Below are 53,021 nucleotides of genomic sequence, written 5' to 3' on the forward strand. Positions count from 1 at the left end.
TGAAATAAACTCATGAATAGAAATGCCTTTTTGGAATTGAATCTGATTTTTAGCCATTTTCATTTACCTCCACACAGACTTATTTTAAGTATACGCCTATGGGAGCTGAATTTAAGTGATAATCAGGTAACGAAATGCAAGAACCACCTGATTTTGCATAATTTAGCATTATGGCGCCACTGGTACCGTACCGGCTAAATCCGCTGCTGCTTTTTGACCAGTAGCTATTCCGGTAAGTTCACATCAAGCGCATACCTATAAATTCATACTTCGGCTCACCATTACCTATACTTAACTGCAAGTACGTAGTCTGTGTAGTGAACAAATTAATGATGTAATAAACTGTGACTAAAATACAACACTTTCTGCTAAAAAATAATAAAAAACAGAATTTTCTGAAATAGAACGCCATATGCAACAAAGCTGGAATATGACAATGGGATTACAGATAAAAATGCAAATAAATTCTGTTTTATAATCCATCAACACTTTATTTTTTCTTATATACCTTATGTAAATCACCCATTTTTATCTATCCTTAATTGAATGACAAATCAATTACAGAGAACAGAACGATAATGAAAGCCCTGCTACTCAAACAACAACAGAACCAATTATCAGCGTCCATTGAAGAAATTGACGCAGCTCATCTTCCCGAAGGAGACGTTACTGTCGATATTCACTGGTCAACGCTGAACTATAAAGATGCATTAGCCATTACAGGCAAAGGAAAAATTATCCGCCAATTCCCAATGATACCGGGCATTGATTTCTCTGGCATTGTACACAGTACCGAAGATCCCCGTTTTCATATCGGTCAGCATGTATTATTAACCGGCTGGGGTGTAGGAGAAAATCATTGGGGTGGACTGGCGGAACAAGCCCGAGTTTCAGGGGAATGGTTGACACCTTTACCTGCCGGTTTGGATAGCAGACAAGCAATGATCATTGGTACTGCTGGCTTTACCGCCATGCTGTGCGTTATCGCCCTGGAACAAGGCGGCGTTAAACCAGAAAGTGGTGATGTTATTGTGACAGGCGCCAGCGGGGGTGTAGGCAGTACGGCGATAGCGCTACTCTCACAACTTGGCTATTCCGTTGTTGCCGTTAGCGGCAGACCAGAAAATCATGAATATTTGTTATCTCTAGGGGCAAAAAAGGTTTTGCCGCGCCATGAATTTAGCCAACCACCTCGCCCACTGGAAAAACAACTTTGGGCCGGAGCCATCGACACGGTAGGCGATAGTGTACTGGCGACAATACTGGCTCAAACTCACTATAACGGCACTGTTGCCGCCTGTGGCCTTGCCGGTAATGCAAATCTGCCAACAACAGTGATGCCATTTATCTTACGTAACGTACGTCTGCAAGGCGTAGAGTCCGTTACGGTTCCATCAGCCAAGCGACCTGCCGTGTGGCAACGCCTGCAAAAGCTATTACCGGCTTCTTTTTATCAGCAAGCAACGACGGAAATAACACTGGAACAAGCCGTGGAATACGCCAATAAATTGATAGCTAACCAAGTTACAGGGCGTACATTGGTAAGAGTTCGTTAAGAATTGTGATTAGCCTCTAAAGTACAGTGGTTTTATTCTTGACATTTTTTCTGATAAGACCAGTATTTAGCTGCTAAATGCTACGATATCATTATAATGTCGCGCTTTATCGCCGAAATGAACTAAGTGGCTGTTACAAAAAGATGACAAATCGCTAATATCGGATTATGTTGGCACATTGTTGACAAATTGCCGGAGATACCAGCACAATGGCAGACAAGTTTCACATTTTACTCCTTAACGGCCCTAACCTAAATATGTTAGGAACCCGGGAGCCTGATATTTATGGCAACTTAACACTTGGTGATATCGTCGGTAAATTGTCTGAAGAGGCCCATCAATTAGGGGTCAAATTCAGTCACCTGCAATCCAATGCGGAATTTGAGCTGATAAATAGAATTCATTCTGCACAGGGTAATACCGATTTTATTTTGATTAACCCTGCTGCATTCACGCATACCAGCGTGGCACTGCGTGATGCATTGCTGACAGTGAAGATCCCATTTATTGAGATCCACCTCTCCAATGTTCACGCGCGCGAGCCATTTCGTCATCACTCATATCTTTCAGATCTTGCTGTTGGTGTAATCTGCGGTTTAGGGGTAGATGGCTATAGCTTTGCATTACAGGCAGCGGTAAACCGCTTGCCAAAACTCAACTAATTAAACAGAAGAGTACGGAATCACACTCATGGATATTCGTAAGATAAAAAAACTGATCGAGCTGGTTGAAGAATCTGGCATCTCTGAACTAGAAATTTCTGAAGGGGAAGAGTCAGTGCGCATCAGCCGCGCATTAGCCCCCCAGAGTTTTCCGGCAGCTCAACAATATATTCCCGTTCAAGCGCAACAACCTGCGCTGGCTAGTGCTGTCGCGCCTTCTCAGGCTCTACCAGAAACAATCAGCGACAGATCGGCGGCAATCGACGGTCACGTTGTTCGTTCCCCAATGGTAGGAACCTTCTATCGTACGCCTAGCCCGGATGCGAAACCATTTATCAACATCGGCGACCGTGTCAATGTAGGTGATACCCTCTGCATCGTTGAAGCAATGAAAATGATGAATCAGATCGAAGCCGACAAAGCAGGTGTGGTTAAAGCGATTCTTGTGGAAAGCGGTCAACCCGTTGAATTTGACGAGCCATTGGTCGTCATCGAATAACGAGGCGTTCCCATGCTTGATAAAATTGTAATTGCTAACCGTGGTGAAATTGCCCTGCGTATCCTGCGAGCTTGTAAAGAGTTGGGGATCAAAACCGTTGCGGTACATTCAGCTGCGGATCGTGACTTAAAACACGTCCTGCTGGCAGACGAAACTATCTGTATTGGCCCGGCAGCTTCTGCAAAAAGCTACCTGAATATCCCGGCAATTATTTCCGCGGCAGAAATCACTGGCGCTGTGGCTATTCACCCTGGCTACGGTTTTCTGTCTGAAAACGCAGATTTTGCTGAACAGGTTGAACGTTCTGGCTTTATTTTTATCGGTCCAAAAGCAGAAACGATCCGCCTGATGGGTGATAAGGTTTCTGCTATCAATGCGATGAAAAAAGCGGGCGTTCCTTGTGTACCTGGCTCTGATGGCCCATTGTCTGATGACACAGAGAAAAACAAAGCCTTCGCTAAACGCATCGGCTATCCTGTCATCATCAAAGCGTCTGGCGGCGGCGGCGGTCGCGGTATGCGCGTCGTCCGCAGCGATAAAGATCTGGAACAATCAATCAATATGACCCGTGCGGAAGCAAAAGCCGCTTTCAACAACGATATGGTTTACATGGAAAAATTCCTTGAGAATCCACGTCATATTGAGATCCAGGTATTGGCCGACGGTCAAGGTCAAGCCATTTATCTGGCTGAACGTGATTGCTCTATGCAACGCCGTCACCAGAAAGTTGTCGAAGAAGCCCCTGCACCAGGCATCACGCCAGAAATGCGTCGCAGCATTGGTGAACGCTGTGCTAACGCGTGTATCGAAATTGGCTATCGTGGCGCCGGTACTTTCGAATTCCTGTATGAAAATGGCGAATTCTATTTCATTGAGATGAACACCCGTATTCAGGTCGAACATCCCGTTACAGAAATGATTACCGGTGTTGACCTGATTAAAGAGCAATTGCGGATTGCCGCAGGTATGCCGCTCTCAATTAAGCAGAAAGATGTTGTTATTCGTGGTCACGCTATTGAGTGTCGTATCAACGCCGAAGATCCGAAAACGTTCCTGCCAAGCCCAGGTAAAATTACCCGCTTCCACTCACCAGGTGGATTTGGCGTACGTTGGGAATCGCATATTTATGCTGGCTACACCGTTCCCCCTTACTATGATTCAATGATTGGTAAGCTGATTACTTACGGTGAAAATCGAGACAATGCCATTGCCCGTATGAAAAACGCATTGGCAGAATTGATCATTGATGGCATCAAAACAAATATCGAGCTTCAACAGACGATTATGAATGATGAAAACTTTCAGAATGGTGGCACGAATATCCACTATCTGGAGAAAAAACTGGGATTACAGGAAACTTAAAACCGGTTTAATGACATCAATACCTCTGAAGGAGCGCTTAAACGCTCCTTCAGATTACTGACAAAACGCCGCTTTTTAGCCGACACTTTGTTTTAATCGAGTTCTGTTCGCCAAACGGAGTTTACCACCACTTTAAAAACCCACCTTGAGGTAAAATCAGTGTGATTTTAGAATCTGTAAAAAGGGCAAACGCATCACGAAAAAACCAGTAAAAACGTTAGTCGTTAAAGGTAAAACCGAAAGTCATTAAAGATTTTTTAAAGCAGGTAAAAAACTCGATACTATACTGATATTGGAAGAGAAAATATCAGGAAAAACGGCTTTTAAATCTATTAACCGTATTAAGAAAATTTTCTCAAAAAAAAGATTTTGCATGCCTGAAAGGAGTCTACGCAAAATGAGGATAATCGTTAAAAAAACTGAGAGGCTTTTAGATTAGACATGGAAAAAAGAACAAAAACGTTTAAAAACATTAAAGATGATTAAAGAAATGAGCTATTTCTTTTTTGGCGATCGCAAGCACCTTTCTAGCGGTGCTTAACTCTGTTATCTATCAGATAAAGGTTAAAAAAATAGGTTCCGATTAATACCAGATTTTTAAGCAAAATATAATGGCTAAAAAACAGTTTACTCCTTGCCATATTTAATGCATTTATCAGCGATGCTATACTCCGCTTATTTTATAATTACCTAATCTGCCATTACCATTTAAAAGTTAAAATACAGAAATATTAAAACTTTTATATAAAAGGCGGATTTAACTAAATACATGCAACTTTTCAAAAGCAGAGTTAATTATATTTAATCGAAGTCATCAACCATTAAAAGAAAGTCGAAAAGAAATCAACATGCAAAAGAATACCTGATTACCATCGAATCTCAGCTAGCTTGAGTAAATACTCAGGTATAGGTGCTGCCCGGATACATGAATAAATAAGCTGTTCGAATGTTTTTTTAAGGTTAAAGCGCCAATTGAACCTGAAACAGAATTCGGCAAGATAACGAGGTAAATACTTTTTGCTAATCGAATGATATGTTCCGCGTATCGAATTTTTTACATTACTTATCATTGTGTTAACCCACTGAAAATAAGGAAGCTTAACACTCTGCGCTCCACCGCCGGTGACGAGGGGCAAATGGAAAGTCCCGGCTTGCTCAATCCCCCGAAAGCAAGCTAATCCATCTGAAATAACAAGGGATTTTGGTTTAAGATGCACTTTAGCCCAACGGGTCAGTTCCTCGGTCTTAAACCCTTTCACAACGCTGAAACGCATGAACATAGGGTGGCCCTTTTCATTCATTGAAACTGCCGCAACGAAAGGGCATTTCCCTTTTGCCCCTCGCCCTCGGGGGCCATGCTGAGCCCCTCCCCAGTATGCGTCGTCAAGCTGAATAAACCCGCCGAGAGGCTTTTCGTCATCCCGTTCTTTCATTGCTTTCATTAGCTTGTGTTTCATACGCCATGCCGCATTGTAGGAAATGCCCAGTTGACGTGACAATTCAAGTGCAGAAATCCCATTTTTCTCCTGAGTCATGAGATAAATCGCCAAAAACCACACAGTTAAAGGTAATTTTGACGCAGAAAACAATGTGCCGGCCGTCAAAGATGTCTGATGATGGCATTGATTGCACTGATAAAGGAGACGAGATTTTAACTGGCAATACTTATCATGCCCACAATGAGGGCAGTGATACCCCGTAGGCCAGCGCATATCGAACACCTGTTTCTGGCATTGTTCTTCATGACCATATAATGAAATAAACTCATGAATAGAAATGCCTTTTTGGAATTGAATCTGATTTTTAGCCATTTTCATTTACCTCCACACAGACTTATTTTAAGTATACGCCTATGGGAGCTGAATTTAAGTGATAATCAGGAAAGAATATTACCCGAACAGATGGGGATTAAAGCGCTTTCTCATCGTTATTTTATGAAGAAAAACATAAAAACAACGCAATAAAAAAATGGATAAAACGATTAATCCGGCAGGATTAACACCCTGAAAAAATGGGGGATTATCTGAAAAAACATCAAGGATAGTGATTTATTAAAACTACTCGGAATTGCCGGTAAAACAGCGTCAGTAAAGGGTATGATTAACGTTGGTTTAACGTAAAACACGATATCCTATAGTGATTAAACTTAATAAAAATCAGGTGGTAAAAGTGGTAACAAATAGTTAAAACACTAACTGATTAAAACCCTAAATTAAAACAGTGACTTTAAATAACAGTTTAAAACCTGCTCATGATAAAATTCAAAGTGGGAGCCTGTAATTTAAACTGGCTTTACACTATTTAAATTACAGTCTCACCAAACCCACCCACTCTTTAAATTAATAATTTTTTACTCTATATATAATTTCTCCAGATAGTGAGATGCTTTTATACAACTTATGCAATAATTAACTTTTACAAAAATAAACTTATTTTAATATCAATTAGAAAAATAGTAACACCAACATCAATATTCCAGCGCAAGCTCGATAAACGCCCGCGCCGCGGCCGTCTGGTAAGCTCCTTTTCGCTGCATGAGAACCGCCGTTCTTTGTAGCAGTGAGGGGGTTAGAACAATCGAAACCAATTCCTCCCGATCACAGGCAATCTTTGCCGGCAGCAACGTGGCAAGGCTTGTATGTCGGATGATCTCAATGACAGCGCTTAGCGAATTGGCCTCCATCAAAACGCGGGGACAAATGTCGTTCTGCCTACAATAACGATCGATCTGCTTCCGTGTAGCGAATTCGGACGTGAGGAGAACCAGAGACTCGTTGTTCAAGGCTTTCAGACTCATCGTTCGACACTTTGCAAGGGGATGCTCCTTACCAACGACCAGCGCTAGCGTCTCCACCAGAAGTCGTTGTGCATCGATATCAGGCGAGTGGATCTCATCAAACGCGATCCCGACATCAAGTTCGTCATCGACCAGAAGCTCTTCAATGCGCTCCTGCGACATCTCCCGAACCGTTAACGTGATGTTGGGATAGAGATTGTGGAACGACTTGACCAAGGGGCCGATAAGATAAGTCGTGAACGTCGGCGTGACGGCAACGCGCAGAGAACCGCGACTCAGATCGGCAACGTCGTGGATCGCCCGCTTTCCTTCCTCCAAATCCTGTAATGCCCGTCGCGCATAGCGGAAATAGACCTCGCCAGCATCCGTCAGCCGCATGGCACGTCCGGTCCGATCAAACAGTTGCGCCCCAAGGGTTTCCTCAAGCTGCTTAATCTGCTGCGACAATGCCGGCTGAGACACATGCAAAGCTGTAGCGGCACGCGTGAAGCTGTGGTGCTCGGCCACGGCAAGAAAGTAGTTGATATGTCGTAAAAGCATGTGGATCTCCATAAGGTATGCCTATGGAGTACATAGTAAATCAGTCTTTTACCTTATGGATATCCGAAAGTAATCTTCAATCCATCTTTTCATTACACGACACAGAGATCAACCATGAAAGAGATCATCAAAGGCTTTCTGAAATTCCAGCACGAACTCTCTGAGTCGGCAACCACGCTTTGATTCAATCTATTTTTAATGAGGTTTTTCCTATGAATTTTGTAAAACGCACTATCGACCTTGCGATGAAAAATGTGGAGCAAGGGGGCCGGCCGTTCGCCACCGTGATCGTACGTGACGGCGACATCATAGCTGAAAGCCCGAACCTGGTAGCACAGACCTGCGATCCGACCGCACACGCGGAAATCCTGGCTGTACGAGAAGCGTGCAAGAAGCTCGGGACCGAGCACCTGACCGACTGCGATATCTACATTCTCGCCAGCCCCTGCCCTATGTGCCTAGGCTCGCTCTACTACTGTAGCCCGAAACAGGTTATCTACATCACCACACGCGAAGACTACGCACCATTCTACAAGGATGATCGCAAGTACTTCGAGCTGGATACATTCTACGCAGAGTACGCGAAGCCCATCGAGGAACGCCGCTTGCCCATGATCCAAAAGAAGGACGAAAGCGCTATCAAGGTGTACCAGCGCTGGCAAAAGCTGAACAAGAAGTGACTCTCTGGCTTCTGGTCGGACATCCAGAATTTGAGATCGACATGGCGATACGACCATCGTGATTGCCTTTCATATGTCACATTATCGGGATTTTAAAAACTTCTACTGTGGATTAGTTCGACGATATCACCAACAAGACTTTCCCACTCTGTTGAGTTATACCCGCTTTCTGAACGTCATCTCCTCGGTTTTAGTGGCGTAGACAGTATTGAATAAGCGCCTGCCTAATACTTTGCTTGGTACTTAAAAACAGTAATGGATAAACGATACCTTCTGACTCAGAAAAACGGTAAATAGCTCTCAACTGGAGTTTGGAGTCAACATAATCGTGATAAGTGGTGAGACCAAGATCTGCTGCTTCTATACATAATGGAGTGCTTTCAGGATGGTCGTTTACCCTTCCCTCAAATCCAGCAATGAAACTATCAAGAAGCTCTTGAGTAGCGACTTGGCCTATATGTCTTGCCAAATAGTAGAACCGATCATGAAGTTGGTCCCGGAATGCAAAAGAGTACTCAAATCTCATCAACCAATCCTTTCAGCCCAGCCCTAAGGTTGGCAGATGAAACCGTTCGGCCTGCTTGCACGTCCTTTTCAGCAAAAGATAGCAGTCGTAACAGGGCCATCTGCTCCTGCTGCATTTCAAACTGAACAGGATCTTGAACCACGTAGAGAGGTTCTCCATTTTGCGTGACGATTACGGGGTCGGAAACATCCATAGAAGCCAGTTCTTTCTTGAATGCTGATACTGTAGTTATGCGTGGCGAAGTAAATAGGGTCATAGCGTTCTCCAATAATGAAATACAACTACCAATGAAAGAATATACCCAAATCACCGATGAGTCCATATATGGGCTGTATATGGACATGGCCTGCTCGGATTACTGACAAAGCGCCGTTTTTTTATCCAGCGCTTTGCTTTAATTAAATTCCTCTCACCCGACAGAGATGGCCGCCATATTAAGAATACCTTTTCCCCAGACTTTCCCGCCAGAAACGCTCTCGCTTGACAAGCTGATTCATAATGAAAGAAACCCCGTTATTTTCAACGAGGTTTGTCAGCGGTCTGAAAGAGTGTATAAACAAATTCTCTCTTTTTTGTCCGTTGCTATTTTTAGGCTATTGACCACATATCACATTTTTCCTGAATGAATTCGCATCTTGCCGTACAATCCTTCCCTTCTCATCTTATTTAATTACCGGAAGAACGAATGGACAGACGATTTGTTCAATCCCACAAAGAAGCACTTTGGGCCGTGTTTCTAACGCTTGCTTATCTTATTGGCTGGCTATTGACAGCCTATTTACCCAGCGAAGCTCCCGGTGTCACCGGCTTACCTCGCTGGTTTGAAATGGCATGTTTGTTACTACCAGTTGTATTCATTATCTTCTGCTGGTTAATGGTGAAATTTATTTTCAAAGAAGTCCCGCTGGAGGATGAGAATGCAAAGTGAAGTTATCTTACCTCTGCTTGGCTATCTTGCATTAATATTTCTGCTGTCAGTTTACGCTTATCGACGCCACCAGAAAGGCCCCTTCCTGACTGAATATTTCCTTGGCAACCGTTCAATGGGCGGTTTTGTATTGGCAATGACCATTACCGCCACCTATATCAGCGCCAGCTCATTTATCGGCGGACCGGGAGCAGCCTATAAATATGGTCTGGGATGGGTATTGCTGTCGCTGATTCAGTTGCCGGCAATATGGCTTTCCTTGGCAGTGTTAGGTAAGAAATTCGCCATTCTCGCCCGTCGCTATAATGCCGTTACCCTTAATGACATGTTGTATGCCCGTTACGGCAGTCGTTTTCTGGTTTGGTTTGCCAGCCTCAGTCTTTTAGTCGCTTTTGTCGGCGCGATGACCGTTCAGTTTATTGGCGGCGCACGCCTGCTGGAAACGGCTGCGGGTATCCCTTATGGCGCCGGATTAATGATTTTCGGTATCTCTATCGCTCTCTATACCGCATTTGGAGGGTTTAGAGCGAGTGTCCTCAATGATGCCCTACAAGGGCTGGTAATGCTGTTAGGCACTGTTCTACTGCTGGTAGCGATTATCTATAAGGCAGGCGGTCTGTCGGAAGCAGTTACCACATTACGCGCAATTAATCCTGATCTGGTTTCCCCACAAGGCGCAGACCATATCCTTGACGGGCCTTTCATGGCATCGTTCTGGGTACTGGTCTGTTTTGGGGTAATCGGATTGCCTCACACCGCGGTCCGTTGCATCTCCTACCGCGATAGTAAAGCTGTTCATCGTGGGATCATCATCGGAACTATCGTCATGACAATCCTGATGTTTGGTATGCACTTAGCTGGCGCAATTGGTCGAGCCATTATTCCTGATTTGACCATTCCCGATCAGGTGATCCCAACGCTGATGATCACTGTATTGCCGCCATTCGCCGCTGGAATTTTTCTGGCCGCGCCGATGGCCGCCATTATGTCCACAATTAATGCACAACTGCTGCAATCTTCTGCAACAATCGTCAAAGATCTCTATCTAAATTTGTTTCCACAACAAATCGTACAGGAAAAAAAACTAGCCCGGATTTCCAGTTTTTCTACCCTGATTCTTGGTTTGTTGCTGCTTTTAGCCGCCTGGCGCCCACCCGAGATGATTATCTGGCTGAATCTACTGGCTTTCGGCGGCTTACAAGCCGTATTCCTCTGGCCATTAGTCCTAGGCCTGTATTGGGAAAAAGCCAATACCTATGGCGCTATCAGTTCAATGATTACAGGGGCAACAAGCTATACTTTGCTCGCGAGTTTCAATATCAATCTATTGGGCTTCCACCCGATCGTGCCATCATTGCTACTTAGCCTGTTGGCTTTCTGGATGGGCAATACCCTCGGTCAGCGATTACCGCAAAAAGCGCTCAGACCTCATTAAAGGAAAATTTTTTATGCCTTGGATACAACTTCGATTAAATACCACAGGACAGCTCGCTGAATCCCTTGGAGATACTCTGATGGAAAATGGCGCAGTCTCAGTCACCTTTCAAGACAGCCACGATAATCCTGTATTCGAACCCCTGCCGGGCGAGACCCGTTTATGGGGAGATACCGATGTCATTGGGCTGTATGATGCTGAAATCGATATGAAAGCTGTAATCAGCCAGCTCGAACAAGTTCCTGAGTTGGGTGAAGGATTTATTCATAAAATCGAACAATTGGAAGACAAAGATTGGGAGCGTGAATGGATGGATAACTTCCACCCAATGCGTTTTGGCGAGCGCTTGTGGATTTGTCCAAGCTGGCGCGATGTCCCGGACCCAAACGCAGTCAACGTTATGCTGGACCCTGGACTGGCTTTCGGTACAGGCACCCACCCAACCACATCATTATGCTTGCAATGGCTGGACAGTCTCAATCTGGAAGGTAAAACGGTTATCGATTTTGGTTGCGGTTCCGGCATACTAGCAATTGCTGCGCTAAAACTCGGTGCAACGCACGCTATTGGCATAGATATCGACCCACAAGCTATTCAGGCCAGCCGAGACAATGCAGAACGTAATGGCGTTCTGGAGCGTTTAACGCTATATTTGGCGAAAGATGCACCAACCGATCTTGAATCTGATGTAGTAATTGCTAATATTTTGGCAGGCCCTCTGCGTGAACTCGCCCCTGTCATTGGCGCATTACCAAAACCGGGCGGCCTGTTAGGTCTATCGGGTATTTTAACAAATCAGGCAGAAAGTGTTATTCATGCCTATACTGATAAATTCGCAATCGATCCTGTTGCGGAGCAGGAAGAGTGGTGTCGGATATCCGGGGTAAAATTAGTAACAAATTAAAATTATTTTATTTTGATACTATTTCAAGTGTGAATTTTGATCGCTTACTGATGGTAATCCGTGCTATCAGCAAACTTGCTGATAGAAATATCCTAAGTGACAAACTTTACCAATAACATATAACACCATGTTATTTATGAATAATTATGTTTATCCCAGAAGAAAAGTTGGAAAAAAGTTGTAACAAATGGCGATTTGCTCAAAGTTTGGCCTTTCATATTTTGCGAAAAATGCGTAATATACGCGCCCTTGCAGTCACAGTATGGCCACTCTTTCTTCGTTTATGCGTATCGGACAATACCAGCTGAAAAACTGTCTTATTGCGGCCCCAATGGCTGGCATAACTGACCGTCCGTTTCGGTCGCTATGTTACAAAATGGGTGCAGGCATGACAGTATCGGAAATGCTCTCTTCCAACCCACAGGTCTGGAAGACAGACAAATCCCGGCTACGTATGGTTCACAGTGACGAACTGGGCATTCGTTCCGTGCAAATTGCTGGGAGTGATCCTGATGAAATGGCAGCAGCAGCGAAGATCAACGTCGCTAATGGTGCTCAGATCATTGATATCAACATGGGGTGTCCAGCCAAGAAAGTGAATCGTAAGCTGGCAGGTTCAGCTTTACTGCGTTACCCAGAATTGGTGGAAAAAATTCTTTCTACCGTTGTAAACGCAGTAGATGTTCCTGTTACGCTGAAAATTCGCACTGGATGGTCGCCAGAAGAACAAAACTGTGTAAAGATTGCCCAATTGGCCGAGCATTGTGGTATTCAAGCTCTGACGATCCACGGCAGGACTCGTGCCTGCTTATTTAACGGAGAAGCAGAGTACGACAATATTCGGACAGTTAAGCAGACTGTTGCCATTCCGGTTATTGCCAATGGTGACATTACTGACCCGCTTAAGGCCAGAGCAGTGCTTGAATACACCGGGGCTGACGCCCTGATGATAGGCCGCGCTGCTCAGGGAAGACCCTGGATCTTCCGGGAAATCCAGCATTATCTGGAAACAGGAGAACTGCTGTCACCGATGCCGATTGGCGAAGTGCAGCATTTGATGAACGAGCATATACGGGAATTGCACGACTTTTATGGTCCAGGCAAGGGAGCCCGTATCGCACGTAAGCATGTATCTTGGTATCTCCGGGAACATGCTCCTGATGACCAGTTCCGGCGCACATTCAACACCATAGAGGATGCCAGCGAACAGCTGGAGGTGTTGGGGGCATATTTCGAAAATTTTGCGTAATATAAAGAAAAGAGCTGACAGAACTATGTTCGAACAACGCGTAAATTCTGACGTACTAACCGTTGCTACTGTAAATTCACAAGATCAGGTAACTCAAAAACCTTTACGTGATTCAGTTAAACAAGCACTGAAGAACTATTTTGCTCAACTAAATGGTCAAGATGTTAATGATCTGTATGAGCTGGTATTGGCTGAAGTGGAACAGCCATTGTTGGACATGGTGATGCAATACACCCGTGGCAACCAAACACGCGCTGCCCTGATGATGGGCATCAACCGTGGCACACTGCGTAAGAAATTGAAAAAATATGGCATGAACTAATTACTAAAGTTAGTTCATTAAAAAAGGCGCTGTACCTCTTGGTAAAGTGCCTTTTTTGCCAAACCAAAAAAAGTAATGCCGAATTTTGGGGGCCTTACGCAATAAAATGCAGATTATTTAGTTGCCTGGCAATTATAAAATCTGCATTGAACCTTTCTTTTGCCTGATTGGTTTACCATAATTCCAAATCTTCCCAATGTCAGGTCATTCTGTAACTGATAGGTTATTTTCAGCTTTCATTAAAATGAAATAATTGGTTACAGCCAACAATAAGATAAAACAACCACAACATATCAAGACAACACCAAGATGTTGGTTCCAACCCGCTAGCGCCAAACCGCCGCCTAATATCAAATAGTAAAGCAAGCCTAATAGCGCCCCTGCCGTTCCCAATCTATCCGTATAATTGCTCAATGCAGAAGCCAGGATGTTAGGAATTGCGATTCCGTAGGCCACAACAATCAAAACCATAGGCAGAATAAACAACCAGGTATCTTCCAGAACCATTATCAATCCGCCGCCAATCAGAACAATAACAGCAGCAAGCAACACTAAATTTGATGAACTCCACTGTTTGTTCAGCAAGAATTTATTCAACCAAGCGCCAATGCCTACTCCCGATGCCAAAAATAATCCTGTGTAACCAAACATCTCAGGAGAGAATCCTAACCGTTCAAAATTAAATGGAGCTAATTGGTAATAACTGAACAAACATAGGTTAAAGAGGGCTATCAACAGGGCATTACGCCAAATTGCCATATCCTTGAGCATCATAAGTAAAGTACTGGTGAGTGGTATTATCGCCACGGCTACCGGACGGGTTTCAGGCAAATAAATAGCAACCCAACCTGACAGTAATACCGCGAGTAAAGACAACCCCACAAAAACGCCTTTATATCCCCAGAAGTACACCAAAATAGAACCACTTATCATGCCAATTGCCGGACTTACTGCCAAAGCGACCCCCATGATAGAAAACACGCGAGCTAATTCACTTCCTTGATAAGAATCTCTCATTATTGTTTGAGTTCCTACCGAGCCTACTGCGGCCCCAAATGCAGATAACATTCTGGCCGCCAATAACAACTCAAACTGACGGCTTAGTAATGCCGCTAATGAAGCGCCGCTATAGAGTAATAATCCACTCAATATCGTTGGCCGTCTTCCTATGAGATCACACAAACGCCCCCAAATCACCACACCGATGGCGAAAGCAAAAAAATATAAAGATAAAGTTTGAGCGGCTTGTTCGGCACTCACTTTAAATTCCTTTGCGATATCGGTTAACGCCGGGCTATAGATGGTTTCTACAATTTGTGGAAACATCATTAACGCTGTTGCCAGCACAAGTCCAATTTTACGTTGCATTGTATTTTCTTAATCAGTTAGACAATAAGCGTAAATTAGCACTCCATCAATTGTCACATTATAATAATGAAGACAATTTGTTTATTAAATAGGACATAAATATGACATGGCTTTCTCGTGATGATAATTTTGATCCTGATAGCCTTGGCTTACCGGTAGTGGGGATCGCGGCTGAACTAGGTCAGCATGACTCAGGATTTCATCAACATGAGATGGGGCAATTATTATTTACCCAACAAGGGTGCATTAATATCACCCTGGCAGATCACCTATGCATACTTCCACCAACTCGGGTTGCCTGGATTCCACCACGTATTATTCATAGAGCAGAAATGAAAGGCTCTGTCGGGTATCGTTCGATTTATTTAGATGTAAATCAGATCGGATATTTAGCGGAACACGTTGAGGTATTGGAAGTTACACCTCTGTTACGTGCAATATTAGAACGAATAGCGCTGGCTCCCTTTAATATAGATTGGTTACATGGATCTGCTGCTAATCTATTGGCTGTTTGTCTTGATGAAATCCATCAGGCAAAAAGAGAACCGACACTATTACCGCTCCCTTTTGACCGTCGTTTGGCCCGTATTCCTCTGACCACACTGCCGCCGCCGCTCAAAATACTTGCCATGAATATCGGAGCCAGTGAGAAAACCATCAGTCGGATATTTCGCCGAGAAACAGGACTCAGTTACCAGCAGTGGCGGCAACAGTGGCGTTTGATCAAATCTATAGAATTACTGGCAAAACAGGGAAATTTGTCATCTGTCGCTAATGAATTAGCGTTTTCCAGTGATAGTGCTTTCATCCTATTTTTCAAAAAAATGACCGGTCGATCACCAAGGGAATATATGTCTGCTTATAAGGAACATAGTTATTGAGATAAACAGTTATTGAGGTAAATAGTTATTGAGATAATATACAAAGAATTGCCGACATCAAAATAACTATTCATCAAAAAAATGATTCACCATATGAACAGAGATGCCGGCAAATATATTAGATACAGAAGAAAACTAAATAAAAACCAATAACATTCTACGTATATAAAATATACTTATTAAAAGCTATTATTTTTCATCGTCATTTATCAGTTGATAAGATACAGCAATATTTGCTGCCTGACCAGCTAATGGGCTGTAATCACTGGACAAATATATCCCTGCAATATAGTGGCTTTCACCGACATAAAATTTCCTATACCGAGATGTTCCAGGAGAACCTAATGACAATGAACGACCATCTCTCAAAGTAAAGACCGCTTGATCAACAGCACCATTGCCCCATACTTCCAAACTGGTAATTCGACTACCATTCAGAGAAATAGATGACGTCTCACCAGATATTGTACCTAATTGATGGCGACTACCATCATCAAATACAACTGTCAGCCCTCCTACCCTCGCAGCCCCGCCAATACGCACAATATGTCCCGTTAACGAATCTATCCTTCTCCTTTTTCCTCCATTAAGAGCCGGTTTGAGAGGTGGAGCCATATCTTTCTCTGGAGTCAATGCCTGAATTCTGGCTTTTGCTGTTTGACGGTCAAAGAAAGTAGAATAACTTAAAACATCAACATAGATTCTATTATTTACAGACTCAGCTTCACTTAATCTATCCCAAATACTGATATATTCAATTCCATGTAACCGACAGTGACCATGAACAGACATCACATTATTTGCAACAGTATCAGCCGTCGAGTTATTAAGAGCATCATTTAGCTCTCTATCATATATATTATTAATATAGCTATTAGCCTGTTCTACCGTCTTTTTAATTAATCCTCGGACTTTTTCAATATCGATATTACTAAGCCCAATTTCATCTTTTCTCTCTAAACCAGCAACCCAATATGTTATCTGCATCATAACCGTAGTAGAAAACATGGGTAATATCTGATAGTTAACATCATCGGAAAAATTATTAAATTTTTTGTGATAACCGTCTATATTTTCTGCCAGGTTATTAAAAGCACTCCTCGCTTCTTCTGATCCTGGGTGCTTATCAAGAAGATCAGCAACGGTTGCCATCCGCTCTTGTATATATGCAATATCACCTGCAAGGATACCTTTAATCGTCTTTAACGCAGACTCCTCTATCATCCTTTCAATTTGTTTGACAATCCCTTCCCATATATTTTCTTTCGATTGAGGCCAGAATAAACCGACTAAAAAAGATATAGCAGGGCCAACTGAGGGTATAAAAGAGATTCCCCCTATGATTGCATTTTTTACAATGTCAGTAACATCCCACTCTAATGCACTCGTTTTTACCGCATATTCATTAGCTACAATGGTTCTTATGTCTAAAACATTTTCTGTCTGCATAATGAAACCCTTCAATTAAGATAAGATGTTTAGACCAAATTTGCCGTCACATAAGCAACTTTATCCGAGTTATTATAGATAACAAACTTACTATAATAAAAGGAGTTGCTAGGCACATTTAATACCTTATCTTCTCCTAATCCTACATCTATCGAACCAGACTCAAACCATTCAGAAGTAAAACTATGAGACCAGTAAAATTTAGCCGTAACACTATTTGCTAACCCTGTATTGACAACTCTCAGAGATTTTCTGGATTCTGGAATTATTGGCGTATCTATTCTAAATACTTCCACACTAGCATGAGGTGATATAGTCAGTTCACTCAAAGGACCAACTGCATTTAAGTCTTTATGTACTGGAACAGGAGAATTAGAATAAACTTCCGCTTTCTGTTCATCTGAATCAACAACAATGGTTATTCTAGACATATTTATTTTCCTCATTAAAATTTAAATAAAACCAACTCAACTTACATATAAACATTTTCAAAACACAGTATTACCACTTAATTAAAGATACTCTTTAACCATTATAGAACCACTATTACCTTTGAAATTTAATTCCCCAATATATTATGTGGACTTTACATACCACAATAACTCACCAGAACATTAAGATATCCATATTATAAGTTAGTTATTAATGAGACATATCTAAAACAAATCACAACAATATAAAACTATAGCAGAGATATAGTCCGTGTCAATGTCTTGATTCAATGAAATCACTATTATTTGCGAATTGCCAAAATGACATGAGATAAAAACAATATATAAAAAAATATTAAAATGGAAATTATTGACATTATGTTATTTACTCTAATTTAATAATGTTAATATTGGTTACTATAGTGCTACATAATTCTATTTTTTATTTTACAATTTTACCTTTATGCAGTGACTATAATAATTCACAAATTCACTCACAATATTAAAATTATAATAAATAAAACAGTCTATTATCTTGACCATATATTTTTATTATTTTCCAATCAACAATACCTTTATTACCAATTAATTATACCTTTTATAAGATAATGGATAAACATTCTTAAAAGCATATCCTTTCTGATAAAATAAAATTAGCTTCATAATAGCAAAGTAATTTTGACTGTAGACTTTAGCTACTCAAATATACTGAATACAATTAATTGACCTTTCATTACTCCACCAATAAACTATCCCCGTCATCTTTCAAGTTGCCTCTTTGTTGGCTACACTCACTCACCCCGGTCACATAGTTATCTATGCTCCCGGGGATTCGCTCCCTTGCCGTCGCGATGCATCTTGAAATCCATAGGGTATATATCGCTTAAAATATGACGAAAAAACACAGAAAAAAATAAGGGCAGATTTCAAAGCATTTGAAACCACACTCGTTGCCCCGCCCACAGATAATACCAAACTCAAATCATTATTAATGGCGTCCTCACCTTGGGAAAAAACAACCTTCCCAGTACTACGAGGATAATCAACCATCTTAATTTCCCTTCCTGTGAAAAAGAATACGTCTCTATCCTCCCAAATACGCATTTCTCACAGCTTCATTAACCAATAATGCAGACCCACTGTCTTCCAGTACGATCTTACCGTTTTCCAATACATATCCTCGGTCAGCCAATTTCAACGCCTGATTGGCATTCTGCTCAACCAAAAAGATTGTCATCCCCTCTTCCCTCAACTGCTGAATAGTATCGAAAATCTGAATAATCACTATCGGCGCCAACCCCAATGAAGGCTCATCCAGCAACAATAACTGTGGCTGGCTCATTAAAGCGCGGCCAATTGCCAACATTTGCTGTTCACCACCGGACATCGTTCCAGCCCGCTGGTGACGCCTTTCCTGTAAACGCGGGAATAAATCATAAACCCGCTCAAGGCGCTGCGGATACTGGGTCCTATCAGCAAAAAAGCCGCCCATTGCCAAATTCTCTTCCACTGTCATGCGAGCAAACACTCTGCGCCCCTCAGGAACAATCGCAATATCCTCACGCATAATACGAGATGTCGGCCATTGGGTGATCTCCTTACCACGAAAAATAATGGAACCTTCGGTTGCTCTGGGTTCACTACATAAGGTACTGAGCAACGTTGTTTTTCCTGCGCCATTTGCACCAATTAGAGTGACGATTTCCCCCTGCTGAATATTCAGGCTGACCTGATGTAATACCTGAACTTCTCCATAATGGGCAGATACCCGCTTAAATTCCAACATAATTAATACACCTCGCCCAAATATGCCCGGATAACATCCGGGTTGTTACGAATCTCTTCTGGCCGTCCTTGCGCCAAAGACATTCCCTGATTAACAACATAGATACGATCTGATATTCCCATCACCAATTTCATATCATGCTCGATCAACAATACGGAAACTTGATGATATTCCCTCAATTCAGCAATTAAAGCATTTAGCTCTGCTGTCTCTTTCGGATTCAGACCCGCAGCGGGTTCATCCAGCATCAAAATCCGCGGACGAGCTACCATACAGCGGGCAATCTCCAAACGCCGTTGCTGACCGTATGCCAGATTACCGGCCTGTCTGTTTGCCAGTGGTAATAAACCAATCCGTTCCAGCCAAGTTATGGCCCGATCTACAGCCTTAGATTCTGCCCGGCGGAATGCCGACGTTTTAAAAAGACCGGCCAAAAGGCCCCTTTTCAGGTGCTGATGCTGCGCTACTAATAGATTTTCAATCACCGTCATCTCTCGGAACAACCGCACATGCTGGAATGTTCTGATAATGCCCATACATGCAATCGCCTGCCCAGATAACCCTTCCAGATGTTTCTCCCGCAGCTTTATGGTACCGCTAGTCGGACAGTAAAATCCTGTCAGACAATTAAAGATCGTGGTTTTCCCGGCACCATTAGGGCCAATAAGAGAAACAATTTCCCCCTGATTTAGCCTCAAGGCAATGTTGTTAACCGCCAGCAAGCCACCGAAGCGCATGGTCAGATCGGAAACTTGCAATAATGGCGTTGCACTCATGCTTGCTTTCCTCTCTGTACCTGCCGTTCCAATTTAACATGACGGCGTTTTGTCGGTAGCAACCCTTGCGGGCGCCAAATCATCATCAATACCATCATTGCCCCTAGCAGCAACATGCTGTAGGCATTCAGGTCACGCATCATCTCACGGGAAACCACCAACAAAACGGCCGCCAGAATCACCGCAGTCTGTGAGCCCATCCCACCGAGTACTACAATCGCCAGCACAAAAGCAGATTCAGCAAACGTGAAGGACTCCGGGCTGACGAACCCCTGCCGGGCAGCAAATAAAGTACCGGCAAAACCAGCAAATGCAGCACTGATAGTAAATGCAGCCAGTTTAATTCGGGTTGGACTTAAACCAAGAGAGCGACAAGCAATCTCATCTTCACGCAGCGCTTCCCATGCCCGGCCTAATGGCATACGCAGTAGCCGATTAATAATAAATACTGTCAGTATTACCAACAGTAACACCACCAGATAGAGGAAGATGACCCGATCACTAGGATCGTATTTCAAACCAAAGAAGTTGTGGAAAGTATCCCAACCTCCCTCTTTCACACCGCGGTTAAATTCCAACCCGAAGAAAGTCGGTTTTGGGATCTGACTGATACCATTCGGACCGCCGGTTATTTCAGTATTATTCAACAGTAGAATGCGAACAATTTCACCAAAACCAAGGGTAACAATTGCCAGATAGTCACCTCGCAATCGCAATACCGGAAAGCCTAACAACAGCCCCGATAAAGCCGCCGTTAACCCCGCCAGCGGCAAGCTTTGCCAAAACCCTAATCCGTAATAGTGACTCAGCAAAGCGTAGGTATAAGCGCCGATAGCATAAAAACCGGCATACCCAAGTACCAGCAACCCCGACAAACCAACCACGACATTCAAACCCAACCCTAGCATGACATAAATTAACGTCAACGTAGCAATATCAACACTACCACGGGATACAATAAACGGCCAGATAATTGCAGCAATAATGACCAATATTGCCAGTAACTTTTGCCCTTTGGTTGAGCCATCGAAATCCGGCAACGACCAATTTTTAATCGGTACTTTCTTCATTGTCTGCTGAACAACTGGACGCAATAGCTGGAACAGAAAAACAACCGCACAGCCAATACCAATCCATAACCATCGCACTTCTTCGGCACGATGGACGACCAACTTCGTACCGTCCAGCGACAACTGCATCCCCATCATAAAGACAGACAACACAAATAAAACGACTGAGGCGATAACGGCATTCATCCAATTGGCATGTTTCATACTTTTTCTACCTCTGGACGGCCTAAAATTCCAGTGGGCATAAACAACAGCACAACAATGAGCAGAGCAAAGGAAACGGCATCTTTATATTCTGTGCTCAAATAAGCAGAAGTTAGGGCTTCTGAAATTCCCAAGATCAAGCCACCAATCATCGCTCCCGGGATACTGCCAATTCCTCCCAATACTGCTGCGGTGAAAGCTTTCATTCCTGCCATAAAACCGATATACGGATTTATCACACTGTAGAACTGCCCCAACAAAACACCGGCTACCGCGGCCATTACCGCACCGATAACAAAGGTCAAGGAAATCACTCTGTTAGTATTGATCCCCAACAAACTGGCCATTTTCAGATCTTCCGCGCAAGCACGGCAGGCACGTCCCATACGGGAATAGCGAATAAACAGTGTCAATATCAGCATGGCAAGAAATGTCACTATCCAGATGGTCAGTTGCATTGCGCTAAGACTGGCAGAAAATCCATCGCTTTCACCTAATACCCACTGTCCGGTAATCAGGCTCGGCAAGGCCAGATCGCGAGAACTTTGTGACAGGCTGACATAGTTTTGCAAAAAAATAGACATCCCAATCGCTGAAATCAGGGCAATAAGGCGCTTGGAATGGCGAACAGGTCTGTAAGCCACTCGTTCAATACTCCAACCATAAGCAGCGGCAATGACAATTGATGTTAAAAAAGCGGCAGTAATCAGCAACCAGCCCAAATCAACTCCCATCATGATCAGAGCCGCAATCACAATAAAGGAGACATAGCTACCAATCATATAAACTTCACCATGAGCGAAGTTAATCATCCCGATAATGCCGTAAACCATCGTATAACCAATGGCAATCAATGCATAAGTACTACCCAGAGTCACTCCATTTAACATCTGTTGTAAAAAATAGAGAAATTGCTCCGACATACGTTGTACCTCTGGAATAGCAGCGCCTGACAAACAGGCGCTGACGACCATTCTGACGACTTTACTTCACAGAAGTGGAAGAACCATCTGCATGCCATTCAAAAATACCGAATTCGAACCCTTTTAGATCGCCAACGGCATTCCAGCTCAGTGTTCCCATGACGGTATCCACTGGATTCGCTTTCAGGTCTTTCACCAAATCCGTCGGTTCCATACTACCGGTACGGTTCATCGCCGCAGCCAGAGATTGCAGAGCAGCATAAGTTGTCCAGACGAACGGACCTGTCGGATCGCTTTTCTTACCTTTGATCGCCTCAACAATAGCTTTGTTTACCGGCACCTGATCGTAACGCTTAGGTAATGTGACTAACATGCCCTCGGAAGCGACTCCGGCGATATTGGATAGTGAGGAGTTACCCACGCCTTCCGGCCCCATAAAACGAATATTCAGACCGGACTGCTTAGCCTGACGCAGAATTTGCCCCATTTCAGGGTAGTAGCCGCCAAAATAGACAAAATCCACATTTTCTTTTTTCAGGCGGGCAACCAGAGCCGAAAAATCTTTATCACCAGCCGTGACGCCTTCAAACAGGACAATATTGGCTCCCGCTTTTTTCAACTTATCGAGAACAGATCGCGCTAGCCCCTCACCGTATTGCTGTTTATCATGAACAATAGCTATACGCTGAGGTTTAATCTTTTCAGCAATATATTTCGCAGCCGTTGGCCCCTGATCAGAATCCAGCCCGGTAGTACGCAGAATCATCTGGTAGCCACGAGTTGTCAGATCGGCATTGGTTGCCGCTGGTGTAATCATTATGACACCTTCATCTTCGTAGATGTCAGATGCCGGTTGAGTAGACGAAGAGCATAAGTGGCCGATAACATAACGAATGTTATCATTAATCACTTTATTCGCGACGGCTACAGCCTGTTTCGGGTCACACGCATCATCATATTCAACGCCCACCAGCTTATTGCCATTAATGCCCCCTTTAGCATTGATATCTGCAATTGCCTGACGGGCGCCAGTAAATTCCATATCACCATATTGCGCAACTGGACCAGACATTGCCCCCACAATCGCCACTTTGATCTCTTGCGCCCACAGTGAGTGACTCATCATCATGACAATACAACCTGCTAATAGGCTTTTACCTGTTATGACTTTCATTTTATTTATCCCCGTGTTGTTATTAATCTAATTTATTGTGCTTACCTTTTAGATCTCCGATTATCTAATGGGATAACCGTGATCTTTTGTGATCGCTGATTAGATAAAGTAATTTTTATGAATAAGATTTTATTTTTCATGTTATTAAAATAGCATTTCGTGCTTAAAATCAAATGAACAAGGTAGCTAAAAGCATTAATTACAGAATAAAATACCGCCAAAATTGATTGGAATTTAGACAAAATATAGTGTGATATTCTGGTTAAATATTAGTAAAGCAATCTTTCGCTCGAAATATCGATCATGTTAAAAACATTTTTCCAGTAATGTATAAAAGCGGTTACACGACACTCCATTGAGCTATTCAACTAAAATTAATATGGAAAAACCATGAAGCTAACTATTGAACAACTTACTGTTTTATCAACACAAGATACGATTGATCTGAAAAAAATATGGCCTCAGCAAACACCTGAACAGTGGCAAATCTATCTAAAAAACGGCAATAAACTGTTCGCTGCCCGTTTTAATGATAGATTACTAGCCGCAGTAAAAGTGACTTTCAATGATCAATCCGGCCTGCTTAAAGATTTATGTGTCCGTGAAATAACACGCCGCCGGGGAGTGGGTTTATATTTGATAAATGAAATAAAAGTTCAACATCCCACCATTAACCAGTGGAAATTAAACCTTGAAAAGTTTTCCGATGCTAACGACCCGGCATTAAAAGGTTTTATGAATGCTTGTGGTTTTTACTACGACCCCAAGTCAAATTCTTATTCTAGCTGACCCATTTTCCAGACCGCCGCCACATTGCGGGCAGTCACCCTCAAATTCTCATGCCCGCAAGCAAGAGCGTCAGAAAGAGAACAAACGCCGGGCATAATTGAGAAAACAGCATCCAATCCGTGCTCATGAACGATGCTATAGTTCTGACTTATACTGCCAACCAATGCGATGGTTGAAATAGCATACTTTTTGGCGATACGAGCAACACCAATCGGCGTTTTACCGTAAATAGTCTGGCTGTCCATTCGGCCTTCACCAGTAATAACCAGATCAGCGCTTTGGACTACCTTTTCCAATTCCAGCGTGGAGATAATAATATCAATGCCCGGTTGCAATTTAGCGTCCAACCAACCAAGTAAAGGAACGCCCATTCCCCCTGCTGCTCCCGCACCGGGTACGTCAATGACCTTACTGCCGGTCAGTAATTCAATTTTCTCACCATAATGGCGCAGAGCCGCGTCCAATTCTTTCACCATCTCTGGCGTCGCCCCTTTCTGCGGCCCGAAAATAACAGATGCGCCAAACTCACCACATAACGGGTTAGTCACATCACAGGCGACGATAATTTCAGTCTGTCTCAAACGCGCATCCAAACCAGAAAGATCAATTTTAGCAAGCCGACTTAACGCAGCCCCGCCAAGCTCCAGCTCTTTTCCATCAGAATCAAGCAAACAGGCCCCCAACGCCTGCATCATACCGGCACCGCCATCATTAGTCGCACTACCGCCAATCCCTAAAATTATCTTTCTGACACCTTTATTTAAAGCGGCCAACATCAGCTCACCGGTACCATAAGTCGTAGTTATCAGCGGATTGCGCTTTTCCATCGGCACCAAATGCAAGCCAGAAGCCGCCGCCATTTCAATAACAGCGGTTTCTCCATCACCTAGTACGCCGAAAAAACTATCCACCGGCTGATTTAACGGACCAGTAACCGACAGGTGTACAACTCTCCCATTGGTGGCTGCAACCATCGATTCAACCGTACCTTCACCGCCATCTGCCATCGGCAATTTAATGTATTCGGCTTGTGGATAGATTTCCCTAAATCCTTGCTCTATCGCTTCAGCGGCCTGTAAGGCGCTGAGACTTTCTTTAAATGAATCAGGCGCAATAATAATTTTCATAGATCCTCCGCAAGGAAACCCTCGACTTTAGAGAGTGTCGCAAAAAGCCAGCATTGAAAATAAACTCACAGATTGTGTATAAAAAGCCCTGGGCCTATGTGGCGCCAGACTAGGCGCCATACTGGCCAGCGGGATCTGATAAATTATGATCCAATAAAACCAGAGTGATCCACAATGTTTCATGTGTGACATTTAATGTACATAATGTACATATGGTAAAAAAATATTTTTCAATATTATAATCATAAATGGGTATGCCCATTATAACTGGGTATACACATTGACCACAATTTATGGGTAATTTAGGAGGTGATATGAAAAGAATAGGGTTTGTATTGTTGGTGTTATTCTTCGGCATGGCTGTTTTCCCTGCGAGCGCTAACAATGGGCACAGTAACTGCCGCCACGGGCCGTATATTGAATCGGGCAAGTGGATAAAGCGCTTTGGCAAGATGACACTGGCGGTTGTGCCAACCAAATGTGGCCGCAATCTTCACTTCGGTAGAACCAATGAGGCATTCAAAGAACTAGAGCGTAAGTTCAGCAACAGCCCACACTGGTACAATACGAAAGGTATGCGTAATCAGTTCGACTGCCACGTGGATATTGCCCGTAACAAAGATAAATGGAATCTCGATCCTTACCGTAAACATGTGGGGTATAGAGCAACGAAAAAAGCTGGCTGCAATCCATAATAATATCGTAAAAAAGGAGCAAAGGAGCTGAATCAGCTCCTTTGCTTTTCTGGCGATGCTCCCAATTTAGCAAAAACCGCCGTAAGCCTTCGTCCAGTGCGAATGGGGATCGTAACGCCTGCAATACACATATTTCATAGAATTAACTGAGTGAGATGACAACTGTGAAAAATGAAATAAAAAAGGCGATAAACCATTATCGCCCTTTTAATTTATTCATTGTGAACACGTTAACGCAAAATCACGCTATTTACGCCTCAATGGCTACACGCAATTTTTTCATGGCATTTTTTTCAAGCTGACGTACACGCTCCGCAGAAACACCATATTTATCCGCCAGCTCTTGCAGGGTAGATTTATTGTCATCATCTAACCAGCGGCAACGGATAATGTCCTGACTGCGCTCGTCTAAACTTTCTATCGCTACCGATAATTTATCAGCCGCATGGTTTTCCCAATTGTCCTCTTCAATGCCGTCTGCAAAATCAGAAGCTTTATCTTGAAGATACAGCACTGGCGCAACCGGTTGACCTTCCTGACTATCATCATCGGCAGACATATCAAACGCCATATCCTGCGCTGACATACGAGATTCCATCTCACGCACATCTTTACTGGTCACACCAAGTTCTTTGGCGACCATTTCTACTTCGTCCTGATTGAACCACCCTAAGCGCTGTTTAGTTTTACGCAGGTTAAAAAACAGCTTACGCTGTGCTTTAGTTGTTGCAACTTTAACAATACGCCAATTACGCAGTACATATTCATGGATTTCAGCTTTAATCCAGTGAACGGCAAAAGAAACCAGACGCACCCCAACTTCCGGGTTAAAACGACGTACTGCTTTCATCAGGCCAATATTCCCTTCCTGAATTAAATCCGCCTGAGGCAGCCCATAACCAGCATAGCTACGAGCGACATGAACAACGAAGCGCAGATGAGACAGAATCAGCTTCTTAGCTGCATCCAGATCTCCCTGGTAATGCAGCCTTTCAGCCAGTTCCTTCTCTTCCTCTGCTGTCAGCATTGGATAGGTATTAGAGGCACGGATATAGCCCTCCAGACTTCCTTGAGGAACTAACGCTAAGGTTTGCATTTCTTTGGCCATTCAAATCCTCTCAAATAAGGCTCAAATCGTTAGTATGGATTAGATTACATCTATGAACCAACGTTCAACATACAGCGGTACAGTCTATCACCAGAATGTGCATATTCAAGTTACAGATCCGTGGAAGAGTAATAATTTTAGCACCGACCATCCCTATAACGGGATCGCAGAACAAAAAATAACAGATAGTTTTATCTTTATGCAACTAACTTTATTTGTACTATCTCCTACAAATATTAATTCCATTTCATAAAAGTACCCGTCAGGTTCACTAAGAGAGTACAAGCACCTTTTTAATTAATTCTACACAGTAGAAAATCGTGATTTTGGATTTAAGTCAGTGAATAAGAAACTCTTACCTAAGGAAAAAAGGAGATGATTATTGCGTTGTCAGGCTGATCTCGCTCAGCCTGTTGAAAAGATTATCGTTTTATTCTGGCGTAAAATGGCGCAAATGCTGAGTTGTCGCCAACCAGGCAGCGGCCCAACCAATCATCGCGGAGAGCAAAACCAGCAGCAGGGACTCATCCCATGAAAGCCCATGTAAATTAAATGTCGTGCCAAACACGCTGGCAACCTGGGTGACAACATCAGAAAGTTTCCACACCAACAGGGCAGACAGAATTAACGATAAAATTGCCCCCAAAGCCCCCAACAAAACACCGCCATTGAGGAACGGGCGCAAAATAAAGCCATCCGTTGCACCAATAAGCTTCATCACGTTAATCGTATCACGATGACTGAAAATAGTGAGACGCACACTATTACCAATGACCAAAAACAGCGCAACGATCATCAGAATACCGATCACTGTCGCAATCTGACCGATAAGACCTGTCAGCGCCGCCAGACGAGCAAACCAGCTATCATCCATCCGAACTTCTTCAATACCTTTAACCTGAGAAACTCTGTCACGCAGCGTGGTTAACGTCTGTGAACTCTGAAAATCGATTTTCGGTGTGATAATAGCCACCGCGGGCAACGGATTCTCTTCCAGCATATCCAGCGCGTTACCAAAACCAGACCAAGCGCGGAATTCTGTCATAGCTTCCTGACGTGAGAGATAGTTGACATTATCCACACCATCAAGTGCTTTTAGATCAGTTATTAATTTCTGAGCACTGCTATCATCCAGTGATTTATCGAGATATACCGTCAGTTGAGGGGTGGGATACCATTTTTCCGCAGCCTGGCTGACATTCTTCCACACAATGTAACAAACACTTGGTAATGTCAGGGAGATCGCAATCACCATCACCGTCAACAACGTTGCCAACGGCTGACGTGACATATCTGTCAACGTATTTATCCAAGCATAGCGCCACTGCTCGCGCCATCCTCCTTGTAAAACTTTACTTTTCGATCTTGTTACTTTCCCCGCTGCCTTACGCACATTTTTAACCATGATGCTCTCCCGCCATACGGCCCTGGCTCAGAGTCAGGATACGATATTTCCGTCTTTCGATCAGTGCCATATCATGGGTCGCTATCAGCACTGTCACTCCTACCCGATTAAATTCTTCAAACAGTCGTAAAATCCCCTCTGACAACTCACCATCCAAATTACCGGTAGGTTCATCCGCCAATAAAACAGTCGGCTTATTCACAACTGCACGAGCAATGCCGACACGTTGTTGTTCTCCCCCTGAAAGCTGAATTGGGAAATTTTTCGCTTTGTCCAGCAGACCAACCTTATCCAGAGCCGCAGAAGTCCGACGACGGATATCTTCCGAACTGGCGCCTGAAATAATCAGCGGCATTGCCACATTATCGTATACCGTCCGATCCAGCAGCAGATGATGATCCTGGAAAATCATACCAATCTGCCGACGCAGAAAAGGTACCTCACGGCTTTTTAACCGACTGATATCATGACCGGCAAACCAGATATGCCCGGCGCTAGGCCGCTCAATGCCACAGATGAGTTTCAGCAAGGTACTTTTACCTGCCCCTGAGTGACCGATTAGAAATGCCATTTCCGCAGGGCGCAAATGAAAATCCACCCCTTGCAGGGCTTGCCGTCCCCCCAGATAAGCTTTACTGACCTGTTCAAAGCGAATCATAGGTAATTAATCCTCTCGGGCAAAAAGTGCCTCTATAAAGTCGTCTGCCTTAAATGGCCGTAGATCTTCAATTCCTTCACCAACCCCAATATAACGGATAGGAATTTCAAATTGATCAGCAATGGCGAAAATTACCCCACCTTTGGCAGTACCATCCAATTTTGTCAATGAGATACCTGTCAACCCAACAGCTTCATGGAACAGCTTAGCCTGACTTATCGCATTCTGACCGGTACTCGCATCCAATGTCAGCATAATTTCATGTGGAGCATTTTCATCCAGTTTTTTCATCACCCGGACAATCTTCTTTAATTCTTCCATCAGATGAGATTTATTTTGCAAACGACCGGCGGTATCTGCAATGAGTACATCTACACCTTTAGCTTTAGCTGACTGAATAGCATCGAAAATCACGGAAGCGGGATCAGCGCCAGTATGTTGTGCTACCACCGGAATATGGTTACGTTCCCCCCACACCTGTAGCTGTTCAACGGCGGCGGCACGGAAGGTATCTCCGGCTGCCAGCATGACAGATTTACCTTGTGCCTGGAATTGACGAGCCAATTTACCAATGGTCGTGGTTTTTCCCACACCATTAACACCAACCATCAAAATGACGTATGGTGTTTTTCCTTCAATGTCCAAAGGCTGATTCACTTTAGTCAGAATACCAGACATCTCTTCTTTGAGTTTGGCATACAAGGCTTCTGCATCTTTTAGCTCTTTACGGCTGGCATGCTCTGTCAAACTGCTAATGATTTTACGGGTAGTATCAACACCAACATCGGCAATTAATAACTGCTCTTCCAATTCATCAAACAGATCATCATCAATCTTTTTACCACTGAATAGGCTAAGAAAACCGGACCCTAGATTCTGACGAGTTTTAACCAAACTGCGTTTCAAACGAGAGAAAAAGCCCTCTTTAGTCGGGCGCTCTTGCTCTTTTAATATAACTGGCGTTAGCTGTTCACTTTGTACTTGTTCCGCCGCCAATCTTGCGGCTTCCTCAGCTAAACGCTGTTGTTCTGCCTGCTCCGCCGCTAACCTTGCGGCTTCCTCGGCCAAACGTTGCTGTTCTGCCTGCTCCACCGCCAACCTTGCGGCTTCCTCAGCTAAACGCTGTTGTTCTGCCTGCTCCGCCGCCAACCTTGCGGCTTCCTCAGCTAAACGCTGTTGTTCTGCCTGCTCCGCCGCCAACCTTGCGGCTTCCTCGGCCAAACGTTGCTGTTCTGCCTGCTCCGCCGCCAACCTCGCGGCTTCCTCGGCCAGACGTTGCTGTTCTGCCTGCTCCGCCGCCAACCTCGCGGCTTCCTCAGCTAAACGCTGTTGTTCTGCCTGCTCCGCCGCCAACCTCGCGGCTTCCTCGGCCAAACGTTGCTGTTCTGCTTGCTCTGCCTGCTCCGCTGCCAATTGTTCTTCTTTTTGCTGCTCTTCCTGACGGCCACGCCCGAACCAGGAGAAAAAGCCTCTTTTTTTCTCTTTTGCCATTAGCCACTGCACTCCTCAAGGTTAAATCATGGCGTTACAACAAGGAATAATAACGAAATTAGAGTCAGTCTAACATTTTCGTAATAGCTCAACACATATCAATCATGAATTTCATGGTAAATTAATGCCTGTAAGTCTTAACAACTGTTACGCAAATTATGGCAAAGAAACCACAACGGCAATCGATGGGACAAATCCGTATTATTGGCGGAAAATGGCGAGGCCGGAAATTACCTGTACCGGATAGCCCCGGATTACGTCCAACGACAGATCGCGTCAGAGAAACGCTATTTAACTGGCTAGCCCCGGTTATTCAGGAAGCACACTGCTTAGATTGCTATGCAGGAAGCGGAGCACTTGGATTAGAGGCACTTTCTCGTTATGCAGCACAAGTTACCCTGATTGAATATGAACGTAATATAGCCAAACAGCTTTCCACGAATTTGGATTTGCTCAGTGCCCAAAATGCCAAGGTCATAAACGACAGTGCATTAACCTATTTATCCCAATCAGGAAAACCCTACGATGTCGTTTTCCTTGATCCTCCTTTTCGTAAAGGCATGCTTAACGAAACCATAAAATTATTGGAAGAGCAAAATTGGCTGGCGGATGAAAGCTGGATTTATGTTGAGGCTGAATCTGAATCAACGGCGATTGATGTGCCTGTTAACTGGCAACTTCATCGTGAAAAAGTCGCCGGACAAGTCGCATACCGGCTCTATATCCGTTATTTACCTGCATAATGATTACCTTGGAGTAACACTGATGTTTATTCAATTGGGCAAACTGTTAATGATCTGCGTTTGGGGATTTCTGATCTTTAACCTGATCCATCCATTTCCAAAACCATTGAAGTATTTTATGGATGTCGCCATGATTTTCATGGTGGTCATGCATGCATTTCAAATGCTGCTTCTGAAAGCCAGTCAGCCAAAAGAGCAAAAACTCTCTAGCCTGATGCAAACCAAAATCTTCTTTTTTGGTGTCTTTGAGCTACTGTCAATGCAGAAAAAACAACGGAAAGAGTAAAAGCCATCACCTCAAATAGTGGTCACAGCCCCACAACACCCGGAAAGTATATACAATTATGTGAGGAATGATTCATTTCATTCCCCTTTCCGGTATGAGTCCAAAAACTGTCGCCATCTATCTCAAACAGATAAACCATTTTTTAATTCACTGCCTATTTCCGCACAGATACTTAAACCAATCATCATTATTTCAGTATATATTCTGATAGTAAGAGAGCTGACCCCTTATCCATCACTTATTTAAGGAACGAAGATGAGCTGGCCATTTATCGCAGTATTTTTTTCTGGTTGGTTGTATGTTGACGCAGCTTACCGTGGTCCAAACTGGCAAAGGTGGCTATTTAGGCCAATCACTTTACTATTGTTGTTATTGTGGGCATGGCAAGCGCCTGAGCTGCATATTTCAGGTTATTTAATCTGTCTTGGGTTATTGACTGCTTTAATATCAGATGCCCTGCGCATGCTCCCCAGTAAGTATTCACTATTCTCTCTAAGCACATTATTACTCTGTTATCTGCTCTACACGATAAGCTTTGTATCACAGATGAATTTCAGTTTCTTCTTCCCGTTGCCATTAATTTTGCTGGTTCTAGGTTCCATTATTCTGCTGGTTATTTGGAATAAACTGGAGGAAATGCGCTGGCTGGTTGTTGCCTCTGTCGTTATGCTCCTGATAATGGTGTGGATGGCAGGTGAGCAATACTTCTCCCTTAATACAGCGTATGGTTTCTCTCTGTTAGCAGGCACTATCTTGTTGTTACTGTCACATAGTTTCTGGTTGATTAACCATTACCGGTTCCAATTCAAATCTTCTAAGGCGATTGTGGCAACCTGTTATTTTATCGGTCATTTTCTAATTATTCGTTCCCTTTATCTTTAAGAGAAAAATTATATTGAAAATGAACAACCGTACTCAGTCGCACAATTTACCCATTTATTTTCTTTTTTTGTTTGACTCTAGAGTAGGCTCCAAAGTGTAGAGTTTGCTCATTATCTTTGAGTTAACTCTGTTCAGGGGGAGTCCATGTACTCAAATTCAAACAAAAATAGTGCTCATCAACATAACCACCAGCATGGAAGCTGCTGTGCGACTACCGCTTGTTCAGATCAGGCTAAACAAGTTAGTGAGCATTTACATAATCATGAACATGGTAAGACTTGCTCACATAAGCATAGCCATTCCCATGATGCACAAGAGACACAAGCACCTGAGCTTTTGGCGAGCCAACGTTTCAGTTGGGTGGTTAATGGTATGGATTGTCCAAGCTGCGCCCGAAAAATTGAAACCGCGGTCAGCAAAATTCCAGAAGTGAAACAAGCCAAGGTTCTATTCGCCACAGAAAAGCTAGTCGTGGATGCGGATACAGATATCCGTTCGGCAGTTATTCAAGCCGTTAATCAGGCTGGATTTGCTCTACGCAATTCCGATTCAAGTCAGAAAGCAGCAAAAAGCAGCCGCTGGAAAGAATTTGCCCCGATCATCACTCTTTCACTGATGATGCTGATAAGTTGGGGAATCTCTCACATCAATCCCTCATTTGGCCGTATTGCCTTTATTATCACCACCGTGATTGGATTGGCGCCTATCGTTACCAAAGCCTGGCAGCTCATACGATCAGGCACGCCATTCGCCATTGAAACATTAATGAGTGTTGCCGCCATCGGTGCGCTGTTTATCGACGCCACCGCTGAAGCGGCAATGGTACTACTGCTGTTTATGCTTGGTGAAATGTTGGAAGCTTATGCTGCCGGCCGTGCTCGTCGAGGGGTTAGTGCATTGATGGCATTGGTGCCCGAAGAAGCATTACTGGTAAAAAATGGTGAGAAAAGAACTGTTCCAGTTTCAGACCTTCGTCCTGGCGATATTATTGAGATTGCTCCCGGCGGACGTTTACCCACTGACGCAGAATTACTCAATTCATTCGCCAGCTTTGATGAAAGCGCGCTGACAGGCGAATCTATTCCGGTTGAACGAATGCAGGGAGAAAAAGTTCCGGCAGGTTGTTTGTCCGTGGATCGTGCCGTCCAAATGAAAGTGCTGTCCGAACAGGGCAACAATGCCATTGACCGTATTCTGCAACTAATTGAAGAAGCCGAAGAACGCCGCGCACCGATTGAGCGCTTCATTGACCGTTTTAGCCGGATTTACACTCCGCTGATTATGCTGTTTTCTGCGTTGGTTATCATCATTCCACCGACTGTATTCAGCCAACCTTGGGAAACATGGATCTACCGAGGTCTGACTTTACTACTGATCGGTTGCCCTTGTGCTTTGGTGATTTCCACACCCGCCGCGATTACCTCTGCCCTTGCAGCCGCAACCCGCCGAGGCGCCTTGATTAAAGGCGGTGCGGCGCTGGAGCAATTGGGACTAATCACCACAATCGCTTTTGATAAAACCGGTACGCTGACCGCCGGTAAACCACAAGTCACAGATGTACAACCAGTAGAAAATATCAGCGAATCTCAGTTATTAACTTTGGCTTCCGCAGTAGAAAGTGGCTCTCACCACCCACTGGCTAAAGCCATTTTGCAATACGCAGAAAGTAAACAGGTTAATATCACCGAAGCTGAACAGCGTAAAGCGTTGGCGGGGGTTGGTGTTGAAGGTCAGTTAGACGGTAAGCGAATTCTCGTCAGCGCACCCGGAAAACTGCCAGAAAATACGTTATCTGATCATTGGAAACAAAAAATTGTTCAGTTAGAAGGTTGCGGTAAAACCGTTGTCGCCGTGATGCATGATGAACAATTTACTGGCCTTATCGCAATGCAAGATACGTTACGTCAAGATGCCATTGATGCTATCCGTTTACTGAAAGATCAAGGCATTAAATCAGTAATGTTGACGGGGGATAACCCACGCGCCGCAACGGCAATTGCAGGTCAGTTAGGAATAGATTTCCGCGCCGGGCTAATGCCGGAAGATAAAGTCAAGGCAGTCATTGCATTGAATAAAGATCACAACACAATGATGGTCGGCGACGGCATCAATGACGCACCCGCAATGAAAGCTTCCAGTATCGGTGTAGCGATGGGAAGCGGTACCGACGTCGCTCTGGAAACCGCAGACGCGGCATTGACTCACAACCGTCTGACAGGTTTGTCGGAAATCATCACCCTTTCCCGCGCAACGCATAATAATATCCGCCAAAACATAGCTATTGCCTTGGGACTAAAAGGAATCTTCCTCGTCACCAGCTTATTGGGTATCACAGGCTTGTGGATGGCGGTATTGGCGGATTCTGGCGCAACCGCTCTTGTGACGGCAAACGCGGTAAGGTTATTGAGGATTAAGCTGAAATAACGAAAATCGCCTAGCTACTAAGGATATGAGTCTTATTACCGGCTCATATCCTATGCTATAGCAAGATGAATTCAGTGATAAAAGTTCATTGACGTTCGAAGGCATGGTAAAAAGCAAAAGCGTTCATTTCTCAACCTGGCTGTTATATTCAGAGTTGGCTCTCTTTTTTCCGAACCAGATAGCGATAAGGCATTTGTTCCGTTTCTTGCGCAACCAACTGGTGCTCCATAAAACGGCAGAAACTAGGAATATCCCGCATAGTTGCTGGATCATCAGCAAGAATTAATAACATCTGCCCTGCTTCCATATGACGCACGGTTTTCCGTACCATCATCACCGGTTCAGGACAGCGAAGCCCTTGTGTATCAAGGGTCTTGTCTGGATTAATAAACACATCGGGCATAACTTATCTCTACAATTTCAGGCAATCTATGGAACTGGATTATATTATAAAAAAGCTAGCAAAAATTAACTTTACATACAGGCATTTTGAATTTGTGTACAACCGACGTATCATGTGAGGCGCCGTCAGTTAAAACGGCAGATATTTGATTGGGTTCCCTCACCCCATTTTCCAAAAAGGTACAATATGTTTTTATCAACTACAATTACACAACAACGCGCTACTGCTTTAATTTGGCTTTCGCTATTTCACATTCTGATTATTATTTCCAGTAATTATCTGGTGCAACTCCCCGTCTCTATTTTCGGTTTTCATACCACCTGGGGAGCCTTTACTTTTCCATTTATTTTTCTTGCAACTGATTTGACGGTTCGTATCTACGGCGCACCACTGGCAAGACGAATCATTACCACCGTCATGCTTCCCGCATTGCTGATCTCTTATATAATTTCTGCCCTATTTTTCCAAGGCGTGTGGCAAGGGTTTACCGCGCTGACTGAATTCAATCTGTTTGTTGCCCGTATTGCCTGCGCCAGCTTTATGGCTTACTTCCTTGGGCAGATACTGGATGTATACGTCTTCAATCGTCTGCGCCGGAGACGTAATTGGTGGGTCGCTCCCGCAGCGGCGATGTTCTTCGGCAACTTACTTGATACCCTTGCCTTTTTCTCCATCGCTTTCTATCGCAGTACCGATGCTTTCATGGCTGCTAACTGGGTCGAGATTGGGTTAGTCGATTACTGCTTCAAACTATTAATTTGCTTACTCTTTTTCCTACCCGCTTACGGCATTTTGCTAAACCTGATTCTCAAATATTTCTTTAACTATCAAACTAATAGTACCTATATTCAAGTGCGCTGATTTTTATACGCCCGACAAATACCTGTCTCTTAATCAGATCGCCTGATTAAGAGATTAGACAAAGCAATAACTTGCCGCCCTGCCCTAATAATTCGATATTATGTCAGTGATATTACTACGATTTCCTATTCTAATTTCGCTTTTTCTGTTAACTTTACTCTTATCAATTAATAAAACTGATTGTAATGCTCGTTTTACAAGAATCTCTTTAAATTCAGCATTATCAATATTCGAATCCCATAAATCACCATTTGCATCAATGCCATCACAGGAAAAAATAAATAGATCGATCTCTAAATTTTTTAATTGTGCAATAAGTGATGAACTAATATAACAAGCATATTTACGATGCAGCACTCCCCCTGAACTGATTAATTGAATATTTTTCTTCTTTGATAATTCATGACAAATACGAATACTATTGGTAAAAATAGTAATATTAATATCAGGAAGTTGTTTTGCCAGATACCAACATGTTGAACTTGCATCAAGTGCGATTATCATTCCTTCGTTTATCCAAGCCACAGCTTGTTGAGCAATAAGTGATTTACTCGAAAAATGGCTTTTAACCCGCATGTTAAAAGAGTCACCATTATCCTGTGTTTCCCTGTTTAAGCTTTTTGCTCTTCCATGCAGACGAAGAAGATAACCATGCTCTTGAAGAAATCGCAGATCCCGACGTATTGTCTCTTTACTCACTTGTAAAACTACGGAAAGTTCAGTAGTTGTTAATGATTCATGGTGATGAAGAAAATCCATGATTTTTTGATGACGTTCATTTCTCATAAAGGAATCCCTTTGATATTGGGACAGAATAGGATGATTCTGCCCAATATCAGCATTAGAAAACCACACCTTGTTTAGCAATATATTTCCACATTTAGTCGTTTTCTCTGTGACGATGATAGCAAAAACGTTACCATTTCCTACTTTAACCGGCATGTTTAAAAGCGACGAATAGAAGAAATAAATAGGACAATTATCTTTAACGAAAGATTACCTATTTTTATATAAAATTCTTAATTAATGAATGATAAACCTCCTGATGCTCACCCGGTGTATATAGTTCATAATGATAAGAAAATTGTTCACGGGCCTTTTCAGAGGATTCATAGCAACCGACACCAAACCAGGCAAAGAAAGAAGCGCCTAATACCGTCGCCTCTGATTCATTAACAACTTTTATGGGTAGGTTTAAAATATCTGCTTTTATTTGATTCCAAAGATAATTTCGGCTACCGCCGCCCACTAATATCAACTCCTTAGCATGAAATCCACTTATCTTTTCCAAAAGAGATAGGTTTTGTTTTAATTGATATCCTAACGCTTCTAATGCGGCACGATAAAAATGACGTCGTTCAGTATTTAACGTTATTCCGCACCATCCCGCCTCGGAGGTTAATAAACGACAATTCATTCTTAAGTTATTAGCGCCGGGAGGAACAGATAAAGCTTCATGGATCATTTGAAGATAAGCATCCGAAGGGGAAATACCTTGCCAAAAAAGCTGTCTGATCCATTCAAGTATTCCAGAAGCCAACCATTGTAATCCTGGATTAAAGATCCCTTTTCTTGCGTCTAATTCACATGTAGAGCCAGTATAATGAGGTAAAATATGGGTATTCACATGAGGGGTGCGTACCATCAGAATTTCCCAGGTGCCGGAAGATAAAACAGGTTGATTCAAACCCGCACCTGAGCCAAATAAAGCAAATTGCGTATCATGTCCAGAAGAAATAACTGGAATTCCCGCAGGCAAGTGGAATTCTTTAGCTATCTCTGATGTCAAAGTGCCAATTTGCTCACCGGCAGAAACGAGTTCAGGAAATAAAGTCTCTGAAATAGAAATCGCATCTAAAATTTCCCCACTAAACTGCTCCTTATGAATATTTAGCAACTGACTGGTCCCGGCCATCGTTCTATCAGTTGACATCACTCCTGTTAATCGATAATTGATTAAAGAAGAAATAAATAACCATGCATGGGCTTTGTCAAAAAGAGTAGGATGATTTTCCTTTAACCAAATTAATTTATAAAGCGTATTAAAATTAAATTGCCCGACACCGGATATCGTTTGCAATTTCTCAGCGGAGAAGTAACGCTCAATATTTTCAACAATAGGGATTGTTCGTGGACACTTCCAACTAATTATTGGATAAAGTAGGCTACCCTGTGCGTCGACCAGTGTTCCATCAACACCAAAAGTCGTCACCGTTATTGCGCGTATCTTATAACTTGATAATTGAGGGATAATCACACGACAACAGCCTGCCAACCGTTCTAAAATGGCATCCAGCGACCATATATGCCAGTGAGGATTGGCGTTATCAGGCTCGCTAGTATTCGGTGTTGACGCCTTTGCAATCACATCACCCTGAGAGTCAACCGCAATAGCCCGCACATTGGTGGCCCCACAATCCAAAACTAAAACCACATCTTGAACCATACGCTCTCCTGTCATGGAATAAGAGGCGGTACAATTCATACCGCCAACAGCCACTATTTCTTATAGAGAGGCCCATAGTTTTTACAGGCTCGGTAATCTGAACCCTCTGGCTCCATACCGTGCGCACTCCATGCAGAAGGACGATAAATGGCTTTCTCATCCACGTTATGCATACAAACTGGGATTCTGAGCATAGAAGCTAATGTAATGAAATCGGCGCCAACATGACCAATAGAAAGCACTCCATGATTAGCTCCCCAATTCGCCATAACGGAGTACACATCCTTAAAGGCGCCTCTACCGGTTAAACGCGGAACAAACCAAGTTGTCGGCCAGGTTTCATTTGTCCGCTTATCCAGAACGTCATGGATATCTTTAGGCAACTCCGCGCTCCAACCCTCAGCGATTTGCAAGACTGGGCCAAGACCTTTAATAATATTGACACGACTCAGGGTGAAAGGAACGCCGCCTTTTGTTAAAAATTTGGAGGAGAAGCCACCCCCTCTGAAATATTCATGAAGCGCCGGGCGCCATTGCGTTGCAGCCAGACAAGCATCCACTTCCTCTGCGGTAATTTCCCAATGAGGCTTCATCGTAGGATAGCCTTGAGCGTCTTTTTGGCAACAAGTTCCATCCAGCGTCGCAGAGCCTGAATTAATCAGATGAATCACCCCATTTTCAGCCTGTCCCGTAAGTTTTTTGCCCGTAACACGCTCGACAGATTCTGGAGACCAGAAAGTTCGAACATCAGCAAAAATCTGTGCCGTCCCTGTCAGCATATGGCCAAATAACATCACAACGCCATTTAGACTGTCATTCTCGGTCGCAACCGTAAAGGGCTGACGGATGCCGTTCCAGTCAAATGAACTATTTAAGATCGCTTCCGCAGTATCGCCATTAGGATATTGATCTGTCCAATGACGTTGCCCCTGAAAACCCGCCACAATCGCGTTGTAGCCGAGTGCTTCTTCGCCATACCCTTTTTCTTTCAGTTTCGGGTTTCCCTGCATCATGTCGCGAATGCAAATAGCCATGAGTAAACTTTCGCGAAGAACCTGGCGACGACTTTCTGGTGAACGGTGATATTGTTTAGCATTCAGATCTTCACCATATTGGAAATACTTATCTGCCCAAGATAAAGCAAGCTCCAGTTCTTCTTCATCATATATTTGCTGATCAATACGACGGCGTAATTCTGTCATATCAACAGATTGGACTTTCATACCAAGCCAAGATTCAAAAAAATCATGATCAACCATTGAACCTGCAATGCCCATTGAGGCACCGCCAATAGAGAGGTAAGTTTTTCCTTTCATACTAGCAACAGCTAATCCGGCACGTGCAAATCGTAGCAATTTTTCTTTGACATCATCAGGAATACGAGTGTCATCGACATCTTGAACTTCATGTCCGTATATAGAAAAAGCGGGGATGCCTTTTTGCGAGTGGGCGGCTAAAGCTGCCGCAAGGTAGACTGCGCCTGGACGTTCCGTCCCATTAAACCCCCAAATAGCTTTTGGTCTTGTTGGCTCCATATCTAATGTTTCACTGCCATAGCACCAACACGGCGTGACGGTAATTGTCAGACCAATATTTAATGCACTGAATTTTTCATCACAAGCCGCAGATTCAGCAAGACCAGCAATACATGTGTCTGCAATAACGCATTCAACAGGGGTGCCGCAAGCATGGTAAATATGTCCAGTTAATAAATTAGCTGTCGCTTTTGCCATATTCAGGGTTTGCTCTTCGAGTGATTCACGCACTCCCATACGGCGGCCATCAATAACTGGGCGAATACCAATCTTGGGTAAATTCATATTCTTTCTCATGCGATTTCCTCCATACAAATAAAGTTGTTATTTGCTTTTTTAATTAAACAGATGACCAGGTAACGCATTCGCTCGGAATTTTGCGAAAATAAAGATCACAAAAAAACAGAAAGCAGGCACAAGCTCAGCCGTAGGAATGTGGCCCACTGCATCACTGACAAATCCCATAATAGGCGTCACAATGCCGCCGCCAACAATCGTCATTACAATGAGTGAAGAACCATATTTGGTATCCTGACCTAATCCTTTAATTCCTAATGAAAATATGGTTGGGTATTGAATAGACATAAACATGCTACAAATGGTCAATGCAATTAAGCCGATGTATCCCCCCATGAACGCGGAAATAATGCAAAGGTTCATGGATATCAAGGCATAACAAGCTAATACTTTTTCTGGCGCAAATCGCTTAACTAACCAAGTACCCGTCGATCGACCAATAAAGAAAAACACCATTGTCGCTGTCAGATAATTGGCGGCATACCCCGGAGTCATACTTGGAATTTCATCAACAGCATAACGAATCAGGTAACTCCAGCAAGCTGTCTGCGCACCGACATAACAAAATTGCGCTAACACTGCCCAGCGCCAATGCCTGACTTTAATAAGGCGACCTAAAGACTCAAAGAATGAGCTGTTATTACCATGCGTATCACTTTGTATCACTGGAAATTTAGTAAATAAAATTAAGAATGCAATCATTAAAACAGCAGCAGCGATAATCATATAAGGGGATTGTACCGCTAAAACGAGACTGTGATTATAGGTATCAAGTTGCTCAACAGTCATTTTATCAAGTGTTTCTTGGGATAAATGAGGGACATTAGATAAAATTAAACTTTGCCCAAAAATAACGGCGACAATTGCCCCAAATGAGTTAAATGTTTGAGCCAGATTAATACGAAAATGTCCCGCTTTTTCAGGCCCTAATACCGTGACAAAAGGGTTAGCCGCTGTTTCCAGGCACCCTAACCCAGCGGCGATGATAAACAGTCCCACTAGGAATAGTGTATAACTCATCGCTTCTGCGGCAGGCCAAAAAAGGGCGGCGCCAACAGCATAAAATAATAACCCAGTAATTATCCCTGCTTTATAATTTAACTTATTCATTAATATGCCAGCAGGAATAGGAATAATAAAATAACCAAAATAAAATGCCGATTGAATTAGTCCCGCTTGGAAATTTGTTAAGACAAAAGCTTTTTGAAATTGAGGCAACAATATATCATTTAAGTTATTTGCCACAGCCCATAAAAAAAACAGAGAACATAAAAGAGTAAAAGGGATTAAATAACCTCTGTTTTTTTTATTATCCCGCGCTATACTTGATTGCATCGATATATTATCCATAGCTCCCTCATCTATCGCAGTTGGTACTGTAAGTCTTCCAGAATCCAGAATCCAGAATCCAGAATCCAGAATAACCCATATTTTTAGTCATCTATAAGATAATAAAATGATCCCAATCACACTTATTTATTCATGCCGCTAAATTGTGAACCTAATCACTGAAATAAATCTATTATATATGCCCGTTTGTGTCTTTTTTATTTAATTCGGTCATAAAAATGACCGGATAATATTTTTTATAAAAAAACGGTCAATAAAACCAATAAATGACCGTTTGAGTTAGAAATGAAAAATACGGAATAAAAAAACAAATATAGATATCTGTAAAACCCAAAAAGTGATAAAAACATTTGAGCTTAATCACAAAAATTAATTTAACTATTTATTTAAAAACAACAAAGTATTACAACAAAAACAAATAGCAAACTTCATTTATTTATTTTTCATCGACTAGCATAAAAGCATACTTCTAATTTAAATAAGGTAAATAATCATGAAAAGAAATACATTATCTCGTGAAATTATTAATATATGCTTAGAAATGACCCGACTAGGATTAAATCAAGGCACTGCGGGTAATGTCAGTGTCCGTTATCACAATGGAATGTTAATTACGCCGACAGGAATTCCTTATGAACAATTGACTGAAACACATATTGTTTATGTAGATGAAAACGGTCAACCTGAGGATAATAAGCTCCCCTCGAGTGAATGGCGTTTTCATCAGGCGGTCTATCATGCCAGACCCGACGCCAACGCGGTTGTCCATAATCATGCAATTCATTGCACAGCGGTTTCTATTTTAAATAAATCAATCCCGGCCATTCATTACATGATTGCAGCGGCGGGAGGAGATTCAATTCCCTGTGTGCCTTACGCGACATTTGGCACCAAACAACTCTCTGACTATGTATTTAACGGTTTTAAAAACAGAAAAGCTATTCTATTACAGCATCATGGAATGATTGTTTGCGAGGTTAATCTACAAAAAGCACTGTGGCTCGCGCATGAAGTTGAAGTGCTCGCTCATCTATATTTACAGACCCTGGCGATCCAAAATCCAGTTCCTATTCTGAGTCCAGAGGAAATAGCTATTGTGCTTGAGAAATTTAAAACATATGGCTTAAAAATTGAAAAAAATTGAAAAAATAGGACCATTTTGTCAGGCAATCATTATGGCGTTAACTTCACCAAACGCAGCCAAGCCCAATGAAGAAGAAGGGCCTGTTCCAGTGCAAAGATCCGGACATAGATCAAAAAAACACACATTTCCTACTATAAAACGGGTATAACAACTTTATTTATCCATAACCAACCATTAATTTTTATAGGTAGTGTTAACCTGTTAAGTAATTTAAGTGCTTTTTTCATCCGAAGACAGTTTACCGGTTTTGTCACATTTTGTTCCCTGTTCGTTAGGAAAATTGATGCGACAAACAGCTATTGAGTTTCCACAAAAGGAATATTCTTATGTTGAAAATTATTCAATCCCCCTCCAAATATATTCAGGGACCTGACGCCCTGCTCCATATTGGTAAATATACAAAAACCATCGCCGACCACGTTTTGGTTATCATCGGTAATTCCGCTATGAAATTGGTGGGAGATACCGTTCATAACAGCCTGGAACAGTATGAAATTACTCGCCATTTTGAAGTGTTTGGCGGTGAATGTAGTCAGAATGAGATTAAACGCCTGTCTGACATTCTTAAAAAACATGAATGCCAAGCCGTTATTGGTATCGGTGGAGGCAAAGTACAAGATACCGCAAAAGCGGTCGCTTACGAATCCAGACTACCTGTTCTGATTGCCCCCACTATCGCTTCCACTAATGCCCCAACCAGTGCTCTCTCAGTTATTTACAGCGATGATGGCAAATTCGAAGACTATCTGTTTCTCCCAACAAATCCAGATATTGTCTTAATCGATACCAGCCTTATCGCTAAAGCCCCAACCCGTTTTCTGATTGCCGGAATTGGCGACGCGTTGGCAACTTACTTCGAAGCCCGTGTTTGTGGAGACGGCCATAAACCTCGAATGACAGATGGTGGGATATCCCGTACCGCAATAGCCCTTGCTCATCTCTGTTACGAAACTTTGTTAGAAGAGGGCTATAAAGCAAAACTGGCTGTTGAAGCGGGCGTCAGTACACCTGCGGTGGAAAATGTCATCGAAGCTATTACTTACTTAAGCGGCCTGGGCTTTGAAAATACGGGAGTAGCCGCCGCACATTCCGTACACAATGGCTTTACCGTATTAGAAGAATGCCACCACATGTACCACGGCGAAAAAGTCGCCTTTGGGATATTAGTTCAACTAATACTGGAAAATAGCCCAAATGAAGAATTAGACACTTTCCTTGATTTCTGTGTACAGATGGGACTACCGGTTACTCTGGATCAACTTGGGGTAAAAGATGGTGAAAAACTGAAAGAAAAAGTGATGGCAGTAGCGAAAGCCAGTTGTGCCGAGGAAGAAACCATTCACAACCTGCCTTTTGAAGTGACACCGGAAAAAGTGTACGCCGCTATTATGGCTGCTGACCGGATGGGACGCGACTGGCTGTATTAAGTTTGACAAGAGCGGGCAAATTGTCCGCTTTTATTCTTTATTTAGACAAGTGACATTCGTAAATGAAAAAGGGCAATCTTGGCTAATACAATGAGCATCCACTGAAAAGCAAATAATTTCTGTTAATACTGCTTGCAGTGAAATGAAAATCAATCAACTGAGTTGTTGAGTAGTGAGAAAACGCACCGTTCAAAATCAGTGCGTCAGGAAACAAATTTATCGAGTCTATTCAGGCCAAAAATTCTCATCCATTATCTGCTCAAATGTCCAAGGACAAGTTTCAGGAAATATATTCCGATTAATTAACGTTTCTTTTTCTGCCAATCGACGGGCAGTTGTGTAGGCTTTTTCCAAATGCTCATCCAACTTATTTTTCAAACTGGGAGACTCTTGCAAACAGTCAATTGCCTTATCACGCTGTTCTTCAATGGTCAGTTCCCAGCTCCGCCCTCTGCGATCTGCCTGATATCTCCATTTCAGTAAGTGTGCGAGTAAAATTTCCAACCGGGATCGTAATTCTCTGCGCTCGCTTCGCCCCATAGCCTCAATTTCCTCAAGAAGATTTTCCGTATCCAACTGGTTCAAATCACCGGAACGAAGCAAACCGGCTTGCTCCTGAGTCCAACCATAAAAGTCGCTGTCATAACGTGTCGTCATGGTTCCTCCACTTGTATATCAGCTATGCAACTGTATAAATTATGAGTCTGACAGATTATTGGCATACCGTCAAAACAGTACATTTATCATCAAAATCGATTAGCGCCCCATTCACCATAAAGGTACAACACAGTATTGCAGCTTAAAGCCGGTGGTTTGACCTTTCATTTAGAAAAACAAATTTATCAAGTCTATTCAGGCCAAAAATTCTCATCCATTATTTGCTCAAATGTCCAAGGACAAGTTTCAGGAAATACACTACGCCTAATATTAGTTTCCCTCTCCGCTGCAATAATGGCATCACCATAAGCATCAGAGGAAATTTCGCTAAGTTCTGACTTTAAGCTGGGATTTTTTTTAAGACGACGGGCTATTTTTCTTCTCTGCTCTTCAATCGTAAGCTTCCAGCTCCGGCCTTGCCGTTCAGATTGGAATTGCCATTTTAGGAGGTGAAGAAACAGTACCTCAAGACGAGATTCCAGCTCGTTTCTTTGGCTATTTCCCATACTTTCTATTTCCTCCGAAAGGTTTTCCCTATCCAATTGACTCAAGTTACCGGAACGAAGCAAACCTGCCTGCTCCCGAGTCCAACCATAAAAATCGCTGTCATAACGTGTCGTCATGGGTTCCTCCACTGGGTATATCAGCTATACAACTGTATAAATTATGAGTCTGGCAGATTATAGGCATACCGTCAAAACAGTATGTTTATCGTTAAAATCGATTAGCAGCCCATTCACCGTCAATTGAAACGTTTCCCTTGTCTGAAAGGATACACATATAGAAGATGCATAAAATCTACGGTTTTTGTTTGATAAAGAACAAAAACGAACCAAAAACGCTCACCAACAATTAAATAAAGCTCGTTATTGTGACAATAGTCACAATTTCATTGGTAAAGTACATTTTAAAAAGTTAACAAATCACTCAGAATTGTCGCCGGGGCAGAACAACTTTAACAACTGAGGGTTGTTTCACAGATAGGTTGGGTTATTTCTACTATCATAATTTTCGTTATGGAAAATAACCACTTACAAAACCTTTCATTTTCCCATCCGGTGGCATTAGTCAACCGGCGAGCTATTTATATAACTAGAAATGCCATCGGAGGCAAAATATGTTAAGTATTTTCAAGCCGGCACCTCATAGGTCCCGGCTGTCAACAGAACAGATAGACCCCGTCTATCGTCGCTTGCGCTGGCAAATTTTTATGGGGATTTTCTTTGGCTACGCGGCTTATTATCTGGTAAGGAAAAACTTTGCCCTCGCAATGCCTTATCTGGTTGAACAGGGTTTCTCCAAAGGTGAGCTCGGTTTCGCGCTATCAGGGATCTCTATCGCATACGGTTTCTCCAAATTCATCATGGGTTCCGTATCCGACCGTTCCAACCCACGATTCTTCTTACCCGCCGGTCTGCTCCTCGCAGCTATTGTGATGCTGTTTATGGGTTTCGTACCTTGGGCAACTTCCAGCATCACCACCATGTTCGTCCTGCTGTTCCTATGTGGCTGGTTCCAGGGTATGGGCTGGCCTCCTTGTGGTCGTACTATGGTGCACTGGTGGTCACAGAAAGAGCGTGGCGGTATCGTTTCTATCTGGAACTGCGCGCACAATGTTGGCGGAGGCTTACCACCCTTGCTATTCCTGTTGGGCATGGCGTGGTTCAATGACTGGAAAGCCGCACTTTATATGCCAGCTTTCGCCGCCATTCTCGTTGCATTGATTGCGTTCGCGCTGATGCGTGACACACCACAATCCTGTGGCTTGCCGCCAATCGAAGAGTATAAAAACGACTATCCATCTGATTATACAGAGAAAAATGAAAAAGAATTAACAGCTAAACAAATTTTCATGCAGTACGTGTTACCGAACAAACTGCTGTGGATGGTTGCTATGGCTAACGTATTTGTTTATCTGCTACGTTACGGCATTCTTGATTGGTCGCCAACTTATCTGCGTGAAGCCAAACATTTCGCACTGGATAAATCTTCATGGGCTTATTTCCTGTACGAATATGCCGGTATCCCAGGCACGCTACTATGTGGCTGGATGTCAGACAAAATATTTAAAGGTAACCGTGGTGCGACCGGGGTGTTCTTTATGACACTGGTTACAATTGCAACTATCGTATTCTGGCTGAACCCACCAGGTAATCCAACGGTAGATATGGCTTGTATGCTGACTATTGGTTTCCTTATCTACGGCCCGGTGATGCTGACTGGTCTACATGCCCTTGAGCTGGCTCCCAAGAAAGCCGCCGGTACAGCCGCTGGCTTCACCGGCTTATTTGGTTACTTAGGCGGCTCTGTTGCTGCAAGTGCTATCATCGGCTACACCGTTGACTTTTTCGGTTGGGACAGCGGCTTTATGGTAATGATTGGCGGGAGTATCTTGTCCGTTATTCTATTGCTAATTGTTACAATTACCGAAAGCAAACATAAACAAGAAATTACCCAACAATATAGCTAATTTCTGTCATTAAACTGTGATATATCACTGATAATGTCAACTAAGCCGCAGCATTTATATGCTGCGGCTTTTTTCAACATCTAAACTAAGCTAAGAGATTATGTTAGTCAGTGTCTTAACACAGCCAAACAGATAGTTTATTGAGATAGATTTCATCTCGTAACTAAAACGGAGAAACACATATGAAGGCTCCAATCAAAACAATAATAACAGGCATTATTTTAGCCTCATCAATGTCAGGTATCACCCAAGCAGCAGATAAGATTGTTATCGCCCATCGAGGCGCAAGTGGATATCTGCCTGAACACACTCTGCCGGCCAAAGCGATGGCTTATGCCGAAGGTGCGGATTATCTGGAACAAGATCTGGTTATGACTAAAGACGATGAACTGATAGTCTTACATGACCATTACCTTGATCGTGTCACTGATGTTGCCCATAAATTCCCCGACCGTGCCCGTAAAGATGGACGCTACTATGCCATCGACTTTACCTTGTCTGAAATAAAATCATTAAAATTCACAGAAGGCTTCGATATTAAAAACGACCAACAAATACAAAATTTCTCCAACCGTTTCCCAATGTGGAAGTCTGATTTTCGAATCCACACTTTTCAGGAAGAGATTGAGTTTGTTCAGGGATTAAATAAATCTACTGGCAAAAACATCGGTATTTACCCTGAAATCAAAGCACCTTGGTTCCACCAGCAGGAGGGAAAAGATATTTCTACTAAAGTGCTAACCATGCTGAAAGCGTATGGTTACACCAAGAAAAGTGACAAAGTTTACCTTCAATGTTTTGATGTCAACGAACTTAAACGCATCAAAAACGAACTGGAACCCAAGTTAGGCATGGATCTGAAGCTAATTCAACTTATCGCCTACACCAACTGGAATGAAACCTATGAAAAGCAACCAGACGGCAAATGGACAAATTACAGCTATGACTGGATGTTCAAACCCGGCGCTATGAAAAAAGTAGCAGAATATGCTGATGGCATTGGCCCTGATTACCATATGATTGTGTCTAAGGATTCCACCCCAACCAATATTAAGTTAACCGGTATGGTGAAAGAGGCTCACGCTAATAATATGCAAATCCATCCATATACGATTCGGGTTGATCAACTGCCTAAATACGCCGCCAGCGGCGATCAACTTTTCGATATCATATATAACCAAGCGGGCGTAGATGGTGTATTCACCGATTTTCCTGACTTAGGTGTAAAATTCCTGCAAAAACAGCATCAACATAAATAAGATGCAAACAGGGCGCTTCAATCTGCGCCCTGTTCCTATCGCTTAATAATTACGCCTTACTTATCGAAAAAGCCATAACATCACTGAGCTTTTCAGCCCGCAAAGCCAACATCACCAAACGATCGACGCCAAGCGCCACACCTGCACACTCAGGCATCCCTTTTTTCAGGGCGCCAATCAGATTTTCATCAATTGGTCGAACAGGTAAACCCAATTCTGCTCGTTTACGGTTATCCTGTTCAAAACGCTGATGCTGCTCATGACTATCAGTTAACTCACGGAAGCCATTTGCCAATTCAACGCCTTTAAAATAGACTTCAAAACGTTCTGCCACCCGATGATCTTCTTTGCTGATTTCCGCCAAAGAAGCCTGAGAAGCCGGAAAATGGTAGATAAAAGTTGGCTTTTCAGTACCAATATGCGGCTCAACACCAACAGCAAACAAAAGCTGCAATAAAGTATCCCGATCTTCTTCTATATCGGCAATATTACTTAGATCCAGTTTGGCAGCGACTTCACGCAACTTTTCTTTCTCTGCTGATAGCGGATCAATATCTAGATAACGTAGGAAAGCTTGTTGATAAGAGAGTGACTCTGCATTTTCACAGTCAAGGATCTGCTGAAGCAAATCATCAACTTCATTCATCAAACGATACATATCATAGTGAGGCCGATACCATTCCAGCATGGTAAATTCAGGATTATGATAACGACCCGCCTCTTCATTACGGAAGCAACGACCAAGCTGATAAATAGGACCACTTCCTGCTGCCAGCAGGCGCTTCATGTGATATTCCGGGCTCGTCATCAGATAAAGAGTCATACCATCCGCAGCGCCTGGACCAACAAACTCCGTCTGAAAAGGAAACAATTGAATATCAGTTACTGTGAACTGACCCATCGCAGGCGTTTCAACTTCCAATACCCCACGATCTGCGAAAAAGCGCCGTATTTCTGCTAAAATAGTCGCTCGTTTCAACAAGTTGGCGATAGGTGCGCTTGGCTGCCAGTTTGCTGTTTCGCTCATGTAAATGACTCCAAAATAAAACCAAACGTGCAGTCTACCTGCATCACACATATCAGACAAATTATTACCGTCTGATCATCCCGGAACAACTTAGCTTGTCTCGCATCAAGACTATCGCAGATTGACTACCGCTGGATATATTATTATTAGCTATCTGCCAAAATATTACCGTCAGATAAACAATAAAATAGTGATCGATTTTTCCTGACACAACAAAGCCAATACCAGACAAAATCATCATTTACTCTAACAGAGTTATCAATTTAAAATGGCAAAATATATCTATATGGGTTTTATCCGGCTTAATATAATTAATACCGTTTATGCTGATCCTACTCAGATATTTTCCATTATCTGCCTGCAATGCGATAGTGTGCTCTGATAATGCCATCATACCCTCCGTTTAAATATATACCCGTCATCTTTCAAGTTGCCTCTTTGTTGGCTGCGCTCACTCACCCCAGTCACATAGTTACCTATGCTCCCGGGGATTCGCTCCCTTGCCGTCGCGATGCATCTTGAAATCCATAGGGTATAATTAATTACTTTATAGAATACCGTTTAAACCTCATATCGACTCTCTATATCCATAGAAAATAAAATTCCCTTGTTGAATATATACTACTGCCGCCAAACAATAAAATATATCCTCTCTTTATTATGGACGATATAGCCAATTATTACTTGTAATTATTAAATGACCAGAGGAAATTATCATATTTAGATTAAAATTAAGATATTATAAGGAAACTGAAAAATAATTTAAGATGATAATTATAATATAACCAGTAACACGAGAAATACATTATCAATCAAACTATTATGAAATATAATTAATATTTTACCCAGTGTATTAAGTGACTAATCCTATTGTGTTACTATTAACATAATAGTGGTCAGATAAAACTGACCACCATAATAATACGTCAGAAAAGATCACAATTGTCCAATTACAGTTTTATAAATTTAAACTGGCAATATATATCTAAGTCGTATTTATCCGGTTTAATATAGTTAAAAATACCACCAGAATTGCTCCGACTCAGATATTTTCCATTATCTGCACACAAAGCTATAACATTATAGTCGATATATTCCAAAATAAAAGTAGAATAAACATCAATATCTGATTTTGTCGCCACTATATAATCGCTACCAGCCAGAGAGATCCGACTTAAATAGAGGCCATTGCTTGCACGAAGCGCTACCTTATTGGAACTCAGTTGTGTTGCAGAATATTTTGTATAAATATCAATAATAGATTTATTAGCTTCAATAAAGTCAAATCCTCCTCCTCGATCAATTCGACTTAAATAACATCCATTATCTGCTTGTAATGCAATAGGGCTACTTGATAATCCCATAACATTCTCCTATTTATACCCGTCATCTTTCAAATTGCCTCTTTGTTGGCTGCACTCACTCACCCCGGTCACATAGTTCTTTATGCTCCCGGGGATTCGCTCCCTTGCCGCCGCGATGCATCTTGAAATCCAAGGGGTATAGATATATTTAGTTTATTTTGGTCAACTATATTATTTATAACGCATTAATTTAAATATCGCATTTCACTATTCCTGTAAATATAAATTATTTTCAATTAATATATACAACCAATATAATTATTAAATACCAAAATATATTTTGGTATCTATTTTGAATGATATAATTATTTAAGATTTAATTATAATATTCATTAAGCGTAAATAGTTTTCACATTTAAACTATAAAACAGCAAACTATAAACAAAATAAAAAGTTATTTGAAATCATTAATTGCAACATTATAAATAACTTTAAAATCCATTATTATCTAATTATCTTAAAATAAGTAATAGGTTTTTATCTGACATATTAAATAGCTGATATTATTAGTGCAAAAATAAGACAAAATAATAGTGGCCAGTTTTACTTGGCCACCATAAAAAACTCAAATAAAGATCGTTACTTATGCAATTAATGTAGTCACTTTAAAGTGGCAATACACATCTAAATTAACTTTATCCGGCTTAATGTAATCAACACCATTCTGAGTGATTCGACTTAAATACTTTCCGTTATCTGCACGTAGAGCTATCACATTACATCCGACATCCTCTACTGTAAACGTAGAATAAACATCAATACTCGATTTCGCCGCTTCAATATAATCACTACCAGTTCGAGTAATCCGGCTCAAATAAAGCCCATTATCAGCAAGAAGTGCTATCTTATTAGTACCAAGCTGTATTAATTTATATCTTGAGTATATATCAATGGCAGATTTAACAGCTTCAATATACTGAACCCCCGCCTGATCTATTCGACTCAGGTAGAGATTATTATCTGCTTGTAACGCAATAGTGATATTTGGCAATCCCATAATATTCCTCTATTAAAATACATTTTCATTTCTTAAATTAATTAATTTAAATGACTTTAATCATGAAAAACTATTTAAATGTCACTTATCCCTATACCTGTAAAAAAACTACTTTACTAAATATAGGTCATTAAAATCAAATAGCAAATTATATTTCCTAATCTATTTTTAATTACATGGTTATTTTACTTTAAATTATAACATCCATAAAAAAACAGAAGTCATTTTTATATTTAATTTAAATAATAATTATAGAAAATAAAAATAACTTAAGATTATTAATTATAATATCATCAGAAGAAATAAATTATCTGAATCTCACTGAATATTTACACAATTTCTAATACTGACAAAAATATCAGATAAGTTAAATTCACACTACACAGACTGTGTGCTCATCCCCACCATAACACTCCATTATTTTCCTCAAAAGGCACTCTCATTACCAGATCGTGATGAACGGAAGAAAAAAATAACTTATTCCTGTCTCAGATCATATTTTTGTAAGTGACTGCTCCCTGCCGTAAAGAGGGTGTCGCAAAAGTTAACCCTTATCAGCTAATATCAGTTAAGCTCTGGGTTAATATTCCAAACGAGACCTTCTATGACTCAATTCCTACGGCAACTGACACCTTCCGTTCATACCGGGCGTCA

At 42.4% G+C, this 53,021-nt stretch carries 49 protein-coding genes and 1 pseudogene; 23 read left to right on the forward strand and 27 right to left on the reverse strand.

Features of this window, described 5'->3' with window-relative positions:
- Positions 1-578: 578 nt before the first annotated feature.
- The 4 genes from acuI (at position 579) to accC (ending at position 4,079) form a co-directional block, all read left to right on the forward strand.
- On the forward strand, positions 579-1,556 hold the full coding sequence (gene acuI, locus EAE92_RS19165) for an acrylyl-CoA reductase (NADPH) (RefSeq protein WP_214069235.1): 978 nt from the start codon (positions 579-581) through the stop codon (positions 1,554-1,556).
- Between the two features lie 209 nt (positions 1,557-1,765).
- A complete protein-coding gene (gene aroQ / locus EAE92_RS19170; RefSeq protein ID WP_214069236.1) occupies positions 1,766-2,218 on the forward strand; it encodes a type II 3-dehydroquinate dehydratase in 453 nt (150 codons plus the stop codon).
- Between the two features lie 28 nt (positions 2,219-2,246).
- The gene (gene accB / locus EAE92_RS19175; protein ID WP_036809307.1) at positions 2,247-2,717 is read left to right on the forward strand and encodes an acetyl-CoA carboxylase biotin carboxyl carrier protein; all 471 of its coding nucleotides are present in this window, start codon (positions 2,247-2,249) and stop codon (positions 2,715-2,717) included.
- A 12-nt stretch (positions 2,718-2,729) separates the two neighbouring features.
- Positions 2,730-4,079, forward strand: coding sequence for an acetyl-CoA carboxylase biotin carboxylase subunit (gene accC / locus EAE92_RS19180; protein WP_046395108.1), 1,350 nt, complete (start codon positions 2,730-2,732; stop codon positions 4,077-4,079).
- An 866-nt stretch (positions 4,080-4,945) separates the two neighbouring features.
- Here accC and EAE92_RS19185 read toward each other — a convergent pair.
- Both EAE92_RS19185 and cynR read right to left on the reverse strand, forming a co-directional pair.
- Entirely contained in the window at positions 4,946-5,890 is a 945-nt protein-coding gene (locus EAE92_RS19185) for an IS1595 family transposase (RefSeq protein ID WP_214069237.1), read from the reverse strand.
- Positions 5,891-6,546: 656 nt separating this feature from the next.
- Positions 6,547-7,416, reverse strand: a complete 870-nt coding sequence (cynR, locus tag EAE92_RS19190; protein ID WP_214069238.1) for a transcriptional regulator CynR — start codon at positions 7,414-7,416, stop codon at positions 6,547-6,549.
- Between the two features lie 212 nt (positions 7,417-7,628).
- Between cynR and EAE92_RS19195 the strand changes: the two genes are divergently transcribed.
- Positions 7,629-8,096: a nucleoside deaminase gene (locus EAE92_RS19195; protein ID WP_040149294.1), complete on the forward strand. Its 468-nt coding sequence runs from the start codon at positions 7,629-7,631 to the stop codon at positions 8,094-8,096.
- Between the two features lie 52 nt (positions 8,097-8,148).
- Positions 8,149-8,292, forward strand: a pseudogene (locus EAE92_RS24760) (IS982 family transposase); the annotation flags it as partial.
- Here EAE92_RS24760 and EAE92_RS19200 read toward each other — a convergent pair.
- A complete protein-coding gene (locus EAE92_RS19200; RefSeq protein WP_105394663.1) occupies positions 8,287-8,622 on the reverse strand; it encodes a plasmid stabilization protein in 336 nt (111 codons plus the stop codon). The pseudogene EAE92_RS24760 and the gene EAE92_RS19200 overlap by 6 nt on opposite strands.
- Positions 8,612-8,965 (reverse strand): type II toxin-antitoxin system Phd/YefM family antitoxin, encoded by a 354-nt coding sequence (locus EAE92_RS19205; protein WP_246545301.1) that lies wholly within the window; start codon positions 8,963-8,965, stop codon positions 8,612-8,614. The genes EAE92_RS19200 and EAE92_RS19205 overlap by 11 nt, the downstream gene beginning before the upstream one ends.
- Before the next feature lie 342 nt (positions 8,966-9,307).
- Here EAE92_RS19205 and EAE92_RS19210 point away from each other — a divergent pair, with 342 nt between their 5' ends.
- From EAE92_RS19210 to fis, 5 genes are all read left to right on the forward strand, one after another.
- Entirely contained in the window at positions 9,308-9,550 is a 243-nt protein-coding gene (locus EAE92_RS19210) for a YhdT family protein (RefSeq protein WP_046395112.1), read from the forward strand.
- Positions 9,540-10,985 carry a sodium/pantothenate symporter gene (panF, locus tag EAE92_RS19215; protein ID WP_214069239.1) on the forward strand — a complete coding sequence of 482 codons (1,446 nt, stop codon included), beginning with the start codon at positions 9,540-9,542 and terminating at the stop codon, positions 10,983-10,985. Before EAE92_RS19210 ends, panF begins: the two co-directional genes overlap by 11 nt.
- A 13-nt stretch (positions 10,986-10,998) precedes the next feature.
- Positions 10,999-11,889 (forward strand): 50S ribosomal protein L11 methyltransferase, encoded by an 891-nt coding sequence (prmA, locus tag EAE92_RS19220; protein WP_214069240.1) that lies wholly within the window; start codon positions 10,999-11,001, stop codon positions 11,887-11,889.
- 283 nt (positions 11,890-12,172) lie between these two features.
- A complete protein-coding gene (gene dusB, locus EAE92_RS19225) occupies positions 12,173-13,138 on the forward strand; it encodes a tRNA dihydrouridine synthase DusB (RefSeq protein WP_214069270.1) in 966 nt (321 codons plus the stop codon).
- Positions 13,139-13,163: 25 nt separating this feature from the next.
- On the forward strand, positions 13,164-13,460 hold the full coding sequence (gene fis / locus EAE92_RS19230) for a DNA-binding transcriptional regulator Fis (RefSeq protein WP_010847912.1): 297 nt from the start codon (positions 13,164-13,166) through the stop codon (positions 13,458-13,460).
- A 204-nt stretch (positions 13,461-13,664) separates the two neighbouring features.
- Here the strand turns inward: fis and EAE92_RS19235 are convergent, their stop codons facing one another.
- Positions 13,665-14,828, reverse strand: coding sequence for a multidrug effflux MFS transporter (locus tag EAE92_RS19235; RefSeq protein WP_214069241.1), 1,164 nt, complete (start codon positions 14,826-14,828; stop codon positions 13,665-13,667).
- 101 nt (positions 14,829-14,929) lie between these two features.
- On the opposite strand from EAE92_RS19235, the gene EAE92_RS19240 reads away from it, so the two are divergent.
- Positions 14,930-15,709, forward strand: coding sequence for an AraC family transcriptional regulator (locus EAE92_RS19240; protein ID WP_214069242.1), 780 nt, complete (start codon positions 14,930-14,932; stop codon positions 15,707-15,709).
- Between the two features lie 189 nt (positions 15,710-15,898).
- Here the strand turns inward: EAE92_RS19240 and EAE92_RS19245 are convergent, their stop codons facing one another.
- The 7 genes from EAE92_RS19245 to EAE92_RS19275 all read right to left on the reverse strand — a co-directional run bounded on the left by EAE92_RS19245 (position 15,899) and on the right by EAE92_RS19275 (position 23,522).
- Positions 15,899-17,158, reverse strand: a complete 1,260-nt coding sequence (locus tag EAE92_RS19245) for an insecticidal delta-endotoxin Cry8Ea1 family protein (RefSeq protein WP_214069243.1) — start codon at positions 17,156-17,158, stop codon at positions 15,899-15,901.
- 29 nt (positions 17,159-17,187) lie between these two features.
- Positions 17,188-17,589, reverse strand: a complete 402-nt coding sequence (locus tag EAE92_RS19250; protein WP_036809336.1) for a hypothetical protein — start codon at positions 17,587-17,589, stop codon at positions 17,188-17,190.
- Positions 17,590-18,673: 1,084 nt separating this feature from the next.
- A complete protein-coding gene (gene livF / locus EAE92_RS19255) occupies positions 18,674-19,375 on the reverse strand; it encodes a high-affinity branched-chain amino acid ABC transporter ATP-binding protein LivF (RefSeq protein WP_214069244.1) in 702 nt (233 codons plus the stop codon).
- A gap of 2 nt (positions 19,376-19,377) precedes the next feature.
- Complete coding sequence (gene livG / locus EAE92_RS19260; RefSeq protein ID WP_214069245.1) at positions 19,378-20,151, reverse strand: high-affinity branched-chain amino acid ABC transporter ATP-binding protein LivG; 774 nt, start codon at positions 20,149-20,151, stop codon at positions 19,378-19,380.
- Positions 20,148-21,425 carry a high-affinity branched-chain amino acid ABC transporter permease LivM gene (locus tag EAE92_RS19265; protein WP_214069246.1) on the reverse strand — a complete coding sequence of 426 codons (1,278 nt, stop codon included), beginning with the start codon at positions 21,423-21,425 and terminating at the stop codon, positions 20,148-20,150. Before EAE92_RS19265 ends, livG begins: the two co-directional genes overlap by 4 nt.
- Positions 21,422-22,348, reverse strand: coding sequence for a high-affinity branched-chain amino acid ABC transporter permease LivH (gene livH / locus EAE92_RS19270; RefSeq protein WP_214069271.1), 927 nt, complete (start codon positions 22,346-22,348; stop codon positions 21,422-21,424). Before livH ends, EAE92_RS19265 begins: the two co-directional genes overlap by 4 nt.
- 61 nt (positions 22,349-22,409) lie before the next feature.
- The gene (locus EAE92_RS19275) at positions 22,410-23,522 is read right to left on the reverse strand and encodes a branched-chain amino acid ABC transporter substrate-binding protein (RefSeq protein WP_214069247.1); all 1,113 of its coding nucleotides are present in this window, start codon (positions 23,520-23,522) and stop codon (positions 22,410-22,412) included.
- Between the two features lie 390 nt (positions 23,523-23,912).
- Between EAE92_RS19275 and panM the strand changes: the two genes are divergently transcribed.
- Positions 23,913-24,311 carry an aspartate 1-decarboxylase autocleavage activator PanM gene (gene panM / locus EAE92_RS19280; protein ID WP_214069248.1) on the forward strand — a complete coding sequence of 133 codons (399 nt, stop codon included), beginning with the start codon at positions 23,913-23,915 and terminating at the stop codon, positions 24,309-24,311.
- Here the strand turns inward: panM and EAE92_RS19285 are convergent.
- Entirely contained in the window at positions 24,299-25,438 is a 1,140-nt protein-coding gene (locus tag EAE92_RS19285; protein WP_214069249.1) for a glycerate kinase, read from the reverse strand. The genes panM and EAE92_RS19285 overlap by 13 nt on opposite strands.
- Positions 25,439-25,731: 293 nt before the next feature.
- On the opposite strand from EAE92_RS19285, the gene EAE92_RS19290 reads away from it, so the two are divergent.
- On the forward strand, positions 25,732-26,133 hold the full coding sequence (locus EAE92_RS19290; protein ID WP_082301029.1) for a DUF2599 domain-containing protein: 402 nt from the start codon (positions 25,732-25,734) through the stop codon (positions 26,131-26,133).
- A 250-nt stretch (positions 26,134-26,383) separates the two neighbouring features.
- Here EAE92_RS19290 and rpoH read toward each other — a convergent pair whose 3' ends face one another.
- The 4 genes from rpoH to ftsY all read right to left on the reverse strand — a co-directional run bounded on the left by rpoH (position 26,384) and on the right by ftsY (position 30,795).
- Complete coding sequence (rpoH, locus tag EAE92_RS19295) at positions 26,384-27,241, reverse strand: RNA polymerase sigma factor RpoH (protein WP_105398384.1); 858 nt, start codon at positions 27,239-27,241, stop codon at positions 26,384-26,386.
- A gap of 430 nt (positions 27,242-27,671) precedes the next feature.
- Positions 27,672-28,646, reverse strand: coding sequence for a permease-like cell division protein FtsX (ftsX, locus tag EAE92_RS19300; RefSeq protein WP_214069250.1), 975 nt, complete (start codon positions 28,644-28,646; stop codon positions 27,672-27,674).
- On the reverse strand, positions 28,639-29,304 hold the full coding sequence (ftsE, locus tag EAE92_RS19305) for a cell division ATP-binding protein FtsE (RefSeq protein ID WP_040149253.1): 666 nt from the start codon (positions 29,302-29,304) through the stop codon (positions 28,639-28,641). The genes ftsX and ftsE overlap by 8 nt, the downstream gene beginning before the upstream one ends.
- A gap of 6 nt (positions 29,305-29,310) precedes the next feature.
- Complete coding sequence (ftsY, locus tag EAE92_RS19310; protein ID WP_214069251.1) at positions 29,311-30,795, reverse strand: signal recognition particle-docking protein FtsY; 1,485 nt, start codon at positions 30,793-30,795, stop codon at positions 29,311-29,313.
- A gap of 158 nt (positions 30,796-30,953) precedes the next feature.
- On the opposite strand from ftsY, the gene rsmD reads away from it, so the two are divergent.
- From rsmD to EAE92_RS19330, 4 genes are all read left to right on the forward strand, one after another.
- Positions 30,954-31,538 (forward strand): 16S rRNA (guanine(966)-N(2))-methyltransferase, encoded by a 585-nt coding sequence (gene rsmD, locus EAE92_RS19315; protein ID WP_214069252.1) that lies wholly within the window; start codon positions 30,954-30,956, stop codon positions 31,536-31,538.
- A 22-nt stretch (positions 31,539-31,560) separates the two neighbouring features.
- Positions 31,561-31,824, forward strand: a complete 264-nt coding sequence (locus EAE92_RS19320) for a DUF1145 family protein (protein WP_036809366.1) — start codon at positions 31,561-31,563, stop codon at positions 31,822-31,824.
- A 255-nt stretch (positions 31,825-32,079) separates the two neighbouring features.
- Positions 32,080-32,706: a lysoplasmalogenase gene (locus EAE92_RS19325; RefSeq protein ID WP_214069253.1), complete on the forward strand. Its 627-nt coding sequence runs from the start codon at positions 32,080-32,082 to the stop codon at positions 32,704-32,706.
- A gap of 144 nt (positions 32,707-32,850) precedes the next feature.
- Positions 32,851-35,130 (forward strand): zinc/cadmium/mercury/lead-transporting ATPase, encoded by a 2,280-nt coding sequence (locus EAE92_RS19330; protein WP_214069254.1) that lies wholly within the window; start codon positions 32,851-32,853, stop codon positions 35,128-35,130.
- A gap of 148 nt (positions 35,131-35,278) precedes the next feature.
- Here EAE92_RS19330 and tusA read toward each other — a convergent pair whose 3' ends face one another.
- Positions 35,279-35,533, reverse strand: coding sequence for a sulfurtransferase TusA (tusA, locus tag EAE92_RS19335; protein ID WP_214069255.1), 255 nt, complete (start codon positions 35,531-35,533; stop codon positions 35,279-35,281).
- A gap of 186 nt (positions 35,534-35,719) precedes the next feature.
- Between tusA and EAE92_RS19340 the strand changes: the two genes are divergently transcribed.
- Positions 35,720-36,394 carry a 7-cyano-7-deazaguanine/7-aminomethyl-7-deazaguanine transporter gene (locus tag EAE92_RS19340; RefSeq protein WP_214069256.1) on the forward strand — a complete coding sequence of 225 codons (675 nt, stop codon included), beginning with the start codon at positions 35,720-35,722 and terminating at the stop codon, positions 36,392-36,394.
- A gap of 84 nt (positions 36,395-36,478) precedes the next feature.
- Here EAE92_RS19340 and fucR read toward each other — a convergent pair whose 3' ends face one another.
- The 4 genes from fucR to fucP form a co-directional block, all read right to left on the reverse strand.
- Positions 36,479-37,180 carry an L-fucose operon activator gene (gene fucR / locus EAE92_RS19345; RefSeq protein ID WP_214069257.1) on the reverse strand — a complete coding sequence of 234 codons (702 nt, stop codon included), beginning with the start codon at positions 37,178-37,180 and terminating at the stop codon, positions 36,479-36,481.
- A 220-nt stretch (positions 37,181-37,400) separates the two neighbouring features.
- Positions 37,401-38,840 (reverse strand): L-fuculokinase, encoded by a 1,440-nt coding sequence (gene fucK, locus EAE92_RS19350; RefSeq protein WP_214069258.1) that lies wholly within the window; start codon positions 38,838-38,840, stop codon positions 37,401-37,403.
- 53 nt (positions 38,841-38,893) lie between these two features.
- Positions 38,894-40,672: an L-fucose isomerase gene (gene fucI, locus EAE92_RS19355; RefSeq protein WP_214069259.1), complete on the reverse strand. Its 1,779-nt coding sequence runs from the start codon at positions 40,670-40,672 to the stop codon at positions 38,894-38,896.
- 39 nt (positions 40,673-40,711) lie between these two features.
- Positions 40,712-42,022 (reverse strand): L-fucose:H+ symporter permease, encoded by a 1,311-nt coding sequence (gene fucP / locus EAE92_RS19360; RefSeq protein ID WP_214069260.1) that lies wholly within the window; start codon positions 42,020-42,022, stop codon positions 40,712-40,714.
- Between the two features lie 493 nt (positions 42,023-42,515).
- On the opposite strand from fucP, the gene fucA reads away from it, so the two are divergent.
- A complete protein-coding gene (fucA, locus tag EAE92_RS19365; protein ID WP_214069261.1) occupies positions 42,516-43,166 on the forward strand; it encodes an L-fuculose-phosphate aldolase in 651 nt (216 codons plus the stop codon).
- 326 nt (positions 43,167-43,492) lie between these two features.
- The gene (locus EAE92_RS19370; RefSeq protein WP_214069262.1) at positions 43,493-44,593 is read left to right on the forward strand and encodes a glycerol dehydrogenase; all 1,101 of its coding nucleotides are present in this window, start codon (positions 43,493-43,495) and stop codon (positions 44,591-44,593) included.
- Between the two features lie 225 nt (positions 44,594-44,818).
- Here the strand turns inward: EAE92_RS19370 and EAE92_RS19375 are convergent, their stop codons facing one another.
- On the reverse strand, positions 44,819-45,250 hold the full coding sequence (locus EAE92_RS19375; protein ID WP_214069263.1) for a DUF29 domain-containing protein: 432 nt from the start codon (positions 45,248-45,250) through the stop codon (positions 44,819-44,821).
- 191 nt (positions 45,251-45,441) lie between these two features.
- Positions 45,442-45,873, reverse strand: coding sequence for a DUF29 domain-containing protein (locus tag EAE92_RS19380; protein ID WP_046396013.1), 432 nt, complete (start codon positions 45,871-45,873; stop codon positions 45,442-45,444).
- 494 nt (positions 45,874-46,367) lie between these two features.
- Here EAE92_RS19380 and glpT point away from each other — a divergent pair, with 494 nt between their 5' ends.
- Both glpT and glpQ read left to right on the forward strand, forming a co-directional pair.
- The gene (gene glpT / locus EAE92_RS19385) at positions 46,368-47,720 is read left to right on the forward strand and encodes a glycerol-3-phosphate transporter (protein ID WP_214069264.1); all 1,353 of its coding nucleotides are present in this window, start codon (positions 46,368-46,370) and stop codon (positions 47,718-47,720) included.
- 182 nt (positions 47,721-47,902) lie between these two features.
- Positions 47,903-48,979, forward strand: a complete 1,077-nt coding sequence (gene glpQ, locus EAE92_RS19390; protein ID WP_214069265.1) for a glycerophosphodiester phosphodiesterase — start codon at positions 47,903-47,905, stop codon at positions 48,977-48,979.
- A gap of 49 nt (positions 48,980-49,028) precedes the next feature.
- Here the strand turns inward: glpQ and epmA are convergent, their stop codons facing one another.
- The 3 genes from epmA to EAE92_RS19405 all read right to left on the reverse strand — a co-directional run bounded on the left by epmA (position 49,029) and on the right by EAE92_RS19405 (position 52,367).
- Positions 49,029-50,006 (reverse strand): elongation factor P--(R)-beta-lysine ligase, encoded by a 978-nt coding sequence (gene epmA, locus EAE92_RS19395; protein ID WP_214069266.1) that lies wholly within the window; start codon positions 50,004-50,006, stop codon positions 49,029-49,031.
- Positions 50,007-50,956: 950 nt separating this feature from the next.
- Positions 50,957-51,370: a fascin domain-containing protein gene (locus EAE92_RS19400; RefSeq protein ID WP_214069267.1), complete on the reverse strand. Its 414-nt coding sequence runs from the start codon at positions 51,368-51,370 to the stop codon at positions 50,957-50,959.
- Positions 51,371-51,953: 583 nt separating this feature from the next.
- The gene (locus tag EAE92_RS19405) at positions 51,954-52,367 is read right to left on the reverse strand and encodes a fascin domain-containing protein (protein ID WP_214069268.1); all 414 of its coding nucleotides are present in this window, start codon (positions 52,365-52,367) and stop codon (positions 51,954-51,956) included.
- Positions 52,368-53,021: the final 654 nt, after the last annotated feature.

This window comes from Photorhabdus hainanensis, assembly GCF_018448965.1.
GTDB lineage: Bacteria > Pseudomonadota > Gammaproteobacteria > Enterobacterales > Enterobacteriaceae > Photorhabdus > Photorhabdus akhurstii.

What these genes read in the sequence shown, in the direction of transcription:
- acuI (WP_214069235.1), top strand. Translation starts at nt 579, where the DNA reads ATGAAAGCCCTGCTACTCAAACAACAACAGAACCAATTATCAGCGTCC.
- aroQ (WP_214069236.1), top strand. Translation starts at nt 1,766, where the DNA reads ATGGCAGACAAGTTTCACATTTTACTCCTTAACGGCCCTAACCTAAAT.
- accB (WP_036809307.1), top strand. Translation starts at nt 2,247, where the DNA reads ATGGATATTCGTAAGATAAAAAAACTGATCGAGCTGGTTGAAGAATCT.
- accC (WP_046395108.1), top strand. Translation starts at nt 2,730, where the DNA reads ATGCTTGATAAAATTGTAATTGCTAACCGTGGTGAAATTGCCCTGCGT.
- EAE92_RS19185 (WP_214069237.1), bottom strand. Translation starts at nt 5,890, where the DNA reads ATGGCTAAAAATCAGATTCAATTCCAAAAAGGCATTTCTATTCATGAG.
- cynR (WP_214069238.1), bottom strand. Translation starts at nt 7,416, where the DNA reads ATGCTTTTACGACATATCAACTACTTTCTTGCCGTGGCCGAGCACCAC.
- EAE92_RS19195 (WP_040149294.1), top strand. Translation starts at nt 7,629, where the DNA reads ATGAATTTTGTAAAACGCACTATCGACCTTGCGATGAAAAATGTGGAG.
- EAE92_RS19200 (WP_105394663.1), bottom strand. Translation starts at nt 8,622, where the DNA reads ATGAGATTTGAGTACTCTTTTGCATTCCGGGACCAACTTCATGATCGG.
- EAE92_RS19205 (WP_246545301.1), bottom strand. Translation starts at nt 8,965, where the DNA reads ATGTCCATATACAGCCCATATATGGACTCATCGGTGATTTGGGTATAT.
- EAE92_RS19210 (WP_046395112.1), top strand. Translation starts at nt 9,308, where the DNA reads ATGGACAGACGATTTGTTCAATCCCACAAAGAAGCACTTTGGGCCGTG.
- panF (WP_214069239.1), top strand. Translation starts at nt 9,540, where the DNA reads ATGCAAAGTGAAGTTATCTTACCTCTGCTTGGCTATCTTGCATTAATA.
- prmA (WP_214069240.1), top strand. Translation starts at nt 10,999, where the DNA reads ATGCCTTGGATACAACTTCGATTAAATACCACAGGACAGCTCGCTGAA.
- dusB (WP_214069270.1), top strand. Translation starts at nt 12,173, where the DNA reads ATGCGTATCGGACAATACCAGCTGAAAAACTGTCTTATTGCGGCCCCA.
- fis (WP_010847912.1), top strand. Translation starts at nt 13,164, where the DNA reads ATGTTCGAACAACGCGTAAATTCTGACGTACTAACCGTTGCTACTGTA.
- EAE92_RS19235 (WP_214069241.1), bottom strand. Translation starts at nt 14,828, where the DNA reads ATGCAACGTAAAATTGGACTTGTGCTGGCAACAGCGTTAATGATGTTT.
- EAE92_RS19240 (WP_214069242.1), top strand. Translation starts at nt 14,930, where the DNA reads ATGACATGGCTTTCTCGTGATGATAATTTTGATCCTGATAGCCTTGGC.
- EAE92_RS19245 (WP_214069243.1), bottom strand. Translation starts at nt 17,158, where the DNA reads ATGCAGACAGAAAATGTTTTAGACATAAGAACCATTGTAGCTAATGAA.
- EAE92_RS19250 (WP_036809336.1), bottom strand. Translation starts at nt 17,589, where the DNA reads ATGTCTAGAATAACCATTGTTGTTGATTCAGATGAACAGAAAGCGGAA.
- livF (WP_214069244.1), bottom strand. Translation starts at nt 19,375, where the DNA reads ATGTTGGAATTTAAGCGGGTATCTGCCCATTATGGAGAAGTTCAGGTA.
- livG (WP_214069245.1), bottom strand. Translation starts at nt 20,151, where the DNA reads ATGAGTGCAACGCCATTATTGCAAGTTTCCGATCTGACCATGCGCTTC.
- EAE92_RS19265 (WP_214069246.1), bottom strand. Translation starts at nt 21,425, where the DNA reads ATGAAACATGCCAATTGGATGAATGCCGTTATCGCCTCAGTCGTTTTA.
- livH (WP_214069271.1), bottom strand. Translation starts at nt 22,348, where the DNA reads ATGTCGGAGCAATTTCTCTATTTTTTACAACAGATGTTAAATGGAGTG.
- EAE92_RS19275 (WP_214069247.1), bottom strand. Translation starts at nt 23,522, where the DNA reads ATGAAAGTCATAACAGGTAAAAGCCTATTAGCAGGTTGTATTGTCATG.
- panM (WP_214069248.1), top strand. Translation starts at nt 23,913, where the DNA reads ATGAAGCTAACTATTGAACAACTTACTGTTTTATCAACACAAGATACG.
- EAE92_RS19285 (WP_214069249.1), bottom strand. Translation starts at nt 25,438, where the DNA reads ATGAAAATTATTATTGCGCCTGATTCATTTAAAGAAAGTCTCAGCGCC.
- EAE92_RS19290 (WP_082301029.1), top strand. Translation starts at nt 25,732, where the DNA reads ATGGGTAATTTAGGAGGTGATATGAAAAGAATAGGGTTTGTATTGTTG.
- rpoH (WP_105398384.1), bottom strand. Translation starts at nt 27,241, where the DNA reads ATGGCCAAAGAAATGCAAACCTTAGCGTTAGTTCCTCAAGGAAGTCTG.
- ftsX (WP_214069250.1), bottom strand. Translation starts at nt 28,646, where the DNA reads ATGGTTAAAAATGTGCGTAAGGCAGCGGGGAAAGTAACAAGATCGAAA.
- ftsE (WP_040149253.1), bottom strand. Translation starts at nt 29,304, where the DNA reads ATGATTCGCTTTGAACAGGTCAGTAAAGCTTATCTGGGGGGACGGCAA.
- ftsY (WP_214069251.1), bottom strand. Translation starts at nt 30,795, where the DNA reads ATGGCAAAAGAGAAAAAAAGAGGCTTTTTCTCCTGGTTCGGGCGTGGC.
- rsmD (WP_214069252.1), top strand. Translation starts at nt 30,954, where the DNA reads ATGGCAAAGAAACCACAACGGCAATCGATGGGACAAATCCGTATTATT.
- EAE92_RS19320 (WP_036809366.1), top strand. Translation starts at nt 31,561, where the DNA reads ATGTTTATTCAATTGGGCAAACTGTTAATGATCTGCGTTTGGGGATTT.
- EAE92_RS19325 (WP_214069253.1), top strand. Translation starts at nt 32,080, where the DNA reads ATGAGCTGGCCATTTATCGCAGTATTTTTTTCTGGTTGGTTGTATGTT.
- EAE92_RS19330 (WP_214069254.1), top strand. Translation starts at nt 32,851, where the DNA reads ATGTACTCAAATTCAAACAAAAATAGTGCTCATCAACATAACCACCAG.
- tusA (WP_214069255.1), bottom strand. Translation starts at nt 35,533, where the DNA reads ATGCCCGATGTGTTTATTAATCCAGACAAGACCCTTGATACACAAGGG.
- EAE92_RS19340 (WP_214069256.1), top strand. Translation starts at nt 35,720, where the DNA reads ATGTTTTTATCAACTACAATTACACAACAACGCGCTACTGCTTTAATT.
- fucR (WP_214069257.1), bottom strand. Translation starts at nt 37,180, where the DNA reads ATGAGAAATGAACGTCATCAAAAAATCATGGATTTTCTTCATCACCAT.
- fucK (WP_214069258.1), bottom strand. Translation starts at nt 38,840, where the DNA reads ATGGTTCAAGATGTGGTTTTAGTTTTGGATTGTGGGGCCACCAATGTG.
- fucI (WP_214069259.1), bottom strand. Translation starts at nt 40,672, where the DNA reads ATGAGAAAGAATATGAATTTACCCAAGATTGGTATTCGCCCAGTTATT.
- fucP (WP_214069260.1), bottom strand. Translation starts at nt 42,022, where the DNA reads ATGGATAATATATCGATGCAATCAAGTATAGCGCGGGATAATAAAAAA.
- fucA (WP_214069261.1), top strand. Translation starts at nt 42,516, where the DNA reads ATGAAAAGAAATACATTATCTCGTGAAATTATTAATATATGCTTAGAA.
- EAE92_RS19370 (WP_214069262.1), top strand. Translation starts at nt 43,493, where the DNA reads ATGTTGAAAATTATTCAATCCCCCTCCAAATATATTCAGGGACCTGAC.
- EAE92_RS19375 (WP_214069263.1), bottom strand. Translation starts at nt 45,250, where the DNA reads ATGACGACACGTTATGACAGCGACTTTTATGGTTGGACTCAGGAGCAA.
- EAE92_RS19380 (WP_046396013.1), bottom strand. Translation starts at nt 45,873, where the DNA reads ATGACGACACGTTATGACAGCGATTTTTATGGTTGGACTCGGGAGCAG.
- glpT (WP_214069264.1), top strand. Translation starts at nt 46,368, where the DNA reads ATGTTAAGTATTTTCAAGCCGGCACCTCATAGGTCCCGGCTGTCAACA.
- glpQ (WP_214069265.1), top strand. Translation starts at nt 47,903, where the DNA reads ATGAAGGCTCCAATCAAAACAATAATAACAGGCATTATTTTAGCCTCA.
- epmA (WP_214069266.1), bottom strand. Translation starts at nt 50,006, where the DNA reads ATGAGCGAAACAGCAAACTGGCAGCCAAGCGCACCTATCGCCAACTTG.
- EAE92_RS19400 (WP_214069267.1), bottom strand. Translation starts at nt 51,370, where the DNA reads ATGGGATTATCAAGTAGCCCTATTGCATTACAAGCAGATAATGGATGT.
- EAE92_RS19405 (WP_214069268.1), bottom strand. Translation starts at nt 52,367, where the DNA reads ATGGGATTGCCAAATATCACTATTGCGTTACAAGCAGATAATAATCTC.